Source organism: Sphingomonas sp. Leaf62 (genome assembly GCF_001421915.1).
Classification (GTDB): Bacteria; Pseudomonadota; Alphaproteobacteria; order Sphingomonadales; family Sphingomonadaceae; genus Sphingomonas.
On the sequence record NZ_LMLN01000001.1, the window covers coordinates 104,776 to 162,446 of the forward strand.

Here is a 57,671-nt window from a genome sequence, read left to right on the forward strand (position 1 = left end):
GTTTTCGAAGCGGCACTGCCGTTCGCGTGCTATCATTGCATGATGACCCATCCCCAGATCCTGATGCCCGCCGCGCTGACGCCCCACGTCATCGCCGCGCTCGAAGAACGTTTCACGCTGCACCGGTTGTGGGAACAGGACGATCGCAACGCGTTTCTGGCGGCGGTCGGACCCGACATCGTCGGCATGGCGGTGACCACGCTTGCCGGGAAGATCGACGCAAGCTGGCTCGATCGGTTGCCCGCGCTGGAGATTATCGCCAGCTTCGGCGTCGGTTACGACAATATCGATGCCGATGTCGCCGCAGCGCGGGGCGTGTTGGTCACCAACACGCCCGGCGTCCTCGACGATGAAGTCGCCGACCTCGCCGTCGGGCTGCTATTGGCGACGCTGCGGCGCATTCCGCAGGCCGACCGGTTCGTGCGCGATGGGCGCTGGGCGTCCGGGACCTTCCCGCTTTCGCCGACGCTGCGCGGACGCCGGGTCGGCATCGTCGGGCTGGGAGCGATTGGCAAGACAATAGCGAAACGGATCGAGGCGTTCGGCGTGACGATTGCCTATCACGGACGTTCCCGGCAGGATGGCGTCTCCTATCGCTATTTCGACACACCGGCTGCACTGGCAGCGGAGTCGGACGTCGTCATCGTCATCGTGCCCGGCAATAGCGGAACCCGGCACCTGATCGACGCGGAGGTGCTTGCGGCGCTCGGCCCCGACGGCGTGTTGATCAATGTCGCGCGCGGCAGCGTGGTCGACGAACAGGCGCTGGTGCAGGCGTTGCAGGCCGGCACGATCGGTGGCGCGGGGCTGGACGTGTTCGAGGACGAGCCGAACGTACCCGATGCCCTGCTTGCCATGGAGAATGTGGTGTTGCTGCCGCATATCGGATCGGCGTCGGTCGCGACACGGGCGGCGATGGGGCAGCTGGTCGTCGACAATTTGATCGCGTGGTTCGACGGCGATCCTGCACGGACGCCGGTACCGGAGACCGCGGCGTTGAACCGGCGTTAGGCCGGAGCGACACCCATCGCCTCTCCCAACCGAACCGGCCGTTCCGGTGCCCAGTCCGGATTGAACGCGATCCGGCCGGGTTCGAACAGCATGACGATGGTCGACCCCAGCAAAAACCGGCCCATTTCCTGGCCTTGCTTCAGGGCGACTTCGTCCGGGCCGTACGACCATTCGGCGATCTGTCCGGTCCGTTTCGGGTTGACGACACCGTGCCAGACGGTCGCCATGCTGCCGACGATCGTCGCGCCGACCAATATCATGACGAAGCGGCCATGTTCCGGTGAATCAAAGACGCAGACGACGCGTTCGTTGCGGGCGAACAGATTCGGCACGCCGCGAGCGGTGACCGGGTTCACCGAGTAGAGCGCGCCCGGCACATAGATCATCCGCGCCAGTACGCCGTCGCACGGCATGTGCAGGCGATGATAGTCCTTGGGCGACAGGTACAAGTTGGCGAAGTTGCCACGCAGGAACGGTTCCGCGAGGGCCGGGTCGCCGCCGACCAGTTCGGTCGTGGTGAACCAGTGCCCCTTGGCCTGGACGATCCGGCCGTCGTCGATCGCGCCGAACTGGCTGATCGCGCCATCGACCGGGCAGACGAAGTTGACACCGGCCAGCGGCCGGACGCCGTCGCGCAGCGGGCGGGTGAAAAATTCGTTGAACGATTTGTAGCTGTTGAGGTCCGGATTCGCGGCTTCGCGCATGTCGACACCATAATGCCGCGCGAACCACCGGATCAGTCGCGGCGTGAAAAGCGCGGACTCCGCGCGCGCGACCCGGCCGGCGAGGCCGGTGAGGTGCCGTTTGGGCAACAGATGTTGAATCAGGATCTTCAGACGGTCGGACACAATCGGCCTTTGGATAGGACGCACGGATAGCGATGACGTCGCGACCGGCCTTGTCAGGTCGACCGACGCTAGGCAGGCGGTGGCATATGTCCAGCGGAAACGCATGGCGCGGCGGGGCGGTCCGGCCTATAGGCGCGCCGCATGAGCCAATTGTTCCGCGCCGCCCGCCTGTCCGCCCTGCCCCTGCTGGCGCTGCTATCGACCGTACCGGCCGTCGCGCAAAAGCCCGTCGCGGTGCCGAAGCCCGACAATGCGATCATCCCGCTGCCGCTCAACCCAACCATCCCGGTTGGACAACGGTTGTGTTCGACCAGAACGGCGTCGGGCCTTGGCTATACCGTCCTGCGGCCCGGTACGGGCACCAGGCCGACCGCGACCGACATCGCGCTGGTCAATTACATCGGCTATCTGGCGGCCAGCGGCACGATGTTCGATCAGGGCATGCAATCGCCGCTGCCGATCGATCAGGTCATTCCCGGCTTTTCGGAAGCGTTGCAGACGATGACCAAGGGATCGGTTGTCCGCTTCTGCATTCCCGCCGCGCTCGGTTATGGCCCACGGGAAGCAGGATCGATCCCGGCCAATTCCGATCTGGTGTTTCAGGTCGAGCTGCTCGATTTCAAGACCGCCGCCGAAGTTCAGGCGATGAACAACCCGGCTCCGGCTCCGGCCGAGCAGCAGCCCGCCGCTCCGGCCAAGCCATAAAGGGCGTACCGGGCGGCTCGCCGCCGCCCGGCCGCGCATAGAAGGCTATTTGTCCACCAGCGTTGGCGCATCCGCGCCGTCGGTCATCTTGATCGGCAGGATGCGGCCGTCGCGGGCGTAGCGTATGCGGTCGACCGCCACCTGCCGCTCGCCGCGATAGGGCGCGCCGCCCTGCGGGTTTTCCCAGCGGTGATAGACGATCAGCGACTGGCCGTTCGGGGTGGTAACGAAGCTGTGGTGGCCCGGCCCCTTGTGCGTGGCATCGCTGGTCAGGATCGCGCCGCGATAGTTCCATGGGCCGACCGGAGACGGCGCGGTCGCGTAATGCACCGAATAGTCGGGTCCGTTGAACCGGCCATGGCTGTACGACAGATAATAGGTGCCGCCGCGTTCGTGGAGGAACGCGCCCTCGGTAAATTGCGGCGGGTTGGCGACCGGCACTTCGCGGGCGATGGTCACCATGTCGGGTTTCAGTTCCCACACCCGCAGCTTCGCGCCGGCGCTGCCGCCGGCATAGAGATAGCTCTTTCCCGACCGCCGATCGTTGAAGACCATCGGGTCGATCGCTTCGAAGCCTTTGCCGCCGGTCACCAGCGGGCGGCCGCTGTCGCGATAGGGTCCCTCCGGCCGGTCGGCGACGGCGACGCCGATCCGGCTGGGGGTCGGGTTTTGCGGCCCAACCGAGAAATAGAGATAATATTTGCCGTTTCGCGTCGCGACGCCGGGTGCCCAGAGGAAATGTTCGGGCGCGCGGTCATCCTCGATCCAGCCGATCTGATCGCGGCGGATCAGTTCGCCGCGCGGTCGCCAGTTCTTCAGGTCGCGGGTTGAGAACGCCCCGAACCGGTCGGCGGCCCAGCTTCCGCCGGGGCCGCCGGTCGGGAAGACCCACAGTTCGTTGCCGATGAACATCGCGTGCGGATCGGCACCCTGAAACTGCGGATTGCCGGCCGGGGCGGCGGCGACGCTGGTGAGGAGGATCAGCGGCAGGAACAGGTGTTTGCGCATAGGGGGTTCCCGTGGGTTCGGAGGATCGTGTGTTGGTTCGTCGGGACGTTGGCGAAACTGCTCCGCCGTTCCTTTCGAGATCATGCCTGCAAGAGCCGTCCGCTCAACCCTGAATTCGCCGTACCCCCGCGAAGGCGGGGGTCCAGAGCCAAGCAAAGCAACCGCTTGCGCTGACGGCCCTGGCCCCCCGCCTTCGCGGGGGTACGGCGGAGGTAGGCGTTCGGCGCGTTCGCAAGGCTTCGCTCCGGATCAGAAGCGGAAGCGGACGCCCAGCGAATAGACCCGCTCCAAATACTGGATCTGCCGCGTATAGACGTCGCCCGCATCGTTGAACTGTCGCGTGCGCTTGATCGGGTTGCCGAGCAGGTTGACGATATCGAACGCCAGCGTGACGTTCGGCACCGGCGTCAGCGTCGTCGAGAAGTCGAGCTGGCCCCGCCCCTTTTCGATCACGGCGCGGGTGCGCGGCGATCCGTCGGCACCGACGTCGAGCGGTTCGACGCTGTAATAGCTGACGAAGTCCGACCGGTAGTTGTACGCCAGCCGGGCCGAGAAGAACGAGCGTTCGTAGAGGCCGACGAGGTTGCCCGACCATTCCGACACGCCGGTGAACGGTACCCGCGTGCCCGCGACGTTGGGCGACGCGCTGAGCCCGGTCGCCAGATCGCCGCGCGCGTCGATATAGGTCGCGTTCGCCTGAACCCCGAAGCCGCGCATCCATTCGGGCAGGCTGTCGATGTCGAGGAAGCTGGTGAAGGCGAGTTCGGCACCGTTGAACCGGGTCTTGCCGGTGTTTTCGGGTCGGTCGAAGCGCGACGGTCCATAGCCGAGATCGACCGGGGCAATCGCCACGCGCGAAATGAACCCCTGCGCATCGCGGCGGAACAGCGCGCCGGTCAGCGACCCGGTACGCGAGAAATACCATTCGAGGCTGACGTCGTAATTGTCCGAGGTCAGCGGGTTCAGATCGGGATTGCCGCCCGAGATATTGCGCAGGTTGCTGTTCGGGTCGTTCGGGTTCGGCGGATTATTTGGATCGATGACCGGCGGCGGCCCGACGGTCAGGGTCGGGTTCAGATCGAAGAAGTTCGGCCGGGTCCGCGTCTGGGTATAGGCCAGCCGCATCTGCAGTTCGTCGTTGAAGCGGACGCGTGCGCTGACGTTCGGCAGGTAATCGGTATATTCGTTTTCGGCGACCACCGGGCTGAAGGTTGGGTTCGCGGGATCGGTTTCGTCGCGCGCGAAGCCGCCGATCCGCGTCTTGGTCTTGACCGCGCGCAGCCCGACCAGGCCGTCGACGGTCATCGTCGAACCCAGATCGAACCCGTATTTGATCTGCGCATAGGTCGCGTACGCCTTTTCATTGGCGCGGAAATTCTCGGTCGGATTGAACGCGGGATTTCCCTCCGGCGCGCCGAAGAACGACCGCAGTTCGGCGATGTTCGACCGGATGCTCGGTTCGGTGATCGACGCGAACGTCCGGACCGGAAAGGCATTGTCGAATTTGAACGCGGGCCGGGTCGAGCCGATATCGATCGGCAACGCCGAGATCGGAATACGCTGATCGGTCAGCGGGCTGCCGTTCAACGTGCTGATATAGGGCGCGCCGCGATCGCGATTGGCGTCGCGGTCGTTGTAGCGGAACCCGACCTTGAATTCGCGGAAGAACCCTTCGCCAAGGTCGTACTGCGCATCGAAGCGGGTCTGGATATCCTTGCCGCTGACCTTCAGAAATTCCTGAAAGAAGCCGCGCGTCAGGAAATTGGCGGGATCGGTCACGTCGAAATCGACGAAGTTGAAACTCGGCCCGCCATAATTGCCGCTGGGCGTTTCGAACACGACGTTGCGGGTCGGCGAACTGGCGAACAGATAGTCGATATTGTTCAGATTGAAGGTGTAGGCGCTGTCGGTATAGGCGATATCGGCCGACAGCCGCAGCCGGTCGCGGGTCCAGGTCGCGCCGCCGCCGACCTGATAGGTGTCGGTACGGCCGTTGGCGGAGGTGAAATAGCCGTCCGGCGTGTTCGCACCGACCACGGTCGCGCTCTGCGCGATGGTCGGATTGCCGTCGCGCGTCGTCAGGTTGTTGAGGCGGAAGGCGTCGCCGCCGAAGATCGGCACGAACATCCACTGGTTGGAGTCATGGCCGCGATACCCCTGATACAGGCCGTCGACATAGATTTCGAGCTCGGCGCTCGGCCGCCACTGGAACGCGGCATTGGCTGAGGGGCGGAACCGTTTGCCGTTGCTGGTGAAGCGTCCCTGCGCGTCGGGATAGCGGACGCCGCCGACGCCGGCATTGGCGGCGCTGGTCGTGCCGATCACCAGCGACTGTTCGCGCGTCGCGTCGAGATAGTTCAGACCGACATAGGACGCGTTGACCAGCAGCCCCATCTCGCCGATGCCGGTGTTCCACCGACCGCTGACCAGGAGGTTGCCGTTCCACGTCAGTCCGCCCGATTGCTCCCAGTTGACGCCGTTGAGCGAGCCGGAGATTTCGAGGCCCTTGAAATCGAACGGTCGGCGGCCGCGGACATTGACCTGTCCGCCGATGCCGCCCTCGATCAGGTTCGCGGTGCTGGATTTGTAGACTTCCAGCGCGGCGACGGTGCCGGCCGGGAAATCCTGAATCGCGACGAAGCGGCCTTCGGCGGTGAAGATCTCGCGACCGTTATAGGTGGTGCTGATATCGGGCAGGCCGCGGATCTGGACCCCGGCCGCCTCGCCCGCGCCGCGCGTCACCTGTACGCCGGTCACGCGCGCAAGGGCGGCGGAGGCGAAGGTGTCGGGCAGCTTGCCGATATCCTCGGCGACGATCGCATCGACGATACCGTCGGAATTGCGCTTCAACTGCTGCGCCGATTGCAGGCTGCGGCGCAGGCCGGTGACGACGATGTCGCCGTCGTCGGTCGCACTTTCCTGTGCCGATGGTGCGGGTGCGGTCGGGCTGACCGACTGATCGGACGGCGTGGTCGGCTTGGGCGTTTCCTGCGCGGTGCCGACCTGCGCGAGCGCGGCCGTCGGCAGCAGCGCGGCGAGCGCCGCCAGCATCGATACCGAGCCTCGCAATACAGGCTTGTTGATCATGATTCCTCCCCAGCGGTCGTGGCCGGACGGTCTTTCGCCGTCGGTCCGGTTCGACCTAACAGCGGTGGCGCAGGTTCACAATACGTATATATGTGATAATTGGAAACGGTTACAGATGAAGCACTTCGGTCGAAATGCCGGGTAACGGGCGGGCCGGACAAGCGACAAGAACGGGAGAGAATGAATGAAGCGATTTGCCGCCGCGCTGCTGGGTGCGACCATGTTGACGCTGTCGCCCGCGCAGGCGCGCGACCGCTGGACCGAGGCGCAGGCCGATGCGTGGTATGCCAGGCAGCCATGGCTGGTCGGGGCGAACTACACGCCCGCCAGCGCCATCAACCAGTTCGAGATGTGGCAGGCCGAGACATGGGACCCGAAGCGGATCGATTACGAGCTGAACCTGGCGCAGGGTATCGGCATGAACACGATGCGCGTGTTCCTGCACGACCAGTTGTGGACGCAGGACCCGCAAGGGTTCAGGCGGCGGATCGACGAGTTTCTGCAGATCGCGGCACGGCACAAGATCAAGCCGCTATTCGTGCTGTTCGACAGCTGCTGGGATCCGAACCCGAAGCTGGGGCCGCAGCATCCGCCGATCCCCGGCGTCCATAATTCGGGCTGGGTACAGGGGCCGGGCATGGCGGGGCTACGCGACAAGAGCCGCTATCCGGCGTACAAGGCCTATGTGCAGGGGGTGATTGCCGCCTTCGGGCGCGACGACCGCGTGCTCGGCTGGGACGTGTGGAACGAGCCCGACAATGGCGCCGACCAATATCCGGGGCAGGACGGCAAGGAGCCGCTGGTCCGCGCGCTGCTGGCGCAGGTGTTCGACTGGGCGCGCGACGCCGATCCGATGCAGCCGATCACCTCGGGCGTCTGGATCGGGCAGGACTGGACACCGGGCGGCAAGGGATCGGCGATGGAAAAGCTGCAGCTCGGCCAGTCGGACGTCATCACCTTTCACGACTATAGCTGGCCGGAGACGTTCGAAGGGCGCATCCGGCAATTGCTGCCGTACAAGCGCCCGATCCTCTGCACCGAATATATGGCGCGCGGGAACGGGTCGACGTTCGACGGATCGCTGCCGATCGCCAAGCGGTACAATGTCGGAATGATGAACTGGGGGTTCGTCGATGGAAAGACGCAGACCCGGTTGCCATGGGACAGCTGGCAAAAGCCCTATGTGATGGCCGAACCGACCATCTGGTTCCACGAGGTGTTCCGCGCCGATGGCAGCCCCTATCGCACTGCCGAGACCGACCTGATCCGTCGGCTGGCGACGTCGCCCAGGGGAGTCGTGCCGGATACCGCCGCGGCCATGTCGCCCATGCCGCCGCGTCGCCGCCGCTGAACGACCGCCGCCCGCCATCGTCGCCGGGGGTGACGGGTGTTCGAAATCCTAACTTGTTGGTAAAGCTTTTGTCCTACGTTGCGCTCTTCCACGGGGAGTAGCCGGTGCATCTCTCGATTTCGACCAAGGTGACCGTCGCGTGCACAGCGGTGCTGTTGCCCTCGCTGTTGCTGCTGGCGAGCTGGTTGCATATCGGCGCGGAGGTCGGCGATGCGGCGGGGCATATCGGTCATCTGACCGAATTGCTGCGTGGACAGGATCGGCAGGATGCCGCGCAGCGTGCGCTGCGCCTGTCGATCGGCGACGCGACCCGGCTGGCCGAACGCCACGGCACCGTGCCCGACGCCCAATGGCGCGCGCTGTCCGCCGAGTTGCAGGCGTTTCGGGCGCTGAACAACGTCACGGCGAACGACCCCGATCGCGCGCTGCCGCCCGAGTTGCGGATCGCGCTGGCGCGGACCCGCGCTGCGACGCTGGCATTCGTGCCGATCGGCAAGGAACTTGTCGATATCGCCCGGATCGACCCCGATGGGATCAAGCCGACGATGCCGCGGTTTCTCGACGCGCTCAAGGCGCTGGAAACCGAACGGACGCGAACCCGCGATGCGATGGGCCGCGCGATCGGCGACGCGGCCGACGATGCGATCGCGCTGAACCATCGCGGCACCTTTCGCGCGCTGTTGAGCGCGGGCGCGGTCATCCTCGCCCTACTGATCATGGCGTTGTGGCTGCATCTGCGCGTCATCGAACCGCTGACGTCGATCGCCGGCATCCTGCGGGCATTTCGTGCGGACCGTCCGGTCGGGCAAAGCGTGCCCTGTCTCGACCGGCAGGACGAGGTCGGCGATCTGGCACGCGGCGTTTCCGAATATCACAAGGCGATGGAGGCACAGCGCAGTGCGCAACGCCGCGTCGACTTCCTCGCCCATCACGATGCGCTGACCGGCCTGCCCAACCGGTTGCTGTTCGAGAACCGGCTGTCGCACGAGCTGCTGCGGGCGCGCCGGACGGGTGAGAAGGTCACGCTGTTCGCGATCGACCTCGACCAGTTCAAGAGCATCAACGACCGTTGCGGCCATGCCGGCGGCGACGATGCGCTGCGGCGCGCGGCCAAGCTGTTGTCGGGATGCGTGCGGGCCAGCGACCTGGTCGCGCGGATCGGGGGGGACGAATTCGCGATCATCCAGATCGCACCGGCGCAACCCGCAGCCGCCGAGGGCCTGTTGCGGCGGATCGCGCGCGCGACCGACGCCACGCTGACTGCCGATGTCCCGATCCAGATGAGCATCGGCGTTGCCATCGCCGCGCCCGATCAAAGCGGCGGCGACCTCCACAACCTTGCCGACATGGCGCTGTATCGTGCCAAATCGGACGGGCGGAATACCGCACGGTTCTTCGATACCAGCCTGCTGGAGGAAGTGAGCCTGCGCAGCCGGCTGGGTCGCGATCTGGAACGGGCGATCGATGCAAACCAGCTGCACGTCGCCTATCAACCGATCGCAACGCCCGACGGCCGGATTGCCGGGTTCGAGGCGCTGCTGCGCTGGACCCATATCGATCTGGGCAATATTCCGCCGGACGTCTTCATTCCGATCGCCGAAGCGACGGGCCAGATCGGCCGTATCGGCCATTGGGTTGCCGATACGGCAATGGCGGCGGCGGCACGGTGGCCCGAGCACATGCACCTGGCGCTCAATCTGTCGCCGCTGCAATTCCGCGACGCCGAACTTGCCGGCAGTCTGATCGACCTGGCCGCAAGGCACGGGGTGACGACCGATCGGCTCGAAATGGAAGTGACCGAAAGCGCCACCCTGCTCGACCAGCATCGCCATGCGGTACACACGACGCTGCGGCGGTTGCAGGCGGCGGGGGCGATCATCGCGATGGACGATTTCGGCACCGGACATTCCTCGCTCAGCAACCTGAAGGAATTCACCTTCGACAAGCTGAAGATCGATCGCAGCTTCGTCGCGGCGATGTTATCCGACGCCCCTTCCGCCGTCATCGTCAAGGCGACGATCGGTCTCGGCAAGAGCCTTGGCATGTCGATCGTCGCGGAGGGGGTCGAGACCGCCGAACAACTGGCGCAGCTTCGCGAATGGGGCTGCGACCAGTTGCAGGGCTATTTCATCGGTCGGCCGATGCGCGTCGTCGACCATCTGATCGCACCCGTCGAAATGGCAGGCTGACCGAGCGCCCCCGGACAAACGGCGTAGGACGCGGCCTTGCGCGGCCGACGCCGAGCGGCCAAGCAGCGGCGATGCGGATCGCTCTCTACGAACCCGAAATCGCCGGCAATGTCGGTGCGGTGATGCGGCTGGGTGCCTGTCTGGGCGTCGCCGTCGACCTGATCGAGCCCTTGGGGTTCGCATGGGACGATCGTCGAGTCCGGCGGACGGCGATGGACTATATCGATCATGTCTCGGTCACGCGTCATGCCGACTTCGCCGCGTTCCGTTCGACGGTGGCGCCGCCGCGCCTCGTGCTGTTCACCACCAAAAGCGAGCGATCATCCTATGATTTCGCATTCAGGCCCGACGACGTGCTGTTGTTCGGCAAGGAAAGCGCCGGCGTGCCCGCCGACATCGCCGCAATGTGTGACGCACGCCTGCGCCTGCCGATCCGGGCAGCGGTGCGATCGATGAACCTCGCCACCGCCACCGCGCTCGCGCTGGGCGAGGCGCTGCGTCAGACCGGCGGCCTGCCCGGCTGATCCCCGGCGGCTTCGCCCGATTGCGTACCGTCGCTGCAACGCGACGGGACGATCGGCATCGTCGTGCGTTGTCGGGTTTTCGGGGATGTTCCCTGACAAGGATGATGGATCGAATGGCGGACAGGCCCGACATGGAAATTTCACGCCGCGGCGTGCTGGCAAGTGGCGCGATGGGCGCTGCCATTGCCGTGACGCCAGCTGCTGCGACGGCGCAATCGGCACCCCGGCCCGCGTCGCCGCCGACGATGCCGGTCCGCTTCAGGGTGAACGGCAAGCCGCAGCAGATGACGCTCGATACGCGCACCACCCTGCTCGATGCGCTGCGCGAGCACCTGCACCTGACCGGCACCAAGAAAGGCTGCGATCACGGCCAGTGCGGTGCCTGCACCGTGCTGGTGGACGGCAAGCGCATCAATTCCTGCCTGACTCTGGCGGTGATGCATGAGGGCGACGAGATCGTGACGATCGAGGGGCTGGGCACGCCCGACAAGCTGCATCCGATGCAGGCGGCGTTCGTGAAGCATGACGGCTATCAATGCGGTTATTGCACGCCGGGACAGATTTGTTCGGCAGTCGCGGTGCTCGACGAAATCCGGCGTGGCGTGCCGAGCCATGTGCAGGCCGACCTGACCAAGCGTCCGGCCGCGACAAACATGGAAATGCGAGAGCGGATGAGCGGCAATATCTGTCGCTGCGGCGCATATTCGAACATCGCCGATGCCATGGCCGATGTGGCGGGAGCCAAGGCATGAGAGCCTTTACCTACGAACGCGCGCGCGATGCGGTGGCGGCGGCACGGATCGTCGCCAGCCGGCCCGACGCGAAGTTCATCGCCGGCGGCACCAACCTGCTCGACCTGATGAAGCTCGAGATCGAGACGCCGACGCATCTGGTCGATGTGCAGGATCTGGGGTTCGACAAGATCGAGAAGACCCGGGATGGCGGTCTGCGGATCGGCGCGCTGGTGACCAATACCGATCTTGCTGCCGATGAACGGGTAAGGCGCGACTATGGCGTGCTGACGCGGGCGATCGTCGCGGGCGCTTCGGGACAGTTGCGCAACAAGGCGTCGACCGCCGGCAACCTGCTGCAACGGACCCGCTGCCCGTATTTCTACGACACCAACATGGCGTGCAACAAGCGCAAGCCGGGGTCGGGCTGTGCCGCGATCGGCGGCTATTCGCGACAGTTGGGCGTGATCGGCGTGAGTAACGCCTGCATCGCGACCTTTCCGGGCGACATGGCGGTGGCGATGCGTGTGCTCGACGCCAGCATCGAAACGGTAGATGGCGCGGGTGCGCGGCGTACCATTCCGATCGCCGACTTCCACCGCTTGTGGGGCGATCGGCCCGACATGGATACGGTACTGAAGCCCGGCGAACTGATCACCGCCGTCACCCTGCCCCGCCCGATCGGCGGCCAGCATTTTTACGAAAAGGTGCGCGACCGGGCCTCCTATGCCTATGCACTGGTATCGGTTGCGGCGGTGATCCAGCGCGACGGGTCCGGCCGCGTCGCCTTCGGCGGGGTCGCGCCGCGGCCGTGGCGGGTAGAGGCGGCTGACGCTTTGCTGCCGCAGGGGGCCGCCGCCGTCACCGCCCGTGCGTTTCAGGGGGCCACCCCCACCAAGGACAATGCGTTCAAGCTGCCGCTCGCCACCCGCGCGCTGGCATCGGTCATCGCGCAAGCCAAGGCATAATCCATGCAGTTCGACACTCCCGCGACGACCAATCCCATCGACCGGATGAAGGTGGTCGGCCGCGCGCACGACCGCATCGACGGTCCGCTGAAAACGACCGGCGGCGCGCCCTATGCCTATGAGCATCAGGGCATCGCCAACCAGGCCTATGGCTATATCGTCGGCGCGGCGGTGGCGAAGGGGACGATCCGGTCGATCAACCTCGACGATGCGCGCGGCGCGCCCGGCGTGCTGACGATCGTCACCGCCCAGAATGCCGGCAAGCTCGGCAAGGGGCAGATGAATACGGTCAAGCTGCTCGCCGGGCCGCAGGTCGACCATTATCATCAGGCGGTGGCGCTGGTCGTTGCCGAGACGTTCGAACAGGCACGTGCCGCCGCCGCGCTGGTGCGGGTCGATTATGCGCGGGCGCCGGGGCAATATGATCTGGACGAGGCACTGAAGGATGCCCCGCTCGCCGATGGTGATGGCGGCGTCGCACGGGTCGGTTCGTTCGACAGCGCCTTTGCCGCTGCGCCGGTCAAGATCGATGCCGAATATACGACCCCCGACCACAGCCATGCGATGATGGAGCCGTTCGCGTCGATCGCGGCGTGGAAGGGCGACGAACTGACGCTGTGGACGTCGAACCAGATGATCGACTGGGGCCGTGGCGATCTGGCGAAGACGCTCGGCATTCCGAAGGAAAAGATCACGTTGATGTCGCCCTATGTCGGCGGGGGGTTCGGCGGAAAGCTGTTCCTGCGCGCCGATGCCGTGCTGGCGGCACTGGGTGCCAGGGCGGCGAAGCGGCCGGTGAAGCTTGCCATGCAGCGGCCGATGATGGTCAACAACGCCACCCACCGCCCGGCAACCCGCCAGCGTATCCGCATCGGGGCGCGACCCGACGGGACGATCACCGCGATCGCACATGAGAGCGGGTCGGGCGATCAGCCGAACGGTGGTCCCGAAGCGGCGATCAACCAGACCAAGCTGCTCTATGCCGGGGCGAACCGCCTCACCTCGATGCGGTTGGCGGTGCTGAATTTGCCCGAAGGCAATGCGATGCGCGCGCCGGGCGAAGCGCCGGGGATGATGGCGCTCGAAATCGCGATGGACGAACTGGCCGAAAAGCTGCGGATCGATCCAATCGCGCTGCGCGTCAGGAACGATACGCAGGTCGATCCCGCAAAGCCCGAGCGGCGCTTTTCGCAGCGGCAACTGGTCCGGTGTCTGGAGGAAGGGGCGCAACGCTTCGGCTGGTCGCGGCGCAATGCGACGCCGGGACAGGTGCGCGACGGCAAGTGGCTGGTCGGCATGGGCGTCGCGTCCGCGTTTCGCAACCACATGAACATGGCGTCGGGCGCGCGGGTGCGGCTGGGTCGCGACGGCATCGTCACGGTAGAAACCGACATGACCGATATCGGCACCGGCAGCTACACGATCATCGCCCAGACGGCCGGCGAAATGATGGGCGTGCCGGCCGAGGCGGTCGTGGTGAAGCTTGGCAGTTCGGCGTTCCCGGTATCCGCCGGGTCGGGCGGGCAATGGGGTGCGGCGAATGCGACCGCCGGGGTCTATGCGGCGTGCGTGCGACTTCGCGAACAGGTGGCGCAGCGGCTGGGCATCGACCCGGCGACCGCCGACTTCACCGATGGCAAGGTAAACGGCGGCGGGCGCTCCACCGATCTGCGCGCGGCGGCGGCCGGCGGCGACCTAATCGCCGAGGACAAGATCGAATTCGACAAGCTCGACAAGACCTATCAAATGGCGACGTTCGGCGCGCATTTCGTCGAGGTCGGGGTGGATGCCTATACCGGCACCACCCGCATCCGCCGGATGCTGGCGGTGTGTGCGGCGGGTCGGATCATCAACCCGAAATCGGCGCGCAGTCAGGTGATCGGCGCGATGACGATGGGCGCGGGATCGGCGCTGATGGAGGAACTGGCGGTCGACAAGCGGTTCGGCATGTTCGTCAACCACGACCTCGCCAGCTATGAGGTGCCGGTCCATGCCGACATCCCGCATCAGGAGGTCGTGTTCCTCGACGAAGCCGATGACAAGGCGAACCCGATGAAGGCCAAGGGCGTCGGCGAACTGGGCATGTGCGGCGTCGCCGGCGCGGTGGCGAATGCAGTCTATAACGCGACGGGTGTGCGGGTTCGTGACTACCCGCTGACGCTGGAAAAGCATCTCGACCGGTTGCCGCCGATCGCCTGATCCGGTCAGGAGGTGGCGGCCTTCGCCACCTCGACCGCATAGATGTGCGTCGCGCCTTCGAAATTGCCGCGGAACACCACCCATTTGGCGTCAGGGGTGAAGGTCATGTTCGGTTCCAGCCGGTAATCGTGGCGGCGCATATCGACCAGCTTTTCGACCTCCAGCGTGCCCGGCACGATCAGCGCATCGGCATTGGCGGCGTGGATGTCGGCTACGTCGGGAATTGCCTTTGGCGTGAGCAGGTAGAGATACTTGCCGTCGGGGGCATGGGCGACCATCTCGCTGTCGCCGCCGTCCCCCGAAAAGCGCCGGCCGCCGGGCATCTGGTTGTAATGGACCGACCATTGGTTGCGATCGACCTTGTACCAGTGGCGTTTGCCGGTGGTCAGGTCGTAGCCGGCGAGCCAGAACACCTCGCCGCGCGGGGTTTGCAGATCGTACCAGATCGTCTTGCCATCGGCCGAGAAGAATTCGTGGCCTGCGATCTCCATGTTCATCGTGCGGCTATGGATCAGTTGCTTGCCCGTGCCGTCCGCCCGGATCGTCCAGATGCGGTCGACCTTGTGCCACGGTCCTTCATGGCAATACAGTATCCGTTGCGGATCGGTGGGTGAGAACTGGATGTGGTTCAACCAGTCGGTCGAGGCGGTGACGACGCGGCGCTGGCCGGTGCGCAGGTCGATGGTAAAGATTTCCATCGGGATGCCCGCTTCCAGCCGTTCGTTCAGCCGACGTTCCTTGGCCTCGGCGAAGCTGTAGGGCGTGCCGTCCGCTCGGGTGGCGCGATAGTCCGCCTCGCCCGGTCCGACGACGCTGCCGGGGGTGTGACGCTGGTCCTGGCGCGTGCCGTCGGGACGGAGCGCGCCTTCGCCCAAGGCGACCTGACCCAATAGCAGCGTTTCATCGGCATTGATCGAACCGATCGATCCGCCCGGCACATCCGCCACCTTGCGGGTTCTGCGGGTATCGATATCGACCGCGAAGACGGCGGAGGGGCCGCTGGCGTCGTTGCGAAGCTGGCGCGCGTAATAGGCGGTTCGCGTCCTCCGGCCGGTGAATAGCAGCGTCACGCCCTTCTCCCGGACCAGCGGCTTCAGGTTCCAGGTCTTCAGATCGACCGTCGCGATACCGTCGGGGACGCTGACGACCATCCGGTCGCCTTGCGGGGTGTAGCTGTTCTGATGGAAGTACAGGCTGGTGCTGTCGGGCATGCGGCTGATGCGGACCACGCGGTGGCCGGTCAGGCGGTCGACCCACTGCGCGGCTGGTTCGGCCAGCGCGGGCGCCGCGCCCAGTAGCAGGGCGGCAAGGCCGAGAATGATCGGGGTCCGCATCGCACTCTCCAAACGCACTTGTGAATATTCCACATAGTATGATAGCTATTCACATATTGAGCATGACGAACCGGGTGATGCAAGCCCGGGCCATGTCAGGGAGAGAGCGCGCGTGATATCCGCCCCACCAGCCAAGCGTCCGGTAAAGCTGATCAATTATCTGGCCTATGGGTCGAACGACGTGCTGGGCGCGGGTTCGATGGCGGTGATTTCCGGCTGGGTGCTGATCTTTTATACCCAGTTTTGCGGACTGACCGCCGGACAGGCTGCGCTGATCTTTGCCGTCGCCCGCATCCTCGACGCGATCGCGTCGCCGGTGATCGGCTATTTCTCCGACCATTTCGGCACGACGGCGCTGGGCCAGCGGTTCGGACGGCGGCGTTTCTTCATTCTCGCGGCCATTCCGCTGTTGCCGAGCTTTGCGCTGATGTGGCTGCCGGGCATGACCTTCTGGTATTATCTGGTCAGCTATGTCGGCTTCGAGCTGGTGTATGCGATGGTCATCATCCCGTACGAAACGCTCGCCGCCGAAATGTCCACGGACTATCGGACGAAGGCGAAATTCGCCGGTTTCCGCATCCTGTTCGGTCAGACCGCCGCGATCCTTGCCGGGTTCCTGCCATTGTGGCTCATCAACTATCTGGGCCGCGACAGCGCGCAGACGTTTTTCTACATGGGGGTGATCTTCGCGGCGCTGTTCATGGCGACCGCAGGCTTTCTGTATCGGTTCAGCTGGGAACGTCCCCTGCCCGCACAGGCCGGCATCCGCGCGAATGCCGGGGTCGGGTCGGCGTTCAAGGCGCTGTACCGCAACCTGTTTTCGACGATGCGCATCCGGGCGTTCCGGCTGCATCTGGGCATGTATCTGGGCGGCTATATCAGTCAGGATATCTTCAACGCCGCCTTCACCTTCTTCGTGATCTTCGCGCTCGCGGGTACGACGGCGATGGCGTCGGGACTGCTGGGCACGATGTATATCGTCCAGTTCGTGGCGGTAGTGATCGCGATCAACCTTGCGCTCAGGGCCTCACCGGCCTTTGCCTATCGACTGGCGGCGGTCACCTTCGGGCTTGGCGTGATCGTGCTGCTGTCGCTGTGGGCGGGCGGGACGACCGCGACCAGCCCGCTGATCTACCTGGCGATCGGCCTTGCCGGTCTGGGGCGCGGGGCGCTCAACTATATTCCATGGGCCACGTACAACTACATGGCCGATGTCGACGAGATCGTGACCGGCCAGCGGCGGGAGGGCAGCTTTGCCGGGGTCATGACCTTCGTCCGCAAGGCGACGCAGGCGGCGGCGGTGGCAGGCGTCGGCCTCATCATCCAGGCGGGCGGCTTCGTTTCGGGCGCGCAGACGCAAACGCCGGAGGCCATCAACACGATCGCGCTGCTGCTGGGCGTCGGGACACTCGGGGTGCTGATGGCGGGTATCATCGTGTCGCTGCGCTTCCGCCTCGATCCGCAAACGCATGCGATCCTGATGGAAGAAATCGAACGGCTGCGCGCCGGCGATCCCACCCCGCCCGACCCGCTGCACAAGGCGGTGGTCGAGGATCTGTCGGGATGGCCGCACGATCAGCTGTGGGGCAATAACCCGGTCGCGGCGAAAGTCGCGTGATCTGGGCGGCGCTGCTGGCGCAGGCGGCAGCGGCAAGCGCGCCGGTGCCGCTGTGGCGCGATCCGGTGCATGACGGGGCGGCCGATGCATCGACGGTGCGCGATCCGGCGACACGCGAATGGGTGATGTTCTACACCAACCGTCGCGCCGATCTGCCGCTGGCCGACGAGAAGGACGTGTCGTGGGTGCATGGCACCGCCATCGGCATCGCCCGGTCGACCGACGGCGTTCGCTGGCGCTACGGCGGCACGGCGGCGATCTCGCCGGCCTGTACCGGGGCGACGCTGTGGGCACCGGACGTGCAGCGGATCGGCGGGCGCTGGCATATGTGGCTGACGGTGGTGCCGGGCGTGTTCAGGGACTGGAACGCGCCGCGCTTCCTCGTCCATCTGACCAGCCGCGACCTGATGCACTGGGACTGTGGCGAGCGGGTCGATCTCGGGTCCGACCGGGTCATCGATGCCAGCGTCGCGGTGCTGGGGCCGAACCGGTATCGGTTATGGTTCAACGACGAACGCGCGGGCAAGGCGATCAAATATGCCGACAGCCGCGACCTGACGCACTGGAGCGTCAAGGGAACGGTGACCGACACGCCGGGCGAGGGACCGAAGGCATTCCGATGGCGCGGCACATGGTGGCTGGTCAGTGATGCTTGGAAGGGGCTGCTGGTCCAGCGGTCAACCGACGCGACGCACTGGACCCGGCAGCCGGGCTATCTGCTGGCCGATGCCGGGCGGCGACCGACCGACCGGGCCAAGGGGCAGCATCCCGATATCGTCGTCGTCGGCGATCGGGCGTGGATACTCTATTTCGTGCATCAGTCGGGTGAGGAGCAGGCCGTGCGCGATCCGCGATGGCACCGGCGCAGCGTGTTGCAGATCGCCGAGTTGCGCGAGCGCGACGGCATGCTTTCGGTCGATCGGGAAGCGCCGGTGGTCCGGCCGTTGCGATAGGATCGGCTGCCGGTCTCATCCCTTCCAAACCGCCCGACGTATCCGGTTTAGGTGAGAGGCAAGATCCAGTTGAAACAAGCGGTGCCGTGTACCGCCTCGACGCTCGACTGCTACCCCCCGGTCATGTTCCCATAACCGATCACGATCGTCGCCAGCACCAGCAGGGCGACCCCGCCCCATACCATCGCCCGGGTGCGCGGAGCGGCGTCCTTCCATTCGCGCAGGGCAAATCCCCACAGCGTGCCGAAGATGATGATCGACGCCATGTGCAGCGTCCAGCTCGAAAAGCCGAACCGGCCCATCTGGCTTTCGCCCATGGTGTAGAAGAAAAACTGGAAATACCATGCGGTGCCGGCCAGCGCGCACAGCGCGAAGTTGCGGCCCATCGGCGCGCCCGCCGCCTTGCCGCGACCGATCCATTCTTCGCCGCTGCGGTTGCGGACGATCAGGATCGCGCACCACACCGCATTGGTCAGCAGCCCGCCGAACATGACGAGGCACAGCACCGGCAGGCCGGTCCAGAGCGGTCCGGTCCCGGCGGCGGCCGACAGCGCCTTGATCGGCTCGCCAGCGGCCAGACCGAAGGCGAAGCAGGCCGACATGATGCCGGCAAAGATCGCGACGACGATCCCCTTGCGGAAATCGAACTCGGCGACGGCCGCCGCCTTTTGTTGCGGGGACAGCGCCTGATCCTTCTTCGCGCCGGCGAGAGCGACGACGATGATCCCGGCGAGTGTCAGGGCAAGGCCGAACAGGATGATGTTGCCCGACACACTGTCGAGCAGCTTGGCCGCGAACTCTCCTGCAAACAGCGGCGGGATGAGCGTGCCGAAGACGGTGCAGAGCCCCAGCACCACCGCCATGCCGAGCGACAGGCCGAGATAGCGCATGACCAGCCCGTAGCCGAGCCCGCCGAACCCCCAGAGCACGCCAAAGAAGATCGGCCACAACAGCGTCGGCAGCGGCGTCGCCGCGAAGACGCCGAGCAGGTCGTTGGTCTGGATACTCGCAAAAAACCATGGCGCGAGCACCCACGAAAAGATCCCGCCGGTCAGCCAGTAAATCTCCCACGACCAGCGTCGCACCCCGCGATAGGGGACGTAGAAGCTGGCCGACGCGAACCCGCCGAGCCAGTGGTAGACGACGCCGGTCAGCGGGTTGGGGGTCATAGGGTCAGCCCCAGGCGATAGAGCCGGTTGGCGTTGCCGGCGAACATCGCGCGGCGCTCGGCGTCGGAGAAGTCGGCAGTAATCGCAGCATAGGCCCCGAGCGTCGCGGCGAAACTGCCGAACAATTTATCAGTTGGAAAGTCGCTCGCGACCATCGACCGGTCGGCACCGAACAGGTCGATCGCGGTCAGGACCAGCGTACGCGCCTGTTCGAGTGTCCATGGGCGATGGGTGAAGCCGATGCCCGACAGCTTGATCGCAACATGCGGCAACCGGGCGAGCGCGGCGAGCCCCCCCCGCCATTCGCCTTCCTCACCCGGCACGCACATGCCCATATGGTTGATCATCACCGGCGTTTCGGGATGGCGTTCGATCAGTCGCGCAAGAGCGGGGAACTGGCCGGGATAGGCTTGCAGGTCGAAGCTGAGCCCGTGTTCCGCGAGGCGAGCATAGCCCCTGCCCCATGCGTCGTCCTGCGTCATGTCGCGCGGGGTGTAGGTACGGCGGGAATCGGGGTGCCAGTTGACGATGTGGCGGATGCCGCGGACGTTGGGGTGCACGGCATGATCGGCGAGCAATGTGTCGAGGTCGGGATCGGACAGGTCGGCGAAGGCGACGATCGCGGTCGGCAACCCGTCGTAATCGGCCATCGCCTGTAGCCAGCGGGTTTCGTCGAGGGCGGCGCCCGGCTCCGCACCGGCATCGACATGGACGATGCCGCGGACGTCCCAGCCGCCGGCATCGGCGCGATAATCGCCGGGCAGATAGGTCTTCGCGATCGCTTGGACCGAACCGTTGGGGCCGTCATCGGCAAAGGGCGGGGTCAGCCATGGGTAGCGGATGCGATCGAGATCCCAGAGATGGACATGGGCGTCGACGAAGGGGAGTTTTTCCATGGCCTTGCGCTCGCGGTTTATCGTTTTTCTCGGCTGACCCGCCCCCGTTCGCTTCGAGCGGAGGTTCGAGCTTGTCGAGAACCGTCGTCGGGAAGGGGGTGCCTCACGTGGGGCCTTCTCGACAGACGCTTCTCGACTTCGCCCGAAACTGCTCGAACCGAACGGGGAGAACAGGGATGGATCAATATGTCGTCCGTCCGCCCGAGGTGTCGAACACCGACCCGGTGGTAAAGCTGCATTCCTCGCTGGCCATGAAACACACCATTGCGGCGCTTTCGTCGACCTCGCCCAGCCGCCCCATCGGGATTTTCGAGCGCATGTAATCGACCTGACTCTGCGGCAATTGCGCGAGGATCGGGCTTTCGAACGTGGCGGGGGTCAGCGCGTTGGCGATCACGCCCTTGCCGGCGAGTTCCTTGCCGAGCGACTTGGTGAAGCCAATCACCCCCGCCTTGGTCGCCGAATAGGCGCTGGCATTGGGATTGCCTTCCTTGCCCGCAACCGACGCGACATTGACGATCCGGCCATATCCGTTCGCCAGCAGGTGCGGTACGACCGCGCGGTTGCAATAGAACAGGCCGTTCAGGTTGACGTTCACGACCTGCAACCAGTTGTCGATCGGAAATTCGTGGACCGGCACGGTCGCCCCGGTGATTCCGGCCGAGCAGATCAGGATATCGACCTTGCCCAGTGCCGCCACGCTTTCCGCCGCAGCGGCGGCGACCGCCGCCGCGTCGGACACGTCGAGGCGGACACCGTGCAGACCGATACGCTGGCAGCTTTCCTCCAGCGCGGGGTTCATGTCCCACACCGATACCTGCCCGCCCTCTGCGACGATGCGTTCGGCGACCGCCAGGCCGAGGCCCGACGCCCCGCCGGTGATGATTGCGCTGCGTCCGGCGAACCGCCCCGAATAGGTCATCCGAGCACCGCATCGCCAAGGTTGCGCCATGCGACGACCTGCTGATCCTGTTCGCCAAGACCGGCGATGCCCAGCTTCATCGTGTCGCCCGCCTTCAGATAGACGGGGTTCGGCTTCTTGCCCTCGCCCACGCCCGGCGGCGTGCCGGTGATCATCACGTCGCCCGGATACAAAGTGATATATTCGCTGACATAGGAAATCAGTTCGGCGACGTCGAAGATCATCGTCTTCGTGTTGCCGGTCTGCATCCGCTCGCCGTTCACATCGAGGAACATGTCGAGATTCTGGTGGTCGCCGACCTCGTCCGGCGTTACCAGCCACGGACCGAGCGGGCAGAAGCTGTCATGGCCCTTGCCCTTCGACCACTGGCTGCCGCGCTGCTTCTGGTTGAAGCGTTCCGACACGTCGTTGGCGATCGCGAAGCCCGCGACATGGGTCAGCGCGTCTTCCTTCGACACGTAGCGCGCGGTCTTGCCGATCACGACGGCAAGTTCGACTTCCCAGTCGGTGTGGGTCGAATCCCTGGGGATCATCACCTCGTCGTTCGGACCGGTCAGCGACGACAGTGCCTTCATGAACATCATCGGTTCGGCCGGCACCGGCAGGTTCGATTCGGCGGCGTGGTCGGCATAGTTCAGGCCGATCGCGACGATCTTGCCGATACCGGCGACCGGCACGCCGTAGCGCACGGCGCCGTCGACGACGGGCAGGCTGTCGACATCGACGTTCAGGCCGGCGATGCTGGCGACGGTGATGTCGTCGACCACGCCCGACAGGTCGCGGATCTGGCCGTTCGCATCGACGATGCCGGGCTTCTCATCGCCCTGGGTTCCGTAGCGGCAGAATTTCATGGTCTCGTTCTCTCAGTGTTCGAAGGGACGGTGCATGGTCAGGTCGCGGTTCAGCTCGACCCCGAAACCGGGGGCATCGAGCCGCGAAGTCCGCATCCGTCCGTTTTCAGGAATAGGCTCGCCGATCAACTGCGGATGGAACATCGGCTGCACATGGTCGGCCTCCGGCGCCATCATCAGATATTCGGCAAAGGGAGAATTGTGGCGGGTGACGACGAAGTGATAGCTGTAGACCGACGAGCCATGCGGCACGACCAGCTTGCCGCGCGCATCGGCCAGCGCAGAGATCTTGAGCAATTCGGTCACGCCGCCGCACCAGCCGACATCGGGCTGGATGATGTCGCAGCAGTCCATGTCCAGCAGCATGCGGAAGCCCCAGCGGGTCGCCTCATGCTCGCCGGTGGTGACCAGCATCCCGCGCGGCACGTTGCGCTTCAGTTCGGCATAGCCCCAATAATCGTCGGGGCTGATCGCTTCCTCGATCCATTTCAGGCCATGGTCATGCGCGGCATGGGCCAGCCGGGTCGCATAGTCGACGTCGAGCGCCATCCAGCAATCCCACATCAGCCAGAAGTCCGGCCCGACGCGCTGGCGCATCTCGGCCAGTTCGGCGATGTTCTTCTTCAGCCCCTCGACGCCTTCGGCCGGACCATGGTGCAGCGGCATCTTGCCGCCGATGAAGCCCATATCCTTCGCGAGATCGGGCCGCGCGCCGGTGGCGTAGAATTGCAGTTCGTCGCGGACCGCGCCGCCCAGCATCTGATAAACGGGTTCGTCGCGCAGCTTGCCGAGCAAATCCCATAGCGCGAGGTCGACGCCCGAAATGGCGTTCACCACCAGACCCTTGCGCCCGTAATATTGGGTCGAGAAATACATCTGGTCCCAGATCTTCTCGTATTCGGTCGGCGAGCGCCCTTCGAGGAACCGAGCGAGATGCTTCTCGACGATGAAGCAGGCGGGTTCGCCGCCGGTCGTCACCGCGAAGCCGATCGTGCCATCCTCCGCCTCGATCTCGACGATCAGCGTACCAAGCACGTTGATGCCGAAGCTCTGCCGTGACTGACGATATTCGGGATAGCGGCTCATCGGCGTCGCGATATGATCGTCGATCCAGTGATAGCCCTGCTGGTCGTGATAGTCCGCCCCGCCGCCACGCACGGTGAACGCACGGACATGTTTGATCCTGGGAAGCGCCGCCTTCATTGCCACCACCTTCGTTACGCGCGGCCATGGTCCGCCGCCGACTGAACCCGAAATCCGCACGCGCCCGCGTACCATCATATGGTATGCCGCCTGCGCCATGCGGTCTGAATTGTTGGAAACCCCCGCTGCGGGAAATCCCGCGAACATCCGCTCCGACTGGTTTACTTTCTCACTTTATGGGATAGGATGCTACTAGATGAGACAGAAACCGTCAAACGAAGAATCACCGGCGGTTGCCGAGCCGGGGTCAGAGCCTGAGCTGAAAAGCGCGGCCAAGGCACAGGGTAGCCAGACGCTGGTGCGCGGACTCGACCTTCTCGATCAGGTCATCGACGGACCGGTGAAGCTCGCCGAATTGTCGCACCGCATGGGCCTTACGCGGTCGACGACGCACCGTCTGGCCAACGCGTTGATCGATCGCGGTTTTCTGACCTTCCTGCCGCGCGAGGGCTATTTGTTGGGACCGAAGCTGTTACAGCTCGGCTTCCTCGCACAGGGACAGGCCGACATCGTGCAGATCGCCCGCCCGCGGATCGAGGAACTGGCTGCGCAGACCGAGGACACGGTTCATTTCGGGCGGCTCGACAGCGACCTTGCACTGTATCTCGACAAGATTCCGGGACGTCGCCGGGTCGATATCTCCAGCCGGATCGGCGATCGACAGCCGCTGTCGTCGACCGGTCTCGGCAAGGCGCTGCTGCTCGACGATTCGGAAGCGCGCTGGATCGAGATTTTCGAGGCGGAGCACCCGCCGGGTACCCGCCGCCCCGACTTCGACGTGTGGATGGAACGGATGCGCGGCTATGTCGCAAACGGCCATGCGTATGATCTCGAGGAGAACGAGGATCTGATCCGCTGCGTCGCCGCCCCGGTGCGCGACGCATCTGGCCGGATCGTCGGTGCGATCAGTGTGTCGAGCGCCGCCCAATATATGGACGACGACCGCATGCAGACACTGAGCGTCGACGTGCGCGGCACCGCCGAACGGATCAGCCGTGATCTGGGATGGTCCCCCGATACCCAGGCGCTGCAAAAGCGTCGCAAGCGATAAGGAGAAGGATTGCGATGAAGCTGTTGGAAGGCAAGACGGTATTGGTCACCGGCGCGTCGACGGGCATCGGCCGGGCGGCAGCGATCGGCGCGGCGCAGCATGGCGCGAACGTCGTCATCAACTATCATAGCCGCGACGACGACGCCGATGCCTGCATCGCCGCGATCGAGGCGACCGGGCAGCGCGGGCTGGCCGTCAAGGGTGACGTTGCCGAGGCGGCAACCGCGACCGACTTCGTTGCGAAGGCGGTGGCGGAGTTCGGGCGCGTCGACGTGATGGTGTCGAATGCCGGTATCTGCCCATTCCACAGCTTTCTGGAGATGCCCGCGGAAACACTGGAGCGGACGCTGCGGGTCAACCTGCACGGCGCCTATTACATGTGTCAGGCGGCCGCGAAGGCGATGGTCGAACAGGGCGATGGCGGGGCGATCGTCGCCGTGTCGTCGATCTCGGCATTGGTCGGCGGCGAATATCAGACGCATTATACCCCGACCAAGGCGGGGGTTCATTCGCTGATGCAGTCGACCGCGATCGCGCTGGGGCGGCATGGCATCCGATGCAATTCGGTGCTGCCGGGCACGATCCTGACCGAGATCAACAAGGACGACCTCGCCGACGAAGGGAAGCGCAAATATATGGAAAGCCGCGTGCCGCTGGGTCGATTGGGTCAGCCCGAGGATATGGTCGGACCGATCGTATTCCTCGCGTCCGACATGGCGGCCTATGTCACCGGCGCGGCGCTGCTGGTCGATGGCGGCATGTTCGTGAACCTCCAATGAAGTCGATCGCACTTGCTCTTGCACTGCTGGCGTCCGGTCCGGCAGCAGCGGAAACCATCTTTATCGCCGGCGATTCCACCACACAGACGTACAGGGAAGATCGCTATCCGCAGACCGGATGGGGGCAGATGCTGCCCTGTGGCCTGACCGGTGACGTGAAGGTCGAGAACCGGGCGATGGGCGGCCGTTCGACCAAGAGCTTCATCGCCGAGGGGCGCTGGGACAAGATCATGGCCGAGGTGAAACCCGGCGACGTTGTACTGATCCAGTTCGGCCATAACGACGCCAGCCAGAACAAGCCGGAACGCTATGCGCCCGCGGCGACACTGTATCGCGATAATCTGTTGCGGATGGTGTGGGAAACGAAGGGCCATGGCGCGACGCCGATCCTGATCACGCCTGTCACCCGCCGGTCGTTCGGTGCCGATGGCAAGACCAGAGCGGATTTCGCGGCGTGGTCGGCAGTGGTGCGCGATATCGCCGCGACGACGGGCACCCAGTTGATCGACCTCGAATCGTCGTCGCGCGGCTGGGTCGACGGCAAGGGCGTCGCCGGGTCGAAAGCATTGTTCCTCCATTATCCTGCCGGGCGCTGGCCGGGGTTCAAGGACGGCATCGACGACGACACGCATTTCAGTGAACTGGGCGCGCGCGGTGTGGCGGAACTGATCGCCGCCGATCTGGCGAGGACGGGGTTGCCGGTAGCAGCGAAGGTTGCAAAGGATCGACCCGATCTGACGCGGACGACGCCTTTGGGGAAAACCGCATGCCGGTGACTGGATATCCTTCGTATTCCCGCGCAGGCGGGGATCTAGAGTCCGAGCCGTTGTCGCCTGGTTCCGGCAACCCGGGATCGCCGCCTGCTCAGGGGTCTGGTTGGGGGCTGGCGCGGCGCTCTCTGCTGTGCGCCGGGATGGCGGTTGGCGTTGCCAGTGCCTTCCCAGCCTTGGCCCAGCCGGGTTCCGCCCCCCTCACCTACCGCCCGATCTGGCCGGGCGCTGCGCCGGGTGGCGAACGGGTGACCGAGGCGGAACAGGAAATCCCACGGTCGCCGACCGGTCCGAAGGACGACACCGCGTTCCTGCACGTCCGTACCCCGACCATGGCGCATATCGCCCCGGCCAATCCCAACGGCGCGGCCATCCTGTTGGTCCCGGGCGGCGGCTATCTTCGCGTCGCGATCGGCAATGGCGGACGGGCGCTGCTCCAATTCTTCGCAGATCAAGGGTATCACGCCTATCTGCTGAAATACCGTCTGCCCGGCGATCCATGGGCGGCCGGGCCGGATGCGCCGTTGCAGGATGCCCAGCGCGCGCTACGGCTCATCAAGGCCGAGGCGAAGGCCAATGCAATCGCGATCGACCGGATCGGCGTGATGGGATTTTCGGCGGGCGGGCATCTGGCGGCGATGCTGGCATATCGTAGCGACGAAACCTATTGTCCGGTCGATGCTGTCGATGCACAGCCGCTGGGCATACGGGTGGCCGGGTTGCTGTATCCGGTGGCGCTGATGGGTGCGCCGGGCACGCACAAGGGGTCGCAGGATCAACTACTTGGCAAGGACCCGACGCCCGAGAAGGCGTTGCGCGCCCGCACCGATGCCCGGATCAACGCGGCCAGCCCGCCGACCTTCATCGCCCACGCGATCGATGACCGGGTGGTGAGCGTCGACAACGGCCTCGCGCTGCTGGCTGCGCTGCGGCGGGCGAAGCGGCCCGCCGAAGCGTATCTTCCGGAGATCGGCGGCCACGGTTTCGGCGTGATGCTGGATGGCCAGCCGGCCCCGTGGACGAGCCTGTTCTTTGCCTTCGCGAAACGGCACGGACTATGAGCAGGCCGTCGGTCGCGCTGTTCGTCACCTGTCTGGTCGATGCGATGCGGCCGGCGATCGGCTTTGCCTGCCTGAAGGTGCTGGAGGAGGCAGGGTTCGACGTGATCGTGCCGCCGGGCCAGACCTGTTGCGGGCAGCCTGCGCTCAATTCGGGCGACCGTGACGGGGCGGTGGCGATCGCGAAGGCGACGATCCGGTGTCTCGAACCCTATGACACGATCGTCGTGCCGAGTGGATCGTGCGGTGGGACGATCAAGGTCCATTATCCCGAATTGTTCGCCGACGATCCGGCATGGCTGGCAAGGGCCGAGACTCTGGCTGCCAAGACCCACGAAATCCTGTCGTTCCTCGACGCGCAAGGGTGGCGGCCCGACGGGGTCGACCTGCCGACGACCGCAGCCTATCACGACGCTTGTTCGGGCCTGCGCGAACTGGGCATCAAGCGTCAGCCGCGAACGCTGCTGTCGGCGGTCGCCGGTCTCGACCAGCTGCCGCTCAAGGGGGCCGAGACCTGCTGCGGGTTCGGCGGCACCTTCTGCGTCAAATATCCGGCGATTTCGAATGCGGTAGTCGAGGAGAAGGCGCAGGCGATCGAGAACAGCGGCGCGGCACTGTTGTTGGCGGGCGATCTGGGGTGCCTGATGAACATGGCGGGCAAGCTGCACCGGCGCGGCAGCAGCGTCCGGGCGTTCCATACCATCGAGATTCTCGCCGGTATGGGCGATGGCCCGGCGATCGGTGAGCCGGCATGAGCTTTGGCCAACGCGTCGAACTGGCGCTGGCCGATCCGGTGCTGAAGGTCGCGGTCGAGCGAACCGCCGGCACCGCCGAGGCGAAGCGGGCGGCGGCGGTCGAGGCGTTTCCGGCATTCGAGGATGCGCGGACGCGGGCGGCGGCGATCAAGGACCATGTGATCGCGCATCTCGGTCACTATCTGGAGATGTTCGAGGCGAACGCGTTCGCGGCTGGCGCGCAGGTCCATTGGGCGCGCACCGCCGACGAGGCCGCGAAGATCGTCATCGACCTGTGCCGCAAGGCGGGTGCGACGTCGGTCGCGCGCTCCAAATCGATGCTGGGGGAGGAAATCGGCCTGCCCCATGCGCTGGCCGAGGCGGGGATCGAGCGGGTCGAGACCGACCTTGCCGAACATATCATCCAGCTGGCGGGCGAACGGCCGTCGCACATTGTATGGCCGGCGATGCACAAGACCCGCGAGCAGGTGTCGGCGCTGTTCCGCGCGAAGCATCGCGACCCGCATGTCGAGGAAACGATCGCGGCGATGGCCGAAAGTGCGCGGCGGCATCTTCGCAGCCAGATGCTGGGGGCCGATGTCGGCATCTCCGGCGCGAACTTCCTGATCGCCGACAGCGGCAGCGTCTGCACCGTCACCAACGAAGGCAATGCCGAACTGTCGATCGTCCCGCCGCGAGTGCATATCGTGACGGCGGGGATCGAAAAGATTGTGCCGTCGCTGCCCCACGCCATCCATATGCTCAGGATGCTGGCGCGGTCGGCGACCGGCGCGGCGCTGACCCAATATACGACCTTCTATACCGGACCGAAGCGCAATGGCGATCGCGACGGGCCGGAGGAGATGCACATCGTGCTGGTCGACAATGGCCGCAGCGCGATGGCCGCCGATGCGGCGTTGAAGGAGATGCTGCGCTGTATCCGCTGCGGGGCGTGCATGAACCATTGCGTCGTGTTCCGGCAGGTCGGCGGCCATGCCTATGGCGGCACCTATCCGGGGCCGATGGGGGCGGTGCTGACCCCGGCGCTCGACGGGTTGTCGGCCAATCGCGATCTGGCCCATGCCTGCACGATGAACGGGCGATGTCAGGAGGTCTGCCCGGTCAAGATTCCCCTCCCCACGCTGTTGCGCGGGTGGCGCGAGAAAAGCTGGCGCGAGGGGCTGGAACCGGTGTCGATGCGGCAGGGCCTCGGCATCTGGCGGCGGGCGGTGCTGCGGCCACGGCTGTATCGCATGGCGAGCAGCGCAGCCGTACGCGCGATGCGGGTATTGGCGCGACAGGGCTGGATCACGCGCCTGCCCCTCGCCGCCGCGTGGACGAAGTATCGCGACATGCCCGCGCCCGAAGGCGGTACCTTCATGGCGCAATATGCCAAGGGGCGACGGCGATGAACGCGCGCGACACGATTCTCGGCAAGCTGCGGGCGACCGTACCCGTCGATCTGACGGCGCGGGCGGCGGCGCTGGTGGCGGGAAGCGAGCGCCCCCCCGAGCCCGCCGGTTCGCTGGTCGAACGCTTCGTCGCGCGGCTGGCGGGGCCGAGCGTGTCGGCGACGTTCGACCGGATCGATGCTGCCGATGCCCTGCCCGATGCGGTTCGGCGCTATCTTGCGGCGCAGGCGCTCCCCGCCGCGCTCTATCTGCCGCCCGATCCGCATGTCGCCGCGCTCGACTGGCACGGCTTCCAGATCGATCAGGAGGCCGCCCCCGATCAGGGCGCTGCGCTGGCGGTTGCCAAGGCGGGAGTGGCGGAGAGCGGGTCGCTGGTGTTCGAAACCGGACCACAGGCACCGATGCTGCCGAACTTTCTGACGCTCCATCATATCGTCGTGCTGGCGCAAGCGGACCTGGTCGCGACGCTCGAGGATATTCCGGCCGATCTGGCGGGGCATCGCGCGCATTACTGGGTCACCGGCGTGTCGGGGACGACCGACATCGAAGGGCAATATGTCCGCGGGGCGCATGGACCGCGGTTTTTGCATGTCGTGCTGATTGGCTGAGGCCGACAATTCCCCCTTTCCCGTTTGCTTCGAGCGGAGGTTCGAGCCTGTCGAGAAGCGAAGTCGACAAGGGGGTGCCCATAGCGACCCGTTCTCGACGAGGTTCGGGTCGAATTGTCCCCCGGACAATTCTGGATCATGCGGGGCATGGTCCATCCGAGCCTTTTCTCGACTTCGCTCGAAGCTGCTCGAACCCGACGGGAGGAAGATGGAAACGGCCGCTCAACAAAGTCTTTCGGCATTAATCACGCGCTAACCCGATGGTAACCGGAACGACGCATCGCACGCATACGTATTGCGCGTGACAAGCGTTCGACAATCGATACTGTCGTTCCGACCCTGTTCAGAGGAACCTGCGTGACTCAGCCTGCCCTCTCCGCCGTTTCCCCTACGTCCCCGCCGCTTGCCGACGCGATCCTCGAAACGCTGGTCCATCGCATCGGCAAGGATGCGCAGGCCGCCCTGCCGCATGACTGGCTGGCGGCGACGATCCTGACCGTGCGTAACGACATCATCGAACGCTGGATGGCGTCGAGCAAGGAAGCCCATGCCGCCGGGGCGAAGAAGGTCTATTATCTAAGCCTCGAATTCCTGATCGGGCGGCTGTTGCGCGATGCGATCGCCAATCTGTCGCGGACCGACGAGGTGCGCGAGGCGCTGGCGTCGCTGGGCGTCAACCTGTCCGATCTGGAGGGTGAGGAACCCGATGCCGCCCTCGGTAACGGTGGTCTCGGACGACTGGCGGCTTGCTTCATGGAGAGCCTCGCGAGCCTCGACCTGCCGGCGTACGGCTATGGCATCCGTTATGTGAACGGCATGTTCCGCCAGCGGATCGACAATGGCTGGCAGATCGAGCTGCCCGAAACGTGGTTGCGCCACGGCAATCCATGGGAGTTCGAACGGCGCGAGAGCAATTATCGCATCGGTTTCGGCGGTGAAGTGGTCGGCGACGAGAATGGCGACATTCACTGGATGCCGAGCGAAAGCGTCGAGGCGGTAGCGGTCGATACCCCGGTGATCGGCTGGCGCGGGGCGCGGGTCAATACGTTGCGGCTGTGGACCGCGCGGGCGCGCGATCCGATCCGGCTCGACCGGTTCAATGCCGGCGATCACGAAGGCGCACTGGCCGCTTCGGTGCGCGCCGACACGCTGGTCCGCGTCCTGTATCCGGCGGACTCGACGCCGGCCGGACAGGAATTGCGGCTGCGGCAGGAATATTTCTTCTCCTCGGCATCTATCCAGGACATCGTCCGTCGGCACGTCCAGTATTTCGGTGACATCCGCACCCTGCCCGACAAGGCTGCGATCCAGTTGAACGATACCCACCCGGCGGTGTCGGTTGCGGAGTTGATGCGCATCCTGATCGACGACCATGCGCTCGATTTCGACGGCGCGTGGGAGATTACCAAGGCGACGTTCGGCTATACCAATCACACGCTGCTGCCCGAGGCGCTCGAAAGCTGGCCGCTCCCCCTGTTCGAACGGCTGCTGCCGCGACACATGCAGATCGTCTATGCGATCAATGCGAAGGTGCTGCGCGAGGCGCGGACTCAGGGGCAGGACGATCGCGCGATCTCCGCGATCAGCCTGATCGACGAAGGCGGCGAGCGGCGCGTACGGATGGCAAACCTCGCCTTCACCGGCAGCCACAGCGTCAACGGCGTCGCGGCGCTGCACACCGACCTGATGAAACAGACGGTGTTCGCCGACCTGCACCGCCTGTATCCCGACCGGATCAACAACAAGACCAACGGCATCACCCCGCGCCGCTGGCTGTTCGAAAGCAATCCGGGGCTGACCGCGCTGATCCGCGAGGCGATCGGCGACGGCTTCCTCGACGATGCGACCAGGCTGGCCGACCTGAAACCCTTCGCCGCCGATGCCGCGTTCCGCGAGAAGTTCGAGGGCGTGAAGCGCGCCAACAAGGTCCGGCTGTCGCAACATCTGCGCGAGGTGATGGGCGTCCGCCTCGATCCCGACGCGATGTTCGACGTGCAGGTGAAGCGCATCCACGAATATAAGCGCCAGTTGCTCAATATCCTCGAAACGGTGGCGCTGTACGACCAGATCCGCAGCCAGCCGGACAAGGACTGGACGCCCCGCGTGAAACTGTTCGCGGGCAAGGCAGCGTCGAGCTATCATAACGCCAAGCTCATCATCAAACTGGCCAATGACGTCGCGCGCCGGGTCAATGCGGACCCGGCGGTGCGCGGGCTGCTGCGCGTGGCGTTCGTGCCGAACTACAATGTTTCGCTCGCCGAACTCATCATGCCTGCCGCCGACCTGTCCGAACAGATCAGCACTGCCGGCATGGAAGCGTCGGGCACCGGCAACATGAAGCTGGCGCTGAACGGCGCGCTGACCATCGGCACGCTGGACGGGGCCAATGTCGAAATCCGCGACCATGTCGGCGCGGACGATATCATCATCTTCGGCCTGACCGCCGATCAGGTCGCCGAGAAGCGCGCCAATGGCTATGACCCGCGCGAGCCGATCGCCGCCTCGCGCGAGTTGCAGCAGGCGTTGTCGGCGATCAAGAGCGGGGTGTTCAGCCATGACGATCCGGGCCGCTATGCCGGCCTGATCGAGGGGCTGGAGAATAGCGACTGGTTCCTGTGCTGCGCCGATTTCGACAGCTATGCGCAGGCACAGCGCGACGTCGACGCGCGGTGGGCGGACCGGGCAGGCTGGAACGCCAGCGCGATCCGCAATGTCGGCGGGGTCGGCTGGTTCTCTTCCGACCGAACGATCAGCGAATATGCGCGCGATATCTGGAAAGTAATGTGAGGCCGCCGGCCGACGCCGTCGCAGCGCTGCTCGCGGGGCGTCACGCCGATCCTTTCGCGCTGCTGGGGCCGCACGCCGGGCCGCAAGGCACGTTCGTGCGGGCTTGGTTGCCGAATGCGCAGAAGGTGCTGGCCCACGACCTGTCGGGCAAGCTGCTGGGCGAGCTGCGGCCGGTCGGCGACGGCATCGTCGAGGGGACGATCGACGGCCCGCCCCAGCCGCTGCTCTATTATGCGCGCGGCGGAGCCGGTGAATGGTGGGTCAAGGACCCCTATTCGTTCGGGCCGGTGCTGGGGCCGACCGACGATTTTCTGATCGCCGAAGGTACGCACCTGCGGCTGCACGACAAGCTCGGCGCGCATCCGATCCGGCATGAAGGTGCCGAAGGCATGCACTTCGCGGTATGGGCCCCGAACGCACAGGTCGTCAGCGTGGTCGGCGACTGGAACCATTGGGATGCCAAGCGCCATCCGATGCGGCGGCGAAGCGATGTCGGCGTCTGGGAAATCTTCCTTCCCGATGTCGGGCCGGGTCAGGCGTATAAATTCGCGATCATCGGCGCGGACGGGCAGCGATTGCCGCACAAGGCCGATCCGTTCGCCTTTGCCAGCGAACTGCGACCGGCAACGGCATCGCTGACGGCAGCGCCGCTCGACCACGACTGGCGCGACAAGGCGCATCGCGCGCATTGGGCGTCGGTCGATCCGCGCCGCGTGCCGATCTCGATCTACGAAGTCCATGCCGGCAGTTGGCAACGCGGCGACGATGGCTGGTTCCTGCCATGGGACCAACTCGCCGATCGACTGATCCCCTATATCGTCGACATGGGCTTTACCCATATCGAATTCCTGCCGATCAGTGAGCATCCCTACGACCCATCGTGGGGCTATCAGACGACCGGCCTCTATGCCCCGTCGGCGCGGTTCGGCGATGCGGCCGGGTTCGCGCGCTTCGTCGATGGCGCACACAAGGCCGGCGTCGGCGTATTGCTCGACTGGGTGCCGGCCCATTTTCCGACCGATGCGCACGGACTGGCGCGGTTCGATGGTACCGCGCTGTACGAACATGACGATCCGCGGCTGGGCTTCCACCCCGACTGGAACACGGCCATCTATAATTTCGGCCGCCGCGAAGTATCACAATTTCTCGTCAACAATGCGTTGTTCTGGGCCGAGCGCTATCATGTCGACGGGCTGCGCGTGGATGCGGTCGCGTCGATGCTGTACCGCGACTATTCGCGCAAGGATGGCGAATGGATCCCCAACGACGCCGGCGGGCGCGAAAACTGGGAGGCGGTCGAATTCCTGCGCGCCACCAACCGTGCGGTCTATCGTGACCATCCCGGGTTTTTTACGGTTGCCGAGGAGTCGACGTCATGGCCCGGCGTGTCGAAACCGGCGCACGAAGGTGGTCTGGGCTTCGGGTTCAAATGGAATATGGGGTTCATGCACGACACGCTCGCCTATATGGCGCGCGAGCCGGTGCATCGGTCGCATCATCACAATGAAATCACCTTCGGGCTGACCTACGCGTTCAGCGAAAACTTCGTCCTGCCGCTCAGCCACGACGAAGTCGTGCATGGCAAGGGATCGCTGCTGGCCAAGATGGCGGGCGACGACTGGCAGAAATTCGCCAATTTGCGCGCCTATTATGCTCTGATGTGGGGCTATCCCGGCAAGAAGCTGTTGTTCATGGGACAGGAATTCGCACAGCGCCGCGAATGGTCCGAGGAACGCGCGCTCGATTGGGAATTGATGGACGCGCCCGCCCATCGCGGCGTCGCATCGCTGATCCGCGACCTGAACCGGCTGTATCGCGCGACGCCGGCGCTGCACGCCCGCGACTGCGAGGGCGACGGGTTCGCCTGGGCCGTGGTCGACGACGCCGCCAATTCGGTGTTCGCCTGGGAGCGCCGGGCACCGGGCGAAGCGCCGGTACTGGTCGTCAGCAACCTCACCCCGATCCCGCGCGAAGGCTATCGCGTGCCGGTGTCGCAGGGCGGGCGCTGGCGGGAGATGCTGAACAGCGACGCCGCCGAATATTGCGGCGGCGGCATGGGCAATATGGGCGTTGTCGAAGCGACGGACGGGATGGTGACACTGACCCTGCCCCCGCTGGCAACGCTCTGGTTCGAAAACGAAAAATAATCTGGGAGGGGTACATGGAACGTCGGGGACAACCATTGGCGCGCGACGCGATGGCTTATGTTCTGGCGGGCGGGCGCGGCAGCCGGTTGTTCGAAATGACCGACACCCGCGCCAAGCCCGCCGTCTATTTTGGCGGCAAGAGCCGGATCATCGATTTCGCACTGTCGAACGCGATCAATTCGGGCATCCGCCGCATCGGCGTGGCGACGCAGTACAAGGCGCACAGCCTGATCCGCCACTTGCAGCGCGGCTGGAACTTCCTGCGTCCCGAACGCAACGAAAGCTTCGACATCCTGCCGGCAAGCCAGCGAATTAGCGAATTTCAATGGTATGAGGGCACCGCCGATGCGGTGTTCCAGAATATCGACATCATCCAGAGCTATAATCCGGAATATATGGTCATCCTCGCGGGCGATCATATCTACAAGATGGATTACGAACTCATGCTGCAACAGCATGTCGACACCGGCGCCGACGTGACGGTGGCGTGTATGGAAGTGCCGCGGATGGAGGCGGTCGGCTTCGGCGTGATGCATGTAGATGCGCAGGACCGGATCATCGATTTCGTCGAAAAGCCCAAGGACCCGCCGGCGATCCCCGGACATCCCGATCTCGCGCTCGCCAGCCTTGGCATCTATGTGTTCCGTACCGCCTTGCTGTTCGAGGAACTGCGTCGCGACGCCGATACAGCGGATTCCAGCCGGGATTTCGGCAAGGACCTGATCCCGTGGCTGGTGAAGCATGGCCATGCGCAGGCGCATCGCTTCTCCGCATCGTGCGTGCGCAGTCCCGAGGAACCGCGTGCCTATTGGCGCGACGTCGGTACCGTCGACGCCTATTGGGAGGCGAATATCGACCTGACCGACGTCGTGCCCGAACTCGACCTGTACGATCGCAGCTGGCCGCTCTGGACCTATTCGGAAATCACCCCGCCGGCGAAATTCGTTCATGACGTCGATGGCCGGCGCGGTTGCGCGGTGTCGAGCCTGGTATCGGGCGACTGCATCGTGTCAGGGTCGAGCATCCATCGCAGCCTGCTGAGCACCGGTGTACGCGCGCACAGCTTCAGCAACATCGATGAATCGGTGATCCTGCCGATGACCCGGATCGGGCGCGGCGCACGATTGACGCGGTGCGTGGTCGATGCCGGCGTGACGATCCCCGACGGGCTGGTGATAGGGGAGGACCCGGTGATCGACGGTCACCGCTTCCGCCGGACGGAACGGGGAATTTGCCTGATTACCCAGCCGATGATCGACCGGCTGGAGGCGTGATGACCCGTTCGACACCTTCGCGCACCACGGGCAGTTCGTAGGTGCGCGTCCTATCGGTCGCTTCCGAGGCGTATCCGCTGGTCAAGACCGGCGGCCTTGCCGACGTCGTCGGTGCCCTGCCCGCAGCCCTTGCTCCACACGGTGTCGAGACGACAACGGTGTTGCCCGGCTATCCGTCGGTGCTGAAGCATTTGGGCAAAGCAAAGCCAGTCCATCGTTGGGACGACCTGCTCGGTACGCCAGCGCGGTTGCTGGACGGAAAGATCGACGGCCATCCGCTGCTGGTCCTTGACGCACCGGAGTTGTTCGTCCGCGACGGTGGCCCCTATGCCGACACAAGGGGCCGCGACTGGAGCGATAACTGGCGGCGCTTCGCCGCACTCGGTCGGGCGGCGGCGGATATCGCGCCGCGGTTCGACCTGTTGCACGCGCATGACTGGCAGGGGGCGATGGCGCCGGCCTATCTGCGCTACGACGGTGCGACCGTGCCTAGCGTCCTGACGATCCACAATATCGCCTTTCAGGGCCGCTATGACGCCGCCGTGTTTGCCGGACTGAACCTGCCGGACGCCGCCTTCGCACTCGACGGCATCGAATATTATGGCGGCGTCGGCCTGCTGAAGGCCGGACTGGCATCGGCCGATGCGATCACCACCGTGTCGCCGAGCTATGCCGAGGAAATCCGGCGCAGCGAATTCGGCATGGGTCTCGAAGGATTGATCGAGGCGCGGCGCGACCGGGTGAGCGGCATCGTCAACGGGATCGATCCGGTGATATGGTCGCCCGAGCATGACACCGCCCTCCCCGCCCGCTATTCCGCGCGCAACCTTTCGCGCCGCCGCGCGAACAAACGCGCGGTCGAGGCGGCGTTCGACCTCGATTGCGGCGACGGACCGATCTTCATCGTCGTCAGCCGGCTGACCTGGCAAAAGGGTATGGACGTGCTCGCCGACAGCCTCGACGCGCTGGTCGCGATGGGCGGACGTCTGGCCTTGCTCGGATCGGGCGATGCGGCACTGGAAGGCGCGTTCATGGCGGCGCGCAACCGGCACGCCGGACGTGTCGGCGTGCGGATCGGCTATGACGAAGCGCTCTCACATCTGTTGCAGGGGGGCGGCGATGCGATCCTGATCCCATCGCGCTTCGAACCATGCGGGCTGACGCAATTATATGGGCTGGCCTATGGCTGCGTACCGGTGGTGGCGCGGACCGGCGGATTGGCCGATACGGTAATCGATGCGAACGAAGCGGCGGTGGCCGCCGGCGTTGCGACCGGGGTCCAGTTCGCGGCGGTGACGCCGGACGGGCTACTCCATGCGTTGCGCCGGACGATGGGGCTATATGCCCGTGGCGATCTGTGGACGGCAATGCAGAAACAGGGGATGCGCGCCGACTTTTCATGGAAGCGCAGCGGCGCGCGCTATGCCGAACTCTATCGCGGCCTGACAGCCCGGTGATTGCCGGTGCCAGTGCCATTACCGGCGGAACCCGCTTTGCCGTCCGCGCGCGGGATGCCGCGGCGGTATGGTTGTGTTTGTTCGACGGCGACGGCGACGCCGAGCGCCGGGTGGCAATGATGCGCAACGGCGACTGGTTCGTCGTCGATGTCGCCGGTGTCGGTCCGGGGCAGCGTTACGGCTATCGCGCCGACGGCGACTGGGCACCCGCGGCGGGGCGCTGGTTCGATCCGGCCAAGCTGCTGGTCGATCCCTATGCCGTCGAACTCGACCGGCGGTTCGTCCACGATCCGGCCCTGTCGCGGTTCGGGGCGGATACGGCGTCGATCGTACCGCGCGCGATCGTCCCGACACCGTCCGAACCGGTCCGGTCGGAGCCACCCCGCATCGATCCAGCCCGGCCGATCTACGAACTGAACGTGCGTGGCTTCACCATGCTGCACCCCGACGTGCCGGACGCACTGCGCGGGACGATCGCGGCGCTGGCGCATCCATCGGTCATCGCCCATCTGCGCAAGATCGGCGTCGGTGCGATCGAACTGATGCCGATCGTGGCGTGGATCGACGAACGGCATCTGCCACCGCTGGGGCTTCGCAATGCGTGGGGGTACAACCCGGTCGCGTTCATGGCGGTCGACCCGGGCCTTGCCCCCGGCGGCATCGCCGAACTGCGCGACACGATCGCGGCACTGCATGCTGCCGATATCGGCGTGATCCTCGACGTCGTGTTCAACCATAGCGGCGAGAGCGACGTTCATGGGCCGATCCTGTCGCTGCGTGGGCTCGACGATCGCAGCTATGCGCATGCACCGGACGGGCGCCTCATCAACGATACCGGCACCGGCAATACGCTGGACGCCGGGGACGCGGGGGTTCGCGATCTGATCCTCGCGTCGCTGCGGCATTTCGCGGCGTTGGGCGTCGACGGGTTCCGCTTCGACCTCGCCCCGGTCATCGCGCGGTCGCCGGGGTTCGATCGCGACGCCCCGATCTTCGCCGCCATCGCCGCCGACCCGCTGCTCGCCGACCGGGTGATGATCGCCGAGCCATGGGATATCGGTCCGGGCGGGTACCAGCTCGGGCGGTTTCCGCCCGACTGGCTCGAATGGAACGACCGCTATCGTGACGATGTTCGCCGGTTCTGGCGCGGTGACGGCAGCGTCGGCACCTTGGCGACGCGGTTGATGGGGTCGGCCGATATTTTCGGATCGCCGACCCGCAGCGTCAATTTCCTTGCCGCGCATGACGGCTTCACCCTTGCCGACCTAGTGTCGCATGTCGATCGGCACAATCATGCCAATGGCGAGGATAATCGCGACGGGCATGGCGACAATCTGTCGTGGAATCACGGGGTCGAGGGGCGGTCGGACGATGCGCGCGTGATCGATGCCCGCGCCGCTGATCTGCGCGCGTTGCTCGCCACCCTTTTCGCGACGCGCGGCCATATCCAGTTGACCGCGGGCGACGAATTCGGCCGCAGCCAGCGGGGCAACAACAACGCCTATGCACAGGACAATGCGATCACCTGGGTCGACTGGGCGGCGCGCGAGGTGGCGCTGGAGGATCATGTCGCGGCATTGGCGCGCTGGCGGCGCGAACGACCGGCGGTGTTCGACCGGCACGTACCCGATCAGGCAACATGGCTGACCCTCGACGGGCAGCCGATGACCCCGGCAAACTGGGAAGCACCCGACTGCCCCGGCTTCGAACTCCGGCTGCCCGGCGCGTCGATCCGGGTCGATCGCGCCGGACGAACCGTCACCTTGCGATAGGGTCGCGCACCCGAAGCATCGCCACCGCCGCCAGCGCCATTACCGTCGCCGCGACCAGCATGGTGTAGACCGGATTGGTCGGGAACCACGTCTTGATGACCCCGCCCATCACGGTCGCGACGATCAGCTGCGGCAGGACGATGAAGAAGTTGAAGATGCCCATATACACGCCCAGCTTGCGCTGCGGCAGCGCGTTGGCGAGCAGCACATAAGGCATGGTCAGGACCGAGGCCCATGCGATGCCGATCCCGATCATCGGCAGGATCATGCCCATTCGGTCATGCGTCAGGAAGATGCCGATATAGGCCACCGCGCCGATGGCGAGGCATAGCAGATGCGTCCGCGCCGCGCCGATCCGGCGTGCCAGCACCGGCAAGGCGAACGCCGCCACCGCCGCGACGCCCGAATAGATGGCAAAGAGGACGCCGACCCAGCTACCCGCCTGATTATACCCGTCCGAGGTCGGGTCGATCGTGCCCCAGACCTGCTGCGCGATCACCGGGGTCGTATAGACCCACATGATGATGAGCGCGCCCCAGGTGAAGAACTGGACCAGCGCCAGCCGCCGCATCGTGTCGGGCATGGTCGCCAGATCGCCGATGATGTGGCTCAACACATTGTCGCCACGTCCGGCGCGGACCAGCGCGCCGGATATCAGCTGCGCCACGCCGTAGAGCGCGATGCCGGCGGCGACGAAATAGGCTTCACGACCGCTTGCCAACGCTCCACTGCGCTCGGCCCATGCGATCAGCAGCGCGACGACGATGCCGCCGACGATCCACAACGGTCCGCGCTGGGGGATGACGGGCGGGGCATGGTCGACGGGTTCCTGCGCTTCTTCCCCGAACGCCGCCAGTTCCGCCGGGCTGAATTCGCGAACGGTCAGGACGGTCCACAGCACCGCGATCAGCAGCATCACGCCGCCGAAATAGAAGCCATAGCGGACGGCATCGGGCACTTCGCCCGCCGGGGCGGTGTTGCTGACGCCGAAGACGTTTTCGAAGACATAGGGCGCGATGCTGGCGACGACCGCGCCGGCACCGATGAACCATGTCTGGAATGCATAGCCCGCCGGGCGCTGGCGAGGGGACAGCATGTCCCCGACGAACGCACGGAACGGCTCCATCGACACGTTCAGCGACGCGTCGAGGATCCACAGCGTCATCGCCGCCGCAAGAATGCTCGGCGCGTTCGGCATGAAGAACAGCGCACAGGTACACAGGATCGCACCGATCAGGAAATAGGGTCGCCTGCGCCCCAGTCGTCCCCACGTCCGGTCGGAATAATGGCCGATCAACGGCTGGACCAGCAGCCCGGTCAGCGGGGCCGCGATCCACATCAGGCCCAACTGGTCGATGGGGGTGCCGAGCGACTGGAAAATGCGACTGGCATTCGCGTTTTGCAGCGCGAAGCCGATCTGGATGCCGAAGAAACCGAACGAGATGTTCCAGAGCTGGGCGAAGCCGAGCGTCGGACGGTTGGTAGTCGTCATAAATCCTCCCCGTTCACGGGGAGGGGGACCGTCCGCAGGACGGTGGAGGGGGAGCGCTCCACCCGCCACCGTAGCGTTGCGGGGCCATCCCCCCCCACCACCGCCTTTGGCGGCGGTCCCCCTCCCCGTTCCGGGGAAAAACTTTACTTGCGCTTCGCTGCCACGAACCGGATCGCTTCGCCACCGCCGGGTGCCAGCGCGATCGTCATCGTATCGCCCTTCTTCACCGGCCGCTGTTCGATGGTGATCGAATGGCGGGCATCGGTCCGGTAATCGGCGCCCGGTCCGTCGCGATAGATTTCCGCCGTATAGGTCTTGCCCGCATCGAGGAAATCGAGCGTCACCGTCGAGTTGCGTGCTTCCTCGTCGCCGATTGCGCCCAGATACCAGTCGTTGCTGCCCGCCGCCTTGCGTACGATCGTCGCATAATCGCCGACCTCGCCGTTCAGCACGCGGGTGTCGGACCAGTCGGTCGGCACGTCGCGGATGAACTTGAAGGCGGCGGGATAACGCGCATAATTTTCAGGCGTATCGGCCGCCATGACGACCGGTGAATACAACACGACATATAATGCCAGTTGCTTGGCGATGGTCGATTTGATCGCACTGCCATTGCTGCCGGTCAGGCTCAGCACGCCCGGCGTGAAGTCCATCGGGCCGCCCAGAAATTGGGTAAAGACCATGTTGGCTTCATGCTCGGGTGGGTTCTTGCCGCCTTCCCACGCGTTATACTCCATACCGCGTCCACCTTCGCGGCTCAGCCAGTTGGGATAGGTGCGCCGCAAGCCGGTGTCCTTGACCGGTTCATGGCTGTCGATCGACACCTTGTAGCGGGCGGCAGCGTTCAGGACGCGCTGGTGATGGTTCACCATCCATTGGCCTTCATGCCATTCGCGGTGCTTCGATCCATCGGCATCGACGCGCTCGATCTGGCCGGCATCGGTGACATAGCCGGTCTTGACCACGCGTTCGCCGTGGTCGGCCGCCCATTTGAACGCGGTGTCGAGTTGCGCGTCGTAATGGCTGACCGAACCGCCGGTCTCATGATGGCCGATCAGGCGTACACCTTTCGATTTCGCATAGGCGGCCAGCGCCGCCGCATCGAAGTCCTCCGTCGGGCCACTGAAGTTCATGTCGTTGCCATTGCCGAGCCAGTCGCCGTCCCAGCCGACATTCCATCCCTCGACCAGCACTCCCTGAATGCCGTTGGCAGCAGCGAAGTCGATGTAGCGCCGGACATTCGCGGTGGTGGCGCCGTGCTTGGGCCCCCGCGCCCAGGTCCAGTCGCCCTTGATCATGTTCCACCACACGCCGACGAACTTGCCCGGCTGAATCCAGCCCGACGTGTCGCCCAGCTTGTTGGGTTCGTTGAGGTTCAGTCCGATCCGGCTGGCCGCGTACAGCCCGGCGGCATCGTCGGCGATGGCAATCGTCCGCCACGGTGTCGAAAACCCGGCAGCGCGTGTCACCTTGGGACCGTTCGACCCCGGCGTCAGCACCGCGCGAAACGTCGTTCCCTCGGCCCGGGCGAGGTTCATCGCCGAATAATCGGTCAGCGCCGCTTCGTGGATCGCGACGTGGCGCCCGCTGGCAAGCTTCACTGTCATCACTGTCTGGGCGGTGCCGACCGCGTCGAGCGGGGTCTTGTTGTAAAGATACTCCTCACGATTCCATTCGAACGCCGGCTTCCACCATGCGGTGCCGGGTTCGGCAAAGGCGAACTGGGTCAGTTCGTCGGCGATGTTGACCGTCGTCAGGTTCACTTGTTTCGGCAGGGTATAGCGAAAGCCGACGCCATCATCGAACAGGCGGAAGGTGACCGCCATCTCGCGCTTCAGGTTCTTCGCCTCGCGGAAGGTGACCGTCAGTTCGGTGTGGTTGTCGCGGATCGTCTTCCACTCGCCGAACGGCTGTGTCCAACTGCTGTCCGACCGGTCGCGCTTCGTCCCCGCCAGCGTCAGCCCGCGCTCGATCTTCGGCGCGTCGGTGAACAGGAAGCCGAGCTTGCTGTCGTTCAGCACCGCCCTGCCATCCTTCGCGACCGAATAGCTGGGGCGACCTTCGTTATCGAGACTGATGGCAATCGTCAGCTTGCCGTCGGGCGACGCAGCGCGTGCGACGACCTCGGCAAAGGCGGGCGAGGCCATGGCGGTCACGCCGGCCAATGCCAGCGCCAGTTTGAACATCCTCAACCCATTATTCCTTATGCTTGATCGCGGATCGCGACCTGCGCCGCGAACGGCCCGAACCGGTCCCCGTCAACGTCGCCAATGGTTTCGATGGCGCGCCAGCCGGCGCCCGCCGCAAATGCCGACGCGGCAGTCGATAGATTGAACACACACAACAACTCCTGCCCATCGAGCTCGCGTTCAAAGGCGAGGATAGCGTCCGATGCCTCGACGATGGTCATGCTGCCCGACCGCAGCGCTGGATGTGCGTTGCGCAGGCGCAGGGCGCGGCGCGTGAAGTTTAGCAACGAACGGGCGTCGTCCTCCTGCCGGTCGACCGCCAGCGGGCGATGGGTAGCACCGGCCGGCAGCCACGGCTTGCCCTTGCCGAAACCGAGATTGTCGGCATCGGCCGCCCATGGCATCGGGGTGCGCGCCCCGTCGCGCGACAGGGTCAGCGGCCAGTTGGCGATCGCCTCCGGGTCCTGCAAATCCTCGAACGCGATCTCGACCTGCGGCAGGCCCAGTTCCTCGCCATTGTACAGGAAGATATTGCCGCGCAGGCAGGCGAGCAGCATCATCTTGATCCGGCCGAAGGCATCGGCATCGGCCCCCTCGGGCAACCAGCGGGATACGGCGCGCGGCGCGTCATGGTTCTCGAACGCCCAGCTCGGCCATGGCGAACCGTCGTCCCATGGCTCGATCGCGTCGCGCAGGATGCGGGGCGACAGTTCGGGGGCGTAGAGAAAATCGAAACCATAGGCCGTGTTGAGCCGCGTATCGCCCGCGCAGAACAGCTTCATTTCACGCGTCGCGTCGTCGCCACCGATCTCCGCCACCGTAAAACGGTCGCCGTCATAGCTATCGAACAGCGCGCGCACCCGTTCAAGGAAGGCCGGAATGTCCGGATGCCCCTGATTATACAGCTTGCGCTGGAAATCGAACGGGCGGGTCCGGGTCTTGCCGTTGCTCGGCATGGGCGGATTGTCCCGCAGTTCGGGATCGTGCATCGCGAAGTTGATCGCGTCGAGCCGGAATCCGTCGACGCCGCGGTCGAGCCAGAAGCGCGCCGTGTCCAGCAACGCCTCCTGCAATTCCGCATTGTGACCATGAAGTTGCGGCTGCTCCTTCAGGAAGTTGTGCAGATAATACTGGCCGCGCCGCGCGTCCCACGTCCATGCCGGACCGCCGAATACCGACTGCCAGTTGCTGGGCGGCGAACCGTCGGGCTTGGCATCGGCCCACACGTACCAGTCGGCCTTGGGGTTCGTGCGGCTCGACCGGCTCTCGACAAACCACGGATGCTCATCGCTGGTGTGTGACCATACCTGGTCGATTATGATTTTGAGGTTCAACGCATGGGCGCGCGCGATCAAGACGTCGAAATCGGCGAGCGTGCCGAAAATCGGATCGACATCGCAATAATTTGCAACGTCATAGCCAAAGTCTTTCATCGGCGATGTGAAGAACGGCGACAGCCAGATCGCGTCGACACCCAGCGACGCGACATGGTCAAGATGCGCGGTAATGCCCGGCAAATCGCCGATACCGTCGCCATTGCTGTCCGAAAAACTGCGCGGATAGATCTGGTAGATGGTCGCGCCGTGCCACCAGCGACGGGCGTTCGCAGTCTCGGTCATTATCGGGTCTCCGCGGCGCATGCCGCATAGCCAAGGGCGGGAAGGTCGACACGGATCGCGCCGGGCGCGGTCACGGTGCCGCAACGACCGGCAAGCGCGCGGAAGCGGATCGAGGCGGTTTCGACCTGTACATTACGAGTGATCGGCGCGGTCGAGGTGTTGAAGAGCAACAGGACTTCGGCGTTGCTGGTCGGATCGAAGCGCGACATCGCGAGCAGGCCCGGCGTTTCCTCCCGCGCGCGCAATAGCTGCCGTCCACGGGTCAGCGCCGGGGTCGCCGTCCGCAACTTCGCGAGGTCGGCGATCTGCCGATACAGCGGGTGGGTCGGGGTGAAGTTCGCGGTCGCCGTAGTGGCATTGGTCCCGACCAGCTTGTTGTCGTTGTACGACGCAACCTGCGATGCGAACATGTCTTCCCGCGCGTCCTGATCGTTGCCGTCGCCGGCGAAACCCTGTTCGTCGCCCGAATAGATCGTCGGCACGCCGCGCAGCGTCAGCAGCATCGCATTCGACAGCATCACGCGCGACAGGATTTCGGCATCGCTCGCCTCGGGTCGCGCTTGGCGGAGGTAGAAGGCGAAGCGGCCATTGTCATGGTTTCCGGTAAAGGTTGGCAATTGCCGCGCCATCGCCTCGCCACCGGCATACAGGACGTCGCCGTCGAACACGGTTTCGAACGCGTCAGTACCTTTCTTGCCGGCGACGGTCTGCAAAACCGCTTCGCGGAACGAAAAGTCGAGGACCGCCGGAAACTTGCCAGTCTTCGTCCACGCCGCCAGCCCGCCCGCGTCGAGCGACGACATCGCAACCTCCCCAAAGATATGGAAGTTCGGAATACCCTTCGCCCGGGCACGGTCGCGCATCGCCGGCACGAACGCTGCCCAGAATTCGGGGTTCACGTGCCGAGCCGTGTCGATGCGATATCCGTCGATGCCGAATCGGTCGATCCACCCGCCGAAGATGTCGATCATCCCGGCAACGACGCGCGGGTTTTCGGTCATCAGATCGTCCAGCCCGACGAAGTCGCCCATCTGCGAACTTTCGTTGGTGAAGGTCGTGTTGCCGCGATTATGGTAATAGATCGGATCGTTGAGCCACGCCGGGACCTTCACCGCTTTTTCGGGCGTAGGTACATAGGGGGTGTAGGCGAAGGACGGATCAGTCAGCTTGGCAAAGTTCTCGGCCGTCTGCACGCCGTCGCCGGCAAAGCCACGGTTCTTGCCCTTTGCCGCATAGGGATAGTCGGCGCGGCTGCGATAGACGCACGCGCTCTTGCCGGCACATTCGCGATACTGGATCACGTCGGCGGTGTGGTTGGCGATGATGTCCATATAGACCTTCATCCCCCGCGCATGTGCCGCATCGACCAGCGCCTTGAAATCGGCGTTGGTGCCGAGATGCGGGTCGACCTGCGTGAAGTCGGTTACCCAATAGCCGTGATAGCCCGCCGATTCCTGTCCCGGACCACCCTGTACCGGCTTGTTCCTGAAGATCGGTCCGACCCAGATCGCGGTCGCGCCGAGCGACTGGATGTAGGGCAGTCGCGCGGTCAGCCCATTCAGGTCGCCGCCATGGTAGAAGCCCTTGGCGGTCGGATCATAGCCATGGACCATCCGGTCGCCGGTCAGGCCGCCGCGATCATTGGCGCGGTCGCCATTTTCGAACCGGTCGGGCAGCACGAAATAGATCACCTCGTCCTCGGGCGCGCGGGCGCGAAAATCCTGCGCGGCGGCAGGCAGCGCGCTGGCACCCAGCGTCAGGGCGAGGAGCAGGGATCGGATCACGCGGCAACCTTTACATCGGGCGCCGGGCAGTGGGCGCGCAGGAACTGGTCATGGGTCGGCATCCGCGCGACCGTGGCGGCGACATGTTTCGAACTCATGTCGAGAAACTGGCTGCGGCGTTCGGCGGGCAGCGCATCGGCGAGCGGATGATAGCCGCCGGCCCGCACCCCCTGCCCGACCAATAGTTGCACCCATGCGACTTCAGCGAACAATTCGTGTTCGTCGCGAACGATCCGGCCGGATTCACGGAACAGCGCGATGCGTTCCGCCAGACTATCGGGCAGCGGCGTCGCACGGCGTTCCTGCCAAAAGGGTTCGTCACGACCGTTCAGCGCATAATGCGCGATCAGGAAGTCGCGAACGCCGAGCCATTCGCGTTCCGACTGGCGGTTGAACGCGGCGATATCGGCGGGACGCGGCCGGGAGGCGGGCCAGAGCGACAACAGCCGCGCAATGCCCGACTGGACCAGATGGATCGACGTCGATTCGAGCGGCTCCAGAAACCCCGCCGCCAGTCCCAGCGCGACGCAATTGCCGATCCACGGCGCATGGCGACGCCCGGTGGTGAAGCGCAGCGGCCTGGGATCGGCCAGCGCCGCTCCGTCGAGGTTGCCGAGCAACGTCGCCGCTGCTTCGTCGTCGGACAGATGCGCGCTCGAATAGACCAGCCCGTTCCCAGTCCGCGCCTGTAACGGGATGCGCCACTGCCATCCCGCCGACCGGGCAGTGGCGCGGGTATAGGGCGTAACCGGCTGTGTCGCGGCGCAGGGGACCGCCAGTGCCCGGTCGCACGGCAGCAGCGCCGACCAGTCGTCCCAACGATCGCCCGCCAGCCGCCCGATGAGCAGCGCGGCAAACCCCGAACAATCGACGAAGAAGTCGGCCGCGATGGTCCGTCCGTCGTCCAGCGTGACAGTGTCGATCCCGACGTCGTTCAGACCGACCGCAACGACCCGCCCCTCGGCCCGTTCGACCCCGCCCGCCTCGGCGCGTTCGCGCAGATACGCGGCGTAGCGCGCCGCATCGAAGTGATAGGCCCACGCGATGCCCGATGGTGCCTGCGGATTGCCCGGATCGCGATCGAACCGGTTCGCCGACGCCGCGGCCGCACACGCGCTGTGCGACCATAGCGATTCCGGCGCGTCGCCGCCGCCCGCCGCCAGCCAGTAGTGATGGAACGGGACCAGCCCCAGCGACCGGCCGATCGTACCGAAGGCGTGGAGGTAGCGACTGTCCGTACCGTTCCAGCCGGCGAACTCGATACCGAGTTTGAAACTGCCCCCGGTGCGCGCGACGAAGTCGTCCTCGTCGATCCCCAGATGTTGATTGAACAGGCGAAGCTGCGGGATCGTCGCCTCGCCCACCCCGACCGTCCCGATCGCATCGGATTCGATCAGCGTCACCCGCGTATCCGCCGGCAGGAAGCGCGCGAGCGCCGCTGCCGTCATCCAGCCGGCCGAACCGCCACCGACGATCGCCACGCTACGGACGGGTACCTGATCGATCGCCATCAACGCCTCCCGTCACGTCACCCCGCCCGTCCGGTTACGGACGGCCGGCATGGGGCTTCAGAACCGGAACGATGCCCCGGCGAGAAAGCGCCGGCCATAGCTCTGATAATCGATCACCGCGAGATCGTACGACGGATCGACGGTCGCGAAGCGTTCGTCGGTCAGATTCTGTCCCTGCACGAACAGCGACAGCCCTTCGAGCGTCGTTCCCTTCGGGAATTCATAGCCGACCTGCGCATCGATGATCGTTTCGTCGAGCGCCCGGCGACGCTGGCGATTGCCACCGAAGCCCGACAGTTCGCCGACGAAGGTCGACCGGTACCGCGCCGACCCCCGCGCGCTGAAGCCCCATTTTTCGAAATAGGCGGTGCCGTTGACGACCCATTTCGAATAGCCGGGGATGTTTTCCGGCGGCGAGTTGGGATCGGGCTTGATCTGGGTCTTGGTCCACGAACCGCCCCCGGTGACGCCGAACCCGTCGAGGAACGATACGAACGTGCTGAGCGGCAGCGTGGCGGCGAGTTCGACGCCGTAGATGTTGCCGCCTTCGCCATTGATCGGCCGGTCGACGCGACCGAGGGTCGGGGTACCCGCAGGCGTGCCGGTCGGGGTCGGAAACGCGAGATAGTCGAACGGCAGCGTCTGGTTGTACACGTACGACTTCAGGTCCTTGTAGAAGCCCTGTGCCGCGATGTAGCCCGCACGCCCGAAATATTTCTCCAGCGTCAGGTCGAATGAGTTCGACCGGATCGGGCGCAGCGACGGATTGCCACCGCCGCCGGTGATCAGCTGTTCCTGCGGATTGTAGCCGAAGCCCAGCGCGACGCGCATATCGTCGAGCCGCGGCCGCTGTACCTGCCGAGCGGCACCCGCGCGGATCACCCAGTCGCCCGGCATGCGCAGCGACAGGTTGAGGCTGGGCATCAGGTCCCAGTAATCCGCACCGCGCGTTGTCGGCGACAGCACCTGATTGGCGGCGATCAGCCCCGACGACTTCTGTTCGGTCGCCACGGCCTGCACCCCGACGTTGCCGGTCAGGACCGATCCGCCGATTTCCTGATCGATGTCCGCCTGGACGTACATCGTCATCAGGTCTTCTTCGATACGAAACGCCTTCGCCGGCACGTCCGGACTGGTGTTGGCGTTCAGCTGGTAGACGCCACCTGCCAACAGGTCGCGCGGATCGTAGCTCAGCATCGGTCCGAGACCCAGATAGCTGAGGCTGGTCGGTTCCTGAATATACTGGTCGGGGATACGCAGCGAGCGCAGGCCGCCGCTCAGCGCCAACAGGCTTTCGCGCGGATCGAGCGACTTGTCGCGATCGGTATAGTTCAGCCCGGCCTTCACCGCGCCGAAGAAGCCGTCGAGCTCCTTCTCGACCTCGAAGCGGTATTGCGCGATCCGGTCCTGCACCTTGCGGTCGTTGAAATAGCCGGCCTGCAGGTTCGACCCACCCCAACCGAGCGGATCGGTCAGCAGGATCAGGTTCGGATCGGAATAGTTCAACGTCGGGCTGAACCGCGTGCCGGTCTTGCCGCTGGTAAAGCTGATCGTATCCTTTGCGCCGACATTCTGGCCATAACCGGTGCCGGCATAGCTTTCGAGGATGATCTCCTCACGGTCGGTGCGCGAATAGCTGGCATCGAGCGTGGCGTTCCAGCCATCGTCGCCGCGCCACGCCATGTTGTAGCCGAACGCATACAGCTTCGCCTTGCGCTCGAACGCGTCGTTGCGAACGACGCCCTCGACGTTGCCGAACGTACCCGATGTGACGAAGCCGTCGCTGTTCGCGGTCGTGCCGGTCAGCTTGACGCCCTGCGGCTGGGTCGGATCGTTGAAGGATTGCCCATAGCCGAGCGGCAGTTCGATACCGCGCTTCAACTGATCGTCGTTGAAGTCCGAATAGAAGCCGTCGACGGTAACGGTCAGATTGTCGACCGGCTTGTATTGCAGCGTGCCCGACAGGCCGAGCCGCTTCAGACGCGTAGAGGTGACGTAGGACTTCGACCCGCCGATGACGCCCTGCCCGTTGAAACCGGCATAGCCCCAGGCGTTGAATTCCTGAATCTGGTACGGTTCGTCGAGATAGTTGGCCGACAGCGCGATGCCGATCGTGTCGTCGGCGAACTGGTCGACATAGGTGCCGCTGACCCGATAGCCCTTGTCGCGCGATCCGGCGTTCAGCTTGCCGAGGTCGGCATAGGTGCCACGTGCCCCGATCGAGATCACCTGACGACCATATTCGAGCGGGCGGACGGTGCGCAGGTCGACGGTACCCGACAGGCCCTGTCCGACGAGGTTCGCCTGACCGGTCTTGTAGACCAGAACCTGGCCCATGATTTCGGCCGGATACTGGTCATATTCGACGGCGCGGTTGTCGCCGGTCGACGTCTGTTCGCGACCGTTGAGCAACGTCGTCGAGAAGTCGGGCGCGAAGCCGCGGATCGAGATCGAGTTCGAACGACCCGACACCCGCTGCGACGTCAGACCCGGCAGGCGGGCGATCGATTCCGCGATCGATGCGTCGGGCAGCTTGCCGATATCCTCGGCACTGATCGATTCGACGACCTGATCGCGGTTCTTCTTTTCGGCGACCGCATTTTCGAGGCTGGCGCGGAAACCGGTGACGACGATATCCTCGTCCGCGTTCGTCGCGGGATCGGTCGGGTCGGTGCCGTCGGCCTGCACCGTGGTCGGCTCCGCTGCGGTCGTCGCCTGTGCGAACGCGCTGCCGGTTCCTGCCAATGCGCCTGCCGCGATCAATGCCGTGATGCTCGCGCCGCGCGCCAGCCGGGCGCATGTCAGCGCCTGCGATGAATACCGCATATCCCAATCCTCCCCAACGTTGTTCGATTCCCCGGTTCTTCCGCCCGGTTCGTCCATACCCTCTTATTGAAACCATCGGTCGCGCTTGGGAAGCGGACAGCATACGTATTCAGTCGATGCTTGCCGATGGCGGATCGGCACCGCTACACCGGTGCTTTCTCTCGATCGATCGGGCCGACAACCGGCCGCAAAGGACCAGTCATGCCGGCGGGCGACAAGCCGACCTCCTTCGATATCGCGGCGCTGGCCGGCGTATCGCAGCCGACCGTCAGCCGGGCATTGCGCGGCGACCGGACGGTCAGCGCCGCGACGCGGCTGCGGATCGAGGCGATCGCCGCGCAGCTGAATTACAAGGTCGACAAGAACGCGTCGGCACTGCGGCGCGGCAGTACGTCGACGCTGGCGCTGCTGTTCTTCGAGGACCCTGCGCCCGACGGATCGCGGATCAACCCGTTCTTCCTGTCGATGCTGGGATCGATCCTGCACACCTGCGGGGCGCGCGGCTATGACCTGCTCACCTCGTTCCAGCACCTCTCGGCCGACTGGCACGTCGATTACGAGGATAGCCGCAAGGCGGATGGGCTGATCCTGCTCGGCTATGGCGATTTCGACGATTATTCGCGGCGGCTCGACCAGTTGGCGGCGCAGGGCACGCATTTCGTGCGCTGGGGATCGGCCGATCCGGCGCATCCCGGCACCGTCATCGGCTGCGACAATTTCGCTGGCGGGCATGATGCGGGCCGGCACCTGATCGCGCGCGGGCGGCGGCGGATCGCGTTTCTGGGCGATGCGTCGAGCCGGTATCCGGAGTCGCGAGACCGTTTTCGCGGGCTTGCCGCTGCGTTGCAGGACGCCGGATTGCCCGTCGATCCGGGGTTGCAGGTCGACGCATTGTCGAGCGAAGCGTCGGGCTATGACGCTGCCAGCCGGCTGATCGGGAGGGGCATCGCGTTCGACGCGATCTTTGCCGCGTCGGACATGATCGCGCTGGGTGCGGTCCGCGCGCTGGCGGAATCGGGGCGAAGCGTTCCCGATGATGTCGCGCTGGTCGGTTTCGATGATATTCCCGCCGCGTCGCTGGCCCAGCCACCGCTCACCACCATCCGACAGGATTATGCCCGCGCCGGCGAATTGCTGGTCGAAATGCTCATCCGGCAGATCGACCGGCGCGCGACCGCCCCCACCCTATTGCCGCCCGAACTGGTCGTTCGAAAATCGACCTGAGCCCCTTGCGGTCGATGATATAAAGTCACATTTGCGTCGGCATGCAACGTTCGACCTTTCTCGACAGCGCCGCGATCGGTGCGTCCCTGCTCTGCCTGATCCATTGCATCGGCCTGCCGATCCTGTTCGCGCTGTTGCCCGCGCTGGCGACGATCGGTCTGCCGTCGTCGGAATGGCTGCATCTCGCGCTGCTGCTGACCGCGATACCGATCAGCGGACTGGCACTGGTTGGCGGATGGCGGGCGCATGGCGCGGTGGTCCCGCTGCTGCTGGGCGGCGTGGGCCTTGCCGGGCTTGCCGCCGGACTGGCGTTCGGCAGCATGCCCGGTGCGGAAACCGCGCTGACCGTCGCCGGCAGCCTCGCGCTCGCCATGGCGCATATCGGCAACTGGCGACGGCTGCGGACCGCCTGACCGGGTCAGATTCCGACCGAAATCTCCTGCCCGGCCACGCCCGGCACGTCGACCTCGAAGCGGAACAGATTGCCCGCCAGCGGCTGCGCCGCGGCCTGATCCGCATCATGATGCTTGTTGGCCGTCGTCGCGAAGACCGTCTTGCGATCGGGTCCACCGAACGCGACCTTGGTGACCGCGTCGACCGGCAGCCGGATCGTTTCCAGCAACTCGCCCTTGGACGAATACCGGCGGATGCCCCAGCCGCCGTACAGGCTGATCCACACGCAACCCTCCGCATCGACCGCCGGTCCGTCGGGATGGCCTTCGGCATTCGGGATCGTCACGAACAGTCGCCGGTCGGTCAGCGATCCGTCTGCGGCGACGGTACAGGCATAGACATGCCCGCCCAGCGTATCGACGTGATACAGCGTCCTGCCATCGGGGCTGACCGCCGGTCCGTTGGTGATCGCGACCTGCGGGCTGGACGCGATGGCGGTGCCGTCGGCCGCAAGGCGATAGATCGCACCGGTCGCAGCACGCTCGCCATCGTCCATTGTCCCGAACCACAGCTGACCGTTCGGCGCGACCGTCGCGTCGTTCAACCGGTTGCCCGGCAGATTGGGTTCCGGACCGACCAGCAACGCAAACGCGCCGGTCGTCGGATCGAAGCGGTGCAACCCGCTTTGCAGCCCGGCGATGAACTTGCCATCGGCGGAGGGCAGCACGAACCCGCACTGTCCCGGCGCAGCCCAGCTGCGCCGCTCGCCGCTCGCCGGATCATAGCGGTGGATGCGCGGCGTCTTGATACAGACGAACCACAGCGCGTTGTCGCGGTCGACCCAGTTCGGCCCTTCCAGCAACGGTGCCGACAGATCCCAGACGCTGACCGGTTCGGACTTCTGTACCTTCGTCATCCTATCGCCATCCTGCATCAACGAAAAAGCTGTGCCCGGTTACCAGCCGCGCATCGTCGGACGCAAGGAACAGGATCATCGCAGCGATGTCGCCTGCAACCAGCCGCCCGTTCAGGCACTGCGCCTTCACGATCTCGGCCTCGCCCTCGGGCGTGTACCATTTCAGCTGGCGCGGCGTGCGGACATTGCCCGGAATGACGCAGACCGAGCGGATGCCGTCGCCGCCCAGTTCGCGCGCGAAACTGCGGGTGAGCCCCTCGATCGCGGCCTTGGCAGTCTGGTAGAGGGTCAGTTCCTCCAGCGCCAGATGCCAGCTGATCGACCCCATGTTGACGATCACGCCCTTGCCCTTCGCCTTCATGCCCGGGATCACCGCCTGTGCCGCGAAGAACAGGTGGCGCAGGTTCACGCCCATCCGGTTGTCCCAATAGGATTCGTCGACCTGCTCGATCGTGTGGCGATCGTCGCTGGCAGCATTGTTCACCAGCACGTCGAATTCGCCACCCTCGGCAATCGCATCGGCAATCGCCGTCTTGAGCGCGGCGATATCGGTAAGGTCGACCCGCTTGAACTTCGGGATCGGACCGACGTCCGCCAGTTCCGCGATCAGCTGCAGCGAATCCGCTTCGGCAATGTCGAAGAAGGTGACGTGCGCGCCCTGCCGCACGAACCCCTCGACCACGCCCGCGCCGATCCCCGACCCGCCGCCGGTGATAAGCACGCGCTTGTTGCCAAGCGAGGGAAACGAGGCGCGAGCTTCGGGCGCGATCGGGTAGGCGAAATCGTCAGGCGACATGGGTGCTTCCAGCAAAGAGGTGTCAGGCGGCGATCAGGCCGCGGCGCGCAAGGTTGCGCATCAGGTCTCGGATGCCGAAATTCCATGGATCGGCAGCCTTCGACGTGGTGACGGTGTTGGCCAGCTCGCCCAGCGACGGGGTCGAGATCCGTACGACATCGCCCGGCTTGTGGGTGAAGCCTCGGCCCGGTTCGTCACGGTCCTGCACCGGCGCGAACAACGTGCCGAGGAACAGGACGAAGCCGTCGGGATATTGATGTTCGGACAAAGCCTGCCGCACCAGATCCTCGGGATCGCGGCTGATCTCGCGCATCGTGCTGGTGCCGGTCAGGACATAGCCTTCGGGACCGTCGATGCGCAGGTCGACCACGGCGTTGCGCACCGTATCCATCGTGAAATGGTCGTCGAACAGGCGGATGAACGGGCCGATCCCGGTCGAGGCGTTATTGTCCTTCGCCTTGCCGAGCAGCAGCGCCGAGCGGCCTTCGAAATCACGCAGATTGACGTCGTTGCCCAGCGTCGCGCCGACCGCCTTGCCGTCGCTAGTGGCGACGACGACGATTTCCGGCTCCGGGTTGTTCCACGACGAGTCCGACCGGATACCGACATCGCCGCCCCATCCGATCGTCGACAGCACCGGCGCCTTGGTGAACACCTCGGCATCGGGGCCGATCGCGACCTCGAGATACTGCGACCACATGCCTGCGTCGATCAGCGCGGCTTTCAGTTCGGCGGCTTCGGACGAACCCGGCTTTACCGAGCGGATGCCACCGCCGATGCGCGCTTCCAGATCGCCGCGAATACCCTGCGCCGCATCGGCATCGCCGCGCGCGCGTTCCTCGATCACCCGCTCCAGCGCGGAAACGGCAAAGGTCACGCCCGCCGCCTTTACGCATTGCAGGTCGATCGGCGACAGGATCGGCGGATGGTCGCCCGCCGGATCGGCCAACGCCGCCGCATCGCACACGACCGGACCGTCGAGCGACGCGATATCGCTCCGTTCCAGCAGGTCGGCGACCGTCGCGGCGTGGGCCGATACGTCGATGACCTTGCCCCCCTTCACCACCACCGGTGTCGGGCCGTCGGCCAGTTGCATCCGCCCGACCAGCAGCGCCCGGTCATGATCCATCGGCAGCATCCGCGCGGCATGTTCGCTCTTCATGTCCGTTTCCTCAGTGATTGTGGCGCGGCGTCGTTTCCGACGTCCGGCGATATTTCAATGCAAGGTCGAGCACGCCGCCGTCACCAAGCTGGCCGACCTTCTCGCGGTAGATTTCCTCCCACGGCGTCTGGCTGGCCGGGACCGGGGGAATACCGTCGCCCTTGCGCCGCGCGATCTCTTCGTCGGTCACCAGCATGTCGCAGCGACCATGGTTCAGGTCGATGCGGATGGTGTCGCCGGTACGCAGCCACGCAAGTCCCCCGCCGACCGCGCTTTCGGGGGAAGCGTTCAGGATCGACGGGCTGTCCGACGTCCCCGACTGCCGCCCGTCGCCGATCGTCGGCAGGCTCTGGATACCGCGTTGCAGGAGTGCGGCGGGCGGTTGCATGTTGGTGACCTCGGCCGACCCCGGCCAGCCGATCACGCCCGCGCCGCGAATGACGAGGATGCAGTTTTCGTCGATGTCGAGCGCCGGATCGTCGATGCGGTGGTGATAATCGTCCGACCCGTCGAACACGATCGCCCGCCCCTCGAAACAGCCTTCATTGCCGGGCTGCGACAGATAGCGCGCCCGAAAATCCGGGCTGATGACGCTGGTCTTCATGATCGCCACGTCGAATAGATTGCCCGACAGGACGAGGAAGCCGGCCTGTTCCTTGAGCGGCTGGTCGTAGGGTCGGATGACCTCGCGGTCGGTGGCGAAGCGGTTGACGACATTCTCGCCCAGCGTTCGGCCGGTGACGGTTGCGACATTGCCGTCGATCTTCCCCACGGCGATCAGTTCGGACAGCACCGCCGGCACGCCACCCGCGCGGTGGAAGCGTTCGCCAAGGAAGCGCCCGGCCGGCTGTACATCGACCAGCAACGGCAAGTCATAGCCATAGTCCATCCAGTCGGACGGCTTCAGCTCGATATCGGCATGGCGCGCCATCGCGTGGAGGTGCGGATGGGCGTTCGACGATCCGCCGATCGAGGTGATGAGCGCGATCGCGTTCAGGAACGACTGGCGCGTCAGGATTTTCGAGGGGCGCAGGTCGTCATAGGCCATGTCGACGATCCGTCGGCCGGTCTCGTAGGCGATCTGTCCGCGTTCGCGATAGGGTGCCGGGATCGCCGCGCAGCCGGGCAATGACATGCCCAGCCCTTCGGCGATGGCGTTCATGGTCGATGCGGTGCCCATGGTGTTGCAATGGCCCGCCGACGGTGCCGAAGCGGTCGCCGCCTCCAGAAACTCTTCCTCGGTGATCTCGCCCGCCGCCAGCCTGCGGCGTGAGCGCCAAATGACCGTGCCCGACCCGACCAGATCGCCGTCGTGCCAGCCGTCGAGCATCGGTCCGCCCGACAGGACGATCGCAGGAATATCAACGGTCGACGCCGCCATGATCGCCGATGGCGTGGTCTTGTCGCACCCGGTGGTCAGCACCACCGCGTCGATCGGATAGCCGTTCAGGACCTCGACCAACCCGAGATAGGCGAGGTTGCGGTCGATCGCCGCGGTCGGGCGGCGGCAATTCTCGAAGATCGGATGGGTCGGGAACTCCATCGGGATGCCGCCCGCCGCCTCGATCCCGGCCTTCACGCGCTTGACGGTTTCGAGGTGAATGCGGTTGCATGGCGTCAGGTCGGACCCCGACTGGGCGATGCCGATGATCGGCCGCCCGCCGGTCAGTTCCTTTGGCGTGATGCCATAGTTCATGAACCGCTCGAGATAGAGCGCGGCCATGTCGAGCCGGCCGGGTGCGGCGAACCATTCGCGCGATCGGAACGGACGGACGGGAGTGCGGGTCATCGGTTCTTCCTGATGCCCCTTCCGCTTGAAAGCGCAAGGGGCGGGTTACGGTCGGGAAAAGGCCGGGCTCAGCCCCGCATTTCCTCCAGTTCCTTGCCGTTCGTTTCCTGAATGAAGCGCAGGACGAGGAAGAAACTGATCGCGGCGAAGGTGGCGTAGAAGCCGTAGGTGATGGTCAGGCCCAGCCCGGCGGCCATCACCGGGAAGGTCCAGGTGATGACGAAGTTCGCGAACCACTGCGCGAACCCGCACACTGCCAGCGCCGACCCACGGATCTGGTTGGGGAACATCTCACCCAGCATCACCCACATGATCGGGCCCCAGCTGACGTTGAAGAAGACGACGTACAGATTGGCGGCGATCAGCGCGGTGGTCCCCAGCCCGGCCGACAGTTGCAGTTTGCCCGCCGCGTCGAGCGTACCGTTGTGGAAACAATAGACGAGCGCGAACAGCGTGACGGCCATGCCCGCCGATCCGATCAGCAACAGCGGCTTGCGGCCGATCTTGTCGACCAGTCCGACGGTGACGAAACACGCCGCGATCGAGACGAGACC

44 protein-coding genes (1 of these 44 running past the window's edge) are annotated in these 57,671 nt (G+C 65.3%); 24 read left to right on the top strand and 20 right to left on the bottom strand.

Annotated features, from left to right (window positions below):
* The coding region (locus ASE91_RS00475; protein WP_235530227.1) for a 2-hydroxyacid dehydrogenase at nucleotides 1-1,011 on the top strand (1,011 nt) is incomplete at its 5' end.
* Here ASE91_RS00475 and asd read toward each other — a convergent pair.
* Nucleotides 1,008-1,859 (bottom strand): archaetidylserine decarboxylase, encoded by an 852-nt coding sequence (gene asd / locus ASE91_RS00480; RefSeq protein ID WP_056621740.1) that lies wholly within the window; start codon nucleotides 1,857-1,859, stop codon nucleotides 1,008-1,010. The genes ASE91_RS00475 and asd overlap by 4 nt on opposite strands.
* Nucleotides 1,860-2,000: 141 nt before the next feature.
* On the opposite strand from asd, the gene ASE91_RS00485 reads away from it, so the two are divergent.
* Nucleotides 2,001-2,564: an FKBP-type peptidyl-prolyl cis-trans isomerase gene (locus tag ASE91_RS00485; RefSeq protein WP_056621742.1), complete on the top strand. Its 564-nt coding sequence runs from the start codon at nucleotides 2,001-2,003 to the stop codon at nucleotides 2,562-2,564.
* Between the two features lie 45 nt (nucleotides 2,565-2,609).
* On the opposite strand, the gene ASE91_RS00490 is transcribed toward ASE91_RS00485, so the two are convergent.
* Both ASE91_RS00490 and ASE91_RS00495 read right to left on the bottom strand, forming a co-directional pair.
* A complete protein-coding gene (locus ASE91_RS00490; protein ID WP_056621744.1) occupies nucleotides 2,610-3,572 on the bottom strand; it encodes a family 43 glycosylhydrolase in 963 nt (320 codons plus the stop codon).
* A 249-nt stretch (nucleotides 3,573-3,821) separates the two neighbouring features.
* Nucleotides 3,822-6,659 (bottom strand): TonB-dependent receptor, encoded by a 2,838-nt coding sequence (locus ASE91_RS00495; protein WP_082453733.1) that lies wholly within the window; start codon nucleotides 6,657-6,659, stop codon nucleotides 3,822-3,824.
* A gap of 184 nt (nucleotides 6,660-6,843) precedes the next feature.
* On the opposite strand from ASE91_RS00495, the gene ASE91_RS00500 reads away from it, so the two are divergent.
* From ASE91_RS00500 to paoC, 6 genes are all read left to right on the top strand, one after another.
* Entirely contained in the window at nucleotides 6,844-8,010 is a 1,167-nt protein-coding gene (locus tag ASE91_RS00500) for a cellulase family glycosylhydrolase (protein WP_056621748.1), read from the top strand.
* A 104-nt stretch (nucleotides 8,011-8,114) separates the two neighbouring features.
* A complete protein-coding gene (locus ASE91_RS00505; protein WP_056621750.1) occupies nucleotides 8,115-10,199 on the top strand; it encodes a putative bifunctional diguanylate cyclase/phosphodiesterase in 2,085 nt (694 codons plus the stop codon).
* Between the two features lie 71 nt (nucleotides 10,200-10,270).
* Nucleotides 10,271-10,723 carry a tRNA (cytidine(34)-2'-O)-methyltransferase gene (locus ASE91_RS00510; RefSeq protein ID WP_056621753.1) on the top strand — a complete coding sequence of 151 codons (453 nt, stop codon included), beginning with the start codon at nucleotides 10,271-10,273 and terminating at the stop codon, nucleotides 10,721-10,723.
* 113 nt (nucleotides 10,724-10,836) lie between these two features.
* Nucleotides 10,837-11,475, top strand: coding sequence for an aldehyde dehydrogenase iron-sulfur subunit PaoA (gene paoA, locus ASE91_RS00515; protein WP_056621754.1), 639 nt, complete (start codon nucleotides 10,837-10,839; stop codon nucleotides 11,473-11,475).
* A complete protein-coding gene (locus tag ASE91_RS00520) occupies nucleotides 11,472-12,422 on the top strand; it encodes an FAD binding domain-containing protein (RefSeq protein ID WP_056621756.1) in 951 nt (316 codons plus the stop codon). The genes paoA and ASE91_RS00520 overlap by 4 nt, the downstream gene beginning before the upstream one ends.
* 3 nt (nucleotides 12,423-12,425) lie before the next feature.
* Nucleotides 12,426-14,621: an aldehyde oxidoreductase molybdenum-binding subunit PaoC gene (gene paoC / locus ASE91_RS00525; protein WP_056003917.1), complete on the top strand. Its 2,196-nt coding sequence runs from the start codon at nucleotides 12,426-12,428 to the stop codon at nucleotides 14,619-14,621.
* Between the two features lie 5 nt (nucleotides 14,622-14,626).
* On the opposite strand, the gene ASE91_RS00530 is transcribed toward paoC, so the two are convergent.
* Nucleotides 14,627-15,955, bottom strand: a complete 1,329-nt coding sequence (locus ASE91_RS00530) for an oligogalacturonate lyase family protein (RefSeq protein ID WP_056621758.1) — start codon at nucleotides 15,953-15,955, stop codon at nucleotides 14,627-14,629.
* Nucleotides 15,956-16,067: 112 nt separating this feature from the next.
* On the opposite strand from ASE91_RS00530, the gene ASE91_RS00535 reads away from it, so the two are divergent.
* Together ASE91_RS00535 and ASE91_RS00540 are read left to right on the top strand one after the other, a co-directional pair.
* Nucleotides 16,068-17,573 carry an MFS transporter gene (locus tag ASE91_RS00535; protein WP_056621760.1) on the top strand — a complete coding sequence of 502 codons (1,506 nt, stop codon included), beginning with the start codon at nucleotides 16,068-16,070 and terminating at the stop codon, nucleotides 17,571-17,573.
* A complete protein-coding gene (locus tag ASE91_RS00540) occupies nucleotides 17,570-18,526 on the top strand; it encodes a glycoside hydrolase family 43 (protein WP_235530228.1) in 957 nt (318 codons plus the stop codon). Before ASE91_RS00535 ends, ASE91_RS00540 begins: the two co-directional genes overlap by 4 nt.
* A 110-nt stretch (nucleotides 18,527-18,636) precedes the next feature.
* Here ASE91_RS00540 and rhaT read toward each other — a convergent pair whose 3' ends face one another.
* The 5 genes from rhaT to rhmD all read right to left on the bottom strand — a co-directional run bounded on the left by rhaT (nucleotide 18,637) and on the right by rhmD (nucleotide 23,567).
* A complete protein-coding gene (gene rhaT, locus ASE91_RS00545) occupies nucleotides 18,637-19,695 on the bottom strand; it encodes an L-rhamnose/proton symporter RhaT (protein WP_056621762.1) in 1,059 nt (352 codons plus the stop codon).
* Complete coding sequence (locus ASE91_RS00550; protein WP_056621764.1) at nucleotides 19,692-20,591, bottom strand: amidohydrolase family protein; 900 nt, start codon at nucleotides 20,589-20,591, stop codon at nucleotides 19,692-19,694. Before ASE91_RS00550 ends, rhaT begins: the two co-directional genes overlap by 4 nt.
* A 181-nt stretch (nucleotides 20,592-20,772) precedes the next feature.
* Nucleotides 20,773-21,513 (bottom strand): SDR family NAD(P)-dependent oxidoreductase, encoded by a 741-nt coding sequence (locus ASE91_RS00555; protein WP_056003933.1) that lies wholly within the window; start codon nucleotides 21,511-21,513, stop codon nucleotides 20,773-20,775.
* Nucleotides 21,510-22,364 (bottom strand): fumarylacetoacetate hydrolase family protein, encoded by an 855-nt coding sequence (locus ASE91_RS00560; RefSeq protein WP_056621766.1) that lies wholly within the window; start codon nucleotides 22,362-22,364, stop codon nucleotides 21,510-21,512. The genes ASE91_RS00555 and ASE91_RS00560 overlap by 4 nt, the downstream gene beginning before the upstream one ends.
* Nucleotides 22,365-22,376: 12 nt before the next feature.
* The gene (gene rhmD, locus ASE91_RS00565) at nucleotides 22,377-23,567 is read right to left on the bottom strand and encodes an L-rhamnonate dehydratase (RefSeq protein WP_056621838.1); all 1,191 of its coding nucleotides are present in this window, start codon (nucleotides 23,565-23,567) and stop codon (nucleotides 22,377-22,379) included.
* A gap of 196 nt (nucleotides 23,568-23,763) precedes the next feature.
* Here rhmD and ASE91_RS00570 point away from each other — a divergent pair, with 196 nt between their 5' ends.
* The 12 genes from ASE91_RS00570 (at nucleotide 23,764) to glgX (ending at nucleotide 39,416) form a co-directional block, all read left to right on the top strand.
* The gene (locus tag ASE91_RS00570) at nucleotides 23,764-24,618 is read left to right on the top strand and encodes an IclR family transcriptional regulator (RefSeq protein ID WP_056003938.1); all 855 of its coding nucleotides are present in this window, start codon (nucleotides 23,764-23,766) and stop codon (nucleotides 24,616-24,618) included.
* A gap of 14 nt (nucleotides 24,619-24,632) precedes the next feature.
* A complete protein-coding gene (locus ASE91_RS00575; RefSeq protein ID WP_056621768.1) occupies nucleotides 24,633-25,397 on the top strand; it encodes an SDR family NAD(P)-dependent oxidoreductase in 765 nt (254 codons plus the stop codon).
* A complete protein-coding gene (locus tag ASE91_RS00580; RefSeq protein ID WP_056621769.1) occupies nucleotides 25,394-26,173 on the top strand; it encodes a rhamnogalacturonan acetylesterase in 780 nt (259 codons plus the stop codon). The genes ASE91_RS00575 and ASE91_RS00580 overlap by 4 nt, the downstream gene beginning before the upstream one ends.
* 170 nt (nucleotides 26,174-26,343) lie before the next feature.
* Nucleotides 26,344-27,228 carry an alpha/beta hydrolase gene (locus tag ASE91_RS00585; protein WP_235530229.1) on the top strand — a complete coding sequence of 295 codons (885 nt, stop codon included), beginning with the start codon at nucleotides 26,344-26,346 and terminating at the stop codon, nucleotides 27,226-27,228.
* Nucleotides 27,225-27,980, top strand: a complete 756-nt coding sequence (locus tag ASE91_RS00590; protein ID WP_056621773.1) for a (Fe-S)-binding protein — start codon at nucleotides 27,225-27,227, stop codon at nucleotides 27,978-27,980. Before ASE91_RS00585 ends, ASE91_RS00590 begins: the two co-directional genes overlap by 4 nt.
* Nucleotides 27,977-29,371, top strand: a complete 1,395-nt coding sequence (locus ASE91_RS00595; protein WP_056621775.1) for a lactate utilization protein B — start codon at nucleotides 27,977-27,979, stop codon at nucleotides 29,369-29,371. The genes ASE91_RS00590 and ASE91_RS00595 overlap by 4 nt, the downstream gene beginning before the upstream one ends.
* Nucleotides 29,368-29,979: a LutC/YkgG family protein gene (locus tag ASE91_RS00600; protein WP_056621777.1), complete on the top strand. Its 612-nt coding sequence runs from the start codon at nucleotides 29,368-29,370 to the stop codon at nucleotides 29,977-29,979. The genes ASE91_RS00595 and ASE91_RS00600 overlap by 4 nt, the downstream gene beginning before the upstream one ends.
* Before the next feature lie 357 nt (nucleotides 29,980-30,336).
* The gene (locus ASE91_RS00605; protein ID WP_056621779.1) at nucleotides 30,337-32,766 is read left to right on the top strand and encodes a glycogen/starch/alpha-glucan phosphorylase; all 2,430 of its coding nucleotides are present in this window, start codon (nucleotides 30,337-30,339) and stop codon (nucleotides 32,764-32,766) included.
* Nucleotides 32,763-34,913 carry a 1,4-alpha-glucan branching protein GlgB gene (gene glgB, locus ASE91_RS00610; RefSeq protein WP_056621781.1) on the top strand — a complete coding sequence of 717 codons (2,151 nt, stop codon included), beginning with the start codon at nucleotides 32,763-32,765 and terminating at the stop codon, nucleotides 34,911-34,913. Before ASE91_RS00605 ends, glgB begins: the two co-directional genes overlap by 4 nt.
* A gap of 14 nt (nucleotides 34,914-34,927) precedes the next feature.
* Nucleotides 34,928-36,187: a glucose-1-phosphate adenylyltransferase gene (gene glgC, locus ASE91_RS00615; protein WP_082453735.1), complete on the top strand. Its 1,260-nt coding sequence runs from the start codon at nucleotides 34,928-34,930 to the stop codon at nucleotides 36,185-36,187.
* Nucleotides 36,188-36,228: 41 nt separating this feature from the next.
* Entirely contained in the window at nucleotides 36,229-37,644 is a 1,416-nt protein-coding gene (glgA, locus tag ASE91_RS00620) for a glycogen synthase GlgA (RefSeq protein WP_056621784.1), read from the top strand.
* Nucleotides 37,587-39,416, top strand: a complete 1,830-nt coding sequence (gene glgX, locus ASE91_RS00625) for a glycogen debranching protein GlgX (RefSeq protein ID WP_082453739.1) — start codon at nucleotides 37,587-37,589, stop codon at nucleotides 39,414-39,416. The genes glgA and glgX overlap by 58 nt, the downstream gene beginning before the upstream one ends.
* On the opposite strand, the gene ASE91_RS00630 is transcribed toward glgX, so the two are convergent.
* From ASE91_RS00630 to ASE91_RS00655, 6 genes are all read right to left on the bottom strand, one after another.
* The gene (locus tag ASE91_RS00630) at nucleotides 39,403-40,908 is read right to left on the bottom strand and encodes an MFS transporter (protein ID WP_056621787.1); all 1,506 of its coding nucleotides are present in this window, start codon (nucleotides 40,906-40,908) and stop codon (nucleotides 39,403-39,405) included. The genes glgX and ASE91_RS00630 overlap by 14 nt on opposite strands.
* Before the next feature lie 143 nt (nucleotides 40,909-41,051).
* Entirely contained in the window at nucleotides 41,052-43,094 is a 2,043-nt protein-coding gene (locus ASE91_RS00635; protein ID WP_056621789.1) for a glycoside hydrolase family 97 protein, read from the bottom strand.
* Nucleotides 43,095-43,111: 17 nt separating this feature from the next.
* Entirely contained in the window at nucleotides 43,112-44,716 is a 1,605-nt protein-coding gene (locus tag ASE91_RS00640) for an alpha-glucosidase (protein ID WP_056003982.1), read from the bottom strand.
* A complete protein-coding gene (locus ASE91_RS00645; RefSeq protein ID WP_056621791.1) occupies nucleotides 44,716-46,500 on the bottom strand; it encodes an alpha-amylase family glycosyl hydrolase in 1,785 nt (594 codons plus the stop codon). The genes ASE91_RS00640 and ASE91_RS00645 overlap by 1 nt, the downstream gene beginning before the upstream one ends.
* Nucleotides 46,497-48,011 carry a tryptophan halogenase family protein gene (locus ASE91_RS00650; protein ID WP_056003987.1) on the bottom strand — a complete coding sequence of 505 codons (1,515 nt, stop codon included), beginning with the start codon at nucleotides 48,009-48,011 and terminating at the stop codon, nucleotides 46,497-46,499. The genes ASE91_RS00645 and ASE91_RS00650 overlap by 4 nt, the downstream gene beginning before the upstream one ends.
* Before the next feature lie 57 nt (nucleotides 48,012-48,068).
* Nucleotides 48,069-50,837: a TonB-dependent receptor gene (locus ASE91_RS00655; RefSeq protein ID WP_082453736.1), complete on the bottom strand. Its 2,769-nt coding sequence runs from the start codon at nucleotides 50,835-50,837 to the stop codon at nucleotides 48,069-48,071.
* Between the two features lie 201 nt (nucleotides 50,838-51,038).
* Between ASE91_RS00655 and ASE91_RS00660 the strand changes: the two genes are divergently transcribed.
* Nucleotides 51,039-52,061, top strand: coding sequence for a LacI family DNA-binding transcriptional regulator (locus tag ASE91_RS00660; RefSeq protein WP_056621794.1), 1,023 nt, complete (start codon nucleotides 51,039-51,041; stop codon nucleotides 52,059-52,061).
* Between the two features lie 41 nt (nucleotides 52,062-52,102).
* Entirely contained in the window at nucleotides 52,103-52,474 is a 372-nt protein-coding gene (locus ASE91_RS00665) for a MerC domain-containing protein (RefSeq protein ID WP_056621796.1), read from the top strand.
* A gap of 5 nt (nucleotides 52,475-52,479) precedes the next feature.
* Here ASE91_RS00665 and ASE91_RS00670 read toward each other — a convergent pair whose 3' ends face one another.
* From ASE91_RS00670 to ASE91_RS00690, 5 genes are all read right to left on the bottom strand, one after another.
* Complete coding sequence (locus ASE91_RS00670) at nucleotides 52,480-53,370, bottom strand: SMP-30/gluconolactonase/LRE family protein (RefSeq protein ID WP_056621799.1); 891 nt, start codon at nucleotides 53,368-53,370, stop codon at nucleotides 52,480-52,482.
* Between the two features lies 1 nt (nucleotide 53,371).
* Entirely contained in the window at nucleotides 53,372-54,166 is a 795-nt protein-coding gene (locus tag ASE91_RS00675; RefSeq protein WP_056621801.1) for an SDR family NAD(P)-dependent oxidoreductase, read from the bottom strand.
* Between the two features lie 22 nt (nucleotides 54,167-54,188).
* Nucleotides 54,189-55,328: a fumarylacetoacetate hydrolase family protein gene (locus ASE91_RS00680; RefSeq protein WP_056621803.1), complete on the bottom strand. Its 1,140-nt coding sequence runs from the start codon at nucleotides 55,326-55,328 to the stop codon at nucleotides 54,189-54,191.
* 10 nt (nucleotides 55,329-55,338) lie between these two features.
* The gene (locus ASE91_RS00685) at nucleotides 55,339-57,117 is read right to left on the bottom strand and encodes an IlvD/Edd family dehydratase (protein WP_056621805.1); all 1,779 of its coding nucleotides are present in this window, start codon (nucleotides 57,115-57,117) and stop codon (nucleotides 55,339-55,341) included.
* Between the two features lie 68 nt (nucleotides 57,118-57,185).
* On the bottom strand, nucleotides 57,186-57,671 hold the 3' end of the coding sequence (locus ASE91_RS00690; protein ID WP_056621842.1) for a sugar porter family MFS transporter. Its footprint extends 924 nt past the window's final position; 486 of the gene's 1,410 nt are visible here — the last part of the coding sequence; the start codon falls outside the window, past its right edge; it ends in the stop codon at nucleotides 57,186-57,188.

Bases quoted from the DNA above. Each gene is read 5' to 3' on its own strand.
- ASE91_RS00685 (WP_056621805.1), bottom strand. From the start codon at position 57,117: ATGACCCGCACTCCCGTCCGTCCGTTCCGATCGCGCGAATGGTTCGCC.
- ASE91_RS00590 (WP_056621773.1), top strand. From the start codon at position 27,225: ATGAGCAGGCCGTCGGTCGCGCTGTTCGTCACCTGTCTGGTCGATGCG.
- glgC (WP_082453735.1), top strand. From the start codon at position 34,928: ATGGAACGTCGGGGACAACCATTGGCGCGCGACGCGATGGCTTATGTT.
- rhmD (WP_056621838.1), bottom strand. From the start codon at position 23,567: ATGAAGGCGGCGCTTCCCAGGATCAAACATGTCCGTGCGTTCACCGTG.
- ASE91_RS00520 (WP_056621756.1), top strand. From the start codon at position 11,472: ATGAGAGCCTTTACCTACGAACGCGCGCGCGATGCGGTGGCGGCGGCA.
- ASE91_RS00635 (WP_056621789.1), bottom strand. From the start codon at position 43,094: ATGTTCAAACTGGCGCTGGCATTGGCCGGCGTGACCGCCATGGCCTCG.
- rhaT (WP_056621762.1), bottom strand. From the start codon at position 19,695: ATGACCCCCAACCCGCTGACCGGCGTCGTCTACCACTGGCTCGGCGGG.
- ASE91_RS00485 (WP_056621742.1), top strand. From the start codon at position 2,001: ATGAGCCAATTGTTCCGCGCCGCCCGCCTGTCCGCCCTGCCCCTGCTG.
- paoA (WP_056621754.1), top strand. From the start codon at position 10,837: ATGGCGGACAGGCCCGACATGGAAATTTCACGCCGCGGCGTGCTGGCA.
- ASE91_RS00670 (WP_056621799.1), bottom strand. From the start codon at position 53,370: ATGACGAAGGTACAGAAGTCCGAACCGGTCAGCGTCTGGGATCTGTCG.
- ASE91_RS00555 (WP_056003933.1), bottom strand. From the start codon at position 21,513: ATGACCTATTCGGGGCGGTTCGCCGGACGCAGCGCAATCATCACCGGC.
- glgX (WP_082453739.1), top strand. From the start codon at position 37,587: ATGGAAGCGCAGCGGCGCGCGCTATGCCGAACTCTATCGCGGCCTGAC.
- ASE91_RS00570 (WP_056003938.1), top strand. From the start codon at position 23,764: ATGAGACAGAAACCGTCAAACGAAGAATCACCGGCGGTTGCCGAGCCG.
- ASE91_RS00650 (WP_056003987.1), bottom strand. From the start codon at position 48,011: ATGGCGATCGATCAGGTACCCGTCCGTAGCGTGGCGATCGTCGGTGGC.
- ASE91_RS00490 (WP_056621744.1), bottom strand. From the start codon at position 3,572: ATGCGCAAACACCTGTTCCTGCCGCTGATCCTCCTCACCAGCGTCGCC.
- ASE91_RS00500 (WP_056621748.1), top strand. From the start codon at position 6,844: ATGAAGCGATTTGCCGCCGCGCTGCTGGGTGCGACCATGTTGACGCTG.
- ASE91_RS00665 (WP_056621796.1), top strand. From the start codon at position 52,103: ATGCAACGTTCGACCTTTCTCGACAGCGCCGCGATCGGTGCGTCCCTG.
- ASE91_RS00630 (WP_056621787.1), bottom strand. From the start codon at position 40,908: ATGACGACTACCAACCGTCCGACGCTCGGCTTCGCCCAGCTCTGGAAC.
- ASE91_RS00560 (WP_056621766.1), bottom strand. From the start codon at position 22,364: ATGAAATTCTGCCGCTACGGAACCCAGGGCGATGAGAAGCCCGGCATC.
- ASE91_RS00680 (WP_056621803.1), bottom strand. From the start codon at position 55,328: ATGAAGAGCGAACATGCCGCGCGGATGCTGCCGATGGATCATGACCGG.
- ASE91_RS00530 (WP_056621758.1), bottom strand. From the start codon at position 15,955: ATGCGGACCCCGATCATTCTCGGCCTTGCCGCCCTGCTACTGGGCGCG.
- ASE91_RS00550 (WP_056621764.1), bottom strand. From the start codon at position 20,591: ATGGAAAAACTCCCCTTCGTCGACGCCCATGTCCATCTCTGGGATCTC.
- ASE91_RS00660 (WP_056621794.1), top strand. From the start codon at position 51,039: ATGCCGGCGGGCGACAAGCCGACCTCCTTCGATATCGCGGCGCTGGCC.
- ASE91_RS00580 (WP_056621769.1), top strand. From the start codon at position 25,394: ATGAAGTCGATCGCACTTGCTCTTGCACTGCTGGCGTCCGGTCCGGCA.
- ASE91_RS00575 (WP_056621768.1), top strand. From the start codon at position 24,633: ATGAAGCTGTTGGAAGGCAAGACGGTATTGGTCACCGGCGCGTCGACG.
- ASE91_RS00655 (WP_082453736.1), bottom strand. From the start codon at position 50,837: ATGCGGTATTCATCGCAGGCGCTGACATGCGCCCGGCTGGCGCGCGGC.
- ASE91_RS00640 (WP_056003982.1), bottom strand. From the start codon at position 44,716: ATGACCGAGACTGCGAACGCCCGTCGCTGGTGGCACGGCGCGACCATC.
- ASE91_RS00595 (WP_056621775.1), top strand. From the start codon at position 27,977: ATGAGCTTTGGCCAACGCGTCGAACTGGCGCTGGCCGATCCGGTGCTG.
- ASE91_RS00495 (WP_082453733.1), bottom strand. From the start codon at position 6,659: ATGATCAACAAGCCTGTATTGCGAGGCTCGGTATCGATGCTGGCGGCG.
- paoC (WP_056003917.1), top strand. From the start codon at position 12,426: ATGCAGTTCGACACTCCCGCGACGACCAATCCCATCGACCGGATGAAG.
- ASE91_RS00600 (WP_056621777.1), top strand. From the start codon at position 29,368: ATGAACGCGCGCGACACGATTCTCGGCAAGCTGCGGGCGACCGTACCC.
- ASE91_RS00510 (WP_056621753.1), top strand. From the start codon at position 10,271: ATGCGGATCGCTCTCTACGAACCCGAAATCGCCGGCAATGTCGGTGCG.
- ASE91_RS00675 (WP_056621801.1), bottom strand. From the start codon at position 54,166: ATGTCGCCTGACGATTTCGCCTACCCGATCGCGCCCGAAGCTCGCGCC.